Here is a 57,671-nt window from a genome sequence, read left to right on the forward strand (position 1 = left end):
GAAAATCCTGACAAGGTGTCCAACCTTGCGCGGATTTTCGCTTTGCATCTGCGAATTTTTGCTTGAGAAGTCGCTTCGCCATCATTCCCGCGCAGGAGAGAATCCACCTTGAAGCCAAGCGGGCGTTGAAAAATACACAGCTTGCCGACCGGTGGCGATGGATTCCCGCCTGCGCGGGAATGACGGGATTATTTTAATATTGAAATGATGACACGTCCTACACATTACCCGCCAAAAAATCCTGCGCGAAACGCTGCAACACGCCGCCCGCTTCGTAAATCAGCACTTCCTCCGCCGTGTCCAAACGGCAGGTTACGGGTACTTCCACCGTTTCGCCGTTTTTACGGTGAACCAGCAGGGTCAAATCGCCGCGCGGTTGGCGCGTACCGGCTACATCGTAGGTTTCCGTGCCGTCCAGTGCCAAAGTGTGGCGGTTCACGCCGTCTTTGAATTGGAGTGGCAGCACGCCCATGCCGATGAGATTGGTGCGGTGGATACGCTCAAATCCTTCGGCAACAATGGCTTCCACGCCCGCCAAGCGCACGCCTTTCGCCGCCCAGTCGCGGGACGAGCCTTGTCCGTAGTCCGCGCCCGCGATGATAATCAGGGGCTGTTTGCGGTTCATATAGGTTTCAATCGCTTCCCACATCCGCATCACTTCGCCATCGGGTTCCACGCGGGCGAGCGAGCCTTGACGGGTGCTGCCGTCCGCGTTTTTCACCATTTCGTTAAACAACTTGGGATTGGCGAAGGTGGCGCGTTGCGCGGTCAGGTGGTCGCCGCGATGTGTGGCGTAGCTGTTAAAGTCTTCTTCAGGCAGCCCCATTTTCGCCAGATATTCGCCCGCCGCGCTGGTCGGCAAAATGGCGTTGGACGGCGACAGGTGGTCGGTGGTGATGTTGTCGGGCAAAATCGCCAACGGCCGCATGCCTTTGAGCGTGCGCTCGCCCGCCAATGCGCCTTCCCAGTAGGGCGGACGGCGGATGTAGGTGGACATCGGCCGCCAGTCGTAAAGCGGGCTGGGGGCTTTTTCCGCCGCGCCGGTGTCAAACATCGGGATATACACATCGCGGAATTGCTGCGGTTTCACATACTTGGCAACGATTTCGTCAATTTCTTCGTCAGACGGCCAAATGTCTTTCAGGCGGATTTCTTTGCCGTCTGAAATGCCGAGCACGTCGTTTTCAATGTCAAAACGGATGCTGCCTGCAATCGCGTAGGCGACCACAAGCGGCGGTGATGCCAAAAACGCTTGTTTGGCGTAGGGGTGGATACGTCCGTCAAAATTGCGGTTGCCCGACAACACGGCGGTGGCGTACAAATCGCGGTCAATGATTTCCTGCTGGATTTTCGGGTCGAGTGCGCCGCTCATGCCGTTGCAGGTGGTGCAGGCAAAGGCGACGATGCCGAAGCCCAGTTGTTCCAATTCGGGCAGCAAGCCCGCTTCCTGCAAATAAATTTCCGCCACTTTGGAACCGGGCGCGAAAGACGATTTCACCCAAGGCTTGCGCGTCAAACCCAAACGGTTGGCGTTGCGTGCCAGCAGCGCGGCGGCCACCACATTGCGCGGGTTGGAAGTGTTGGTGCAGGAGGTAATCGCTGCGATAATTACCGCGCCATCGGGCATTTTGCCGTCTGACGGGATTTCGTAAGGCGCGGCAATGCCTTTCGCCGCCAAATCGCTGGTGGAAAAACGCGCGTGCGGGTTGGACGGGCCGGCCATATTGCGCGTTACTTTGGACAAATCAAAGCGCAATACGCGCGGATAAACGGCGTTTTTCAGGCAGTCTGCCCACAAACCGGCGGTTTTGGCGTAGTGTTCCACCAGTTTGACTTGTTCGTCATCGCGTCCCGTGAGTTTCAAATAATCAATGGTTTGTCCGTCAATGGCGAACATGGCGGCGGTTGCGCCGAATTCGGGGGTCATATTGGAAATGGTGGCGCGGTCGCCGACAGACAGGCTTTCCGCACCCTCGCCGAAAAATTCCACAAACGCGCCCACCACGCGTTCTTTACGCAAAAATTCGGTCAATGCCAGCACGATGTCGGTGGCGGTAATCCCCGCTTGGCGTTTGCCGCTCAACTCCACGCCGACAATGTCGGGCAGGCGCATCATCGAGGGCAGACCGAGCATCACGCATTCGGCTTCCAAGCCGCCCACGCCCACCGAAATCACGCCCAGCGCGTCCACGTGCGGGGTGTGGCTGTCGGTGCCGACACAGGTGTCGGGAAACGCCACGCCGTCCCGCACCTGCACCACGGGCGACATTTTTTCCAAATTGATTTGGTGCATGATGCCGTTGCCGGCGGGAATCACGTCCACATTGTCAAAGGCGGTTTTCGTCCAATTGATAAAGTGGAAACGGTCGTCATTGCGGCGGTCTTCGATGGCGCGGTTTTTGGCGAAGGCATCGGGGTCGTAGCCGCCGTGTTCCACTGCAAGCGAGTGGTCAACGATTAACTGCGTTTGCACGACGGGATTGACTTTGGACGGGTCGCCGCCCTGTTCGGCGATGGCATCGCGCAAACCCGCTAAATCCACCAGCGCGGTTTGTCCCAAAATATCGTGGCAGACCACGCGGGCGGGATACCAAGGGAAATCCAGTTCCTGTTTGCGTTCAATCAGTTGGCGCAGCCAGCTTTGCAGGGTGGGCAAATCCGTATTGTCGGCGCGGCGCACCAGTTGTTCTGCCAAAATGCGGCTGGAGTAGGGCAGCGTGTCGTACGAACCGGCTTGGATTTCTTCGCAGGCGGCGCGGGCGTCGTAGTAGGACAAGTCGCTGTTCGGCAGGGTTTTTTTGTAGTTTTGGTTTGCGGACATGGTTGGTTTCCTTCTGTAAAAGGTTTTTATTTTTGAACAAAATCGTTTTCAGGCAGCCTGAAAAAAATGCCGTCTGAAATTATATTTTTTCCGCCACGACAAACAGGCGCGGCAGGGTCAGTAAAATATTGCCGTCCGCACGGGGCGGGTAGGCTTGGCGCAAGCGTGCCAGATAGTCTTCGCCAAATTCGGCGCGTTCCGCTTCATCGAGCGCGTTCAGATAGGGGCGCAGCGCGGTGCTGCCGAACCATCGGACGATGCTCTGCACATCGGGCAAAACGTGGTGGTAGGCGGTGCGCCAAATATCGGCGCGGCAGCCCGTTTGCGCCAGAATATCATAATAATCGGTAACGGCGGGCAGGTCGGGGCGCACGGGCAGGCCGCGCATTTTGTCGCGCCATTTGGGGCTGTGTGCGGTGTCGCGCATCAGGCGGTGCGAGGGTTCGTTCAAATTGTCGGGCATTTGCACTGCCAACACGCCGTTGGCGGCGAGTTGGTTTATCAGTTGCGGCAACAGTTTGTCGTGCTGCGAAGCCCATTGCAAAGAAGCGTTGGCAAAGATGATGTCAAGCGGGGCATCGCTGTGCCATTCGGTGAAATCGGCTTGGACGAAACGGGCGTGCGGCAGGGTTTCGCGGGCTTGCGCCAGCATCGCGGGGGAAGTGTCCACGCCGGTGATGTCGGCGTTGCGCCATGTTTGCGCGAGCAGGGCGGTGCTGTTGCCCGGCCCGCAGCCCAAGTCGGCAATCCGTGCGGCGGGTCGGTGGCGGATACGCGCCAACAAATCTGCGGCGGGGCGGGTGCGCTCATCGGCAAAGGCGAGATAGTGTTGGGGGTTCCAGTCTTGGTTCATGCTTTTTTCCTTGAAATCTGCTGCACCGTCATTCCCGCGCAGGATTTTCGGGCATGACGGTATTTTGATATTTCATTGTTGTCCCAGAAAAAATGATACACCTTTTATCAACATCCACAATCCGAACAATAACAGAGAAATCCCCGACAAGCATTCCAGCACCCAACGAAATTTGGGGCTGTTCATTTTACGGTTAATGGCGTCCAAACCCGCGCAAAAACACAGCCACCACAGCAAGCCCACCAGAATGTCCACACCGCCCAATACAAATAACTGCATGGTTTCATGACCATTGGGGCGGATAAATTGCGGCAGAATGCTGATGAAAAAAATCGCGGCTTTGGGGTTTAAAATATTAACCAGCAAACCTTTCCAATATATGGCTTGATAATGTGCGGCTGCCGGGCGCACGATTTGCGGTGCGGTGTCGGATTGCCGCAAGCCCCGCAGGGTGGTTGCGCCCAAATAGACCAAATAACCCGCGCCCGCCAATTGCAGTGCGTAAAAAGCCTGTTGCGACACCAGCAAAACAGCAGTTGCTCCGGCGGCACCCACCAGCATGTGAAACAGCAAACCGGATTGTATGCCCAACGCCGCCACCCAACCTGCTTTGCGCGAATGCAGGGTGTGCCCCGCAATATAAAGCCAGTCCGGGCCGGGAATCACATAAGAAAACAAAGCCAGCCAAATATACAGGGCAATCGATTCTAAAGACATAAACATTTCCTCATGTTTGCGCGGGCAGGACGGGGCGGGTGCGCTCATCGGCACAGGCGAAATCGTGTCGGGGATTCCAATCCTTGTTCATGCTTTTTTCCCTTGAAAAATGCCGTTCATCAGGGCGATGCCGGACACAATCGCCGCCGCACCCGCCCAAAATCCGCCGTTTGGGGTTTCGTGCAGCAGCAGCCACGCAAAAGCGGCGGCAAACAAAGGTTCGCTCAATTCCGCTACCTGCACTTTGGCGGCGCTCATGCAGTTGAGGGCTTTGGTGGTGCAGTAAAATCCCAATATGGTGGGCAACAATGCCAAACCCAATAATGCGGCGATGATGTTGGTATTCCAGTGAATCGGGTGCATGGTTTGCACAAACGGCGGCAACAAAAATAAAGCACCCAACAACATCACCGCACACGTCAGCCGCAAACCGCCGTTTAAACCAAATTTTTTCACCAACACGGAAAACGCGCCGTAACCCGTCCCCGCGACTGCCGCGTTTGCCGACAACGCCGCACTGCCGCCGCCCGTCCACGAAATCAGCGCGATGCCAACCACCGCCGCGCCCGTTCCCGCCAATGCGGCGGCGGTGATGCGTTCGCCCAGCCACAGTCTGCCGAACAGCAGCGCCGACACCGCCGCCGATGCCATCAGCACCACCACCACATTGGCAGCGTGTCCGTGCGCGTAGGCTGCCGTTTCAAAATAAAACAGGGTGAAAATCCCCAAAAACGCGCACAACGCCACCTGCGCCCACAACATACGGCGCGGTTTGTCCCGCCCGCACAAGGGTGCCTGACGGCGTGAAAACGGTTTGTGGACAAACAACGCACCGAGAAACACGCCTGCTGCCGCCGTTTTCAAAAACGCAATGTCTTGCGCGTTCAAACCCTGTGCCAGCAGGATTTTGCTGAAAATACCGATGGACGCATTCAGCGCGGCGGCACCGGCAGCAAACAGCAAGCCTTTGGCGGTAGGGGAAAGCAGGGGATTTTGATTCATCGTCAAGATTACCGTTCCGGTGTGATATGTTTTTCAGACGGCACGTTCAGGCAGCCTGCAAACTTCATGCCGTCTGAAAAACAGGCTGCCTGAAAGCCCAAAAACCGCTTTCAGGCAGCCGCCGTTTTTAACGCTCGCCCATCGGCACAAACGCCAAATCATCGGGGCCGGTGTAGTTCGCGCTCGGGCGGATAATCTTGCCGTCTTGGCGTTGCTCCAGCACGTGCGCGCTCCAGCCTGTGGTGCGCGAAATCACAAACAGGGGCGTAAACATCGCGGTCGGCACGCCCAGCTTCTGATAGGAAACCGCCGAGAACCAATCCAAGTTCGGGAACATTTTTTTCTCGTTCCACATCAAGGTTTCCAAACGCTCGGCAATGTCAAACAAACGCATATCGCCCGTTTCCGCGCTCAATTCGCGCGCCACTTCCTTAATCACCACATTGCGCGGGTCGGACACGGTGTACACGGGGTGGCCGAAACCGATGATGATTTCCTTGCGGGCGATGCGCTCGCGGATATCCGCTTCGGCTTCATCGGCGTTGCGGTAGCGTTTTTGAATGTCGTAGGCCACTTCGTTGGCACCGCCGTGTTTCGGGCCTTTCAGGGCGCCAATCGCGCCGGTGATGGCGGAATAAATGTCCGAACCGGTGCCGGCAATCACGCGGCTGGTAAAGGTGGACGCGTTAAACTCGTGTTCCGCATACAAAATCAGCGAAATATGCATGGCTTTGACTTGCGATTCGGTGGGGCGTTTGCCGTGCAGCATGTGCAGGAAATGACCGCCGATGCTGTCTTCCTCGCTTTCCACGTTGATGCGCTTGCCGTTGTGCGAATATTGGTACCAATACAGCAACATACTGCCCAAGCTGGCAATCAGCTTGTCGGCGATATCGCGGGCTTCGCTGGCGGGCTGGCTTTCGCGCTCGGGGTGGACGCAGCCGAGCATGGACACGCCGGTACGCAACACGTCCATCGGGTGTGTGTGCGCGGGCAGGCTTTCCAGCACTTCAATCACGCGAATCGGCAGGCCGCGCAGCGATTTGAGTTTGGCTTTGTAGGCGGCCAGCTCAAACTTGTTCGGCAGATGGCCGTGAATCAGCAGGTGGGCGACTTCTTCAAATTCGCAATGTTTTGCCAAATCAAGAATATCGTAACCGCGATAGCTCAAGTCGTTGCCACTGCGGCCAACGGTACACAGCGCGGTGTTGCCCGCCGCCACGCCCGACAGGGCTACGGATTTTTTCGGTTTGAAAGTGGGGGTTTGGGTTTCGACAGTCATGCTCATGCTCCTGAAAGTGGAAAGGGAATGCGTGTTCGGACGGTGCTTGTGCCGCAGCCCTGCCGCCGTCCGAAGCAGACGGGTGCGGAATGGTGGAAAAAGGCAGATAACGCATCGTGCGGGCGCGGGTCAATCAGAACACGCGGCGCGGTGCGGGTGCATCGGCATGGCGCTGCCAAACGTATTCCGATTGTGCGGCAACGGTTTCTGCCAAATCTTTGCCGTAGCGGTCGGCGATGAAGCTCAAAGTCATGTCCATGCCCGCCGTCATGCCCGATGCGCTGTAAAATTTGCCGTCATGCACCCAAGCGGCAAAGGGCTGCCAATGCACGTTGGCGGCGAGGTTTTGCGCCCATGCGAAGGTGCGTTTGTCGGTGGTGGCGCGGACACCATCCAAGCAGCCCGCCGCCGCCAGCAGTGCCGAGCCGTTGCTTACCGACAAGCAGGTTTGCGCCTGTCCTGCCCAGATTGCCAAATCGTATAGAAAATCTTGGTGTTCGGTGAGCAAGCGCACGCCCTGCCCGCCGGGAATCAGCAGCGTGCTTGCCGGTTCGGGCACCCATACGGGAACGGTGTCGATGGCAAATCCCTGCTGGCTCGGTACCATACCGCCCTGATGGGAAACATAGTGCAGGCGCATATCGGGCATGCGTTGTAGCAGGGAAACGGGTGCCGTCAAATCCAAGCTTTCAAAGCCGTCAAACAACAGGCAGTAGCAATCCATGATTTCGACCTTTTCAAACCGTTGCCGCACAACATAAAAATCCCGCCATTTTCGTGCAAACGGAAATCCACTGTTCGGGGTGTGTCATTATTTGAATTTTTCTACTGAAAATCAGTATGGTATAAAAATGCCGTCATTGCCGCGAATGCGGGAAGCCACTGCCAGATGTTTGGAGTTGATGACAACGCCCTAATAATCCGAATAGTTTTGCAATGCCCGATATTCGGAGCCGGGATTGCCCCAATCCAATTCTTTGCCGTTTTTGTCAAAACGGTTGCTGAACACCATGCCGATTTCGTCATTTTCGTATTGAAAAACATCGTAGAACACCAGTTCGCCATCGGCATTGTAAAATTCTGTTTTGGCGGTATGTTCGTCAATCTTACGGCTGGTTCGGGTTTGAACCAAAACCAGCTTGCCGTTTATGCGGCGGTAATCTTCGCTGCCGTTTTCTGTATATTTGCGCATATCGATAACGGTGGTGTGGTCGGGCGCGAACACCATATTCGCAACGCATTTGCCGTTTGCATCGTATTCCGACAATTCGTCTTGAATGATTTGATGATTCAAATCCAGTACCAAAATGCGTTGCGCCACACCGTTGCCGTTGCGGTAGAAAATCTGCTTGTGGTTGCCGTATTCGATGATTTCAATTTCCATCAGAAAACCAGCGCAAAAACCGTTTCCACAAGCCGAGTGTTTCTTGTGGCGGCTTGGGTGCATACCGAACCGGCAACGGCTTATCCGAACAAGACAAACCTTTATCATTGGGATTTTTAAACGTATCCGAAACAAACAACCGCCGGTCTTTTTGCCTGATGCAAAAGTTTTCAGTATGTACGTACCAAGCCGAATCCCTTTGTTTATCAAATATCTCAACGATATAAGGTGTATCCAAATCAAAAGACACCCCGTCCGCCAGCACACAATGACGGATATCATGCCCCATGTTTTGATGTTCTGTTTTTTCCCTGCCAATACCGCCCAAGTACCGCTCTTCCCGACTTTGACCGTACTTCGGATGAGCGACAGATACCAAAACGGAACTGATGGGTATTTTGCTGTGCAGATAGAAACAAGGCTGTTTGTTTTTTAATGCGATACCGATTTGGTAAGGCTCACCAAAATGACCCGATACGGCTTCGGCACGCCCTGTTACAAACCACAGTAAACCATAATAAAAAATATTTTTATTAATCAATTGGTAAAAAATTATTTAAAAATATCGTGGCGTGCGTTATCTATATTTTCCCACTGAAAATTCATTAATCATTCAATGATTTCAATTTCCATGATTTCGGCTTGCAAAAAACCGACAGCGCATTTTTCAAACGGAAAAACGTCTGTTTGGCAAGGCTGACCGCACCCCCGCCGCACGGGGGCGCATGGCAGCTTATTGTTTTTCGCTGAACAGCTTGTCTAATTTCTGTTCAAAATCGTGGTAATTGAGATAATCGTAGAGTTCCGCGCGGGTTTGCATGGTGTCCAGCACGTTTTCCTGCGTGCCGTCCCGCAAAATCGCCTGATACACGTTCAATGCGGCTTTGCTGGCGGCTCGGAAAGAGGAAAGCGGATACAGCACCAGCTTCACGCCGTGTTCGGCGAGCTGCTGCTGCGTATAAAGCGGCGTTGCGCCGAACTCGGTAATGTTCGCCAACACGGGCACGTTTACCGCTTCGGCAAACTGTTTGTACATCGCCAGTTCGGTCATCGCTTCGGGGAAAATCATGTCGGCACCCGCTTCCACACAGGCGCGGGCGCGTTCAATCGCCGCGTCCAAACCTTCAACGGCGAGCGCATCGGTACGCGCCATAATCACGAAATTTTCATCTTGGCGGGCATCAACGGCGGCTTTGATTCTGTCCACCATTTCGGCTTGGGAAACAATGGCTTTGTTCGGGCGGTGTCCGCAGCGTTTTTGCGCCACTTGGTCTTCGATGTGGACGGCGGCCACGCCCGCTTTTTCAAAGGCGCGGATGGTGCGGGCGATATTGAACGCGCCGCCCCAGCCGACATCAATGTCCACCAAAAGCGGCGTGTCCACATTGTCGGTGATGCGGCGGGCGTCAATCAGCACGTCTTCCATGGTGGTGATGCCCAAATCGGGAATGCCGCAGGAACAGGCGGCCACGCCGCCGCCCGAAAGGTAAACGGCCTTGAAACCGCTTTGGGTGGCAAGGCGGGCAAAATAGGCATTGACGCAGCCGGCAACGGCAAGCGGGGACGATTCTTGAACGGCGCGGCGGAACGCGGCACCGGCGGAATGGCGGGTCATGAATTTGTCTCCAAAATAAGTTGGGTGGTGTTATTCTTATGTAATGAAATGTAACGGAGACGGTGTTTTTTGTAAAATCGTTTATTTTAATCGCTGCCATCAAGCAGACAAATTATCCGCAAAAAACCGCACGGTTTTATTCCGTGCGGTATCGGAGAAAAGAACGGGCAGCTTATTTTTCCGCGCCGTCCACAGCAAATGCCAATAAGGAAACTTGCCATGTCTTCATCACTGTGCGCAAATACTCGGTTGGAACGGCAACTTCCAAGTCCACATCCATTTCCATCATCACATCATTGTCTTTATCCAAATACATACGGACAAAACGCTTGCTTTGATTCCAACGGTTGGCGGTTTGTAAGGTTTGCTTGCCGTCGTTTTTCCATGGGCTGATAAATTGCAGACTCTTACAGTTTTTGTTTTGTTTGCAACCGTAGAAAGCAACAATTTGATTGACGTCCATATATTTGAACGTAATCAAAGGGTCGCCTTTATCATCTTTTTTGATTTGGACATCGTCTGCCCACTGGTCAATCAAATCAGCGATTTTTTTAGGGTTTTTGGCATCAACCATATCTGCAGCCATCACGGACGGACTGAATGCCAGCGCAACGCTTGCCAATGTGGCAGTTAGGAGATTTTTCATAGTTGTTTCCTTGTTCAAGAATGATGGAAAAAGTGAAAAAGCACAAACCACAATTTAAATATAACTTATTTCCACTTTTTTATCAATCAGTTTTACAGCGCCCCGTCATTTTGCAACAAAGTAAACAAAGGCACGCCCGCCGCACGGATATTCGCCGCACCGGGCAGGTCGGTAAATTCCAAAATCGCACAGGCTTCCGCCACTTCGCCGCCCAAACGCCGGATTAACTCAATGCCTGCCTGCATCGTTCCGCCCGTTGCCACCAAATCATCGACCAGCAGCACGCGGCTGCCCGCTTTAATCGCGTCTTTGTGGATTTCTACCGTGGCTTCGCCGGTAGGTTTGCGAAATGGTATCGAACGGCAATTTGCCCTGCTTGCGAATCGGCACGAAACCCACATTCAACTGATACGCCAACGCCGCGCCGATGATAAAACCGCGTGCGTCCAAGCCCGCCACCGCATCAATCTGCTGACCCATGTAGCGGTAGGTAAACAAATCCACCAGCAGGCGGAAATATTCGGGGCTTTGCAGCACGGGGGTGATGTCGTGGAACAAAATGCCCTGCTTGGGCCAATTGGGGATTTTGCGGATTTTTTCGGCAAGCGCATTCACGCCCATCACATCGGGGTGGAAAGCCATCATGGTTGCAACCTTTCGTTTGCGGAACACAAAAACGCTATTTTAGCAGCTTTGGCGGCGAAAACGGCAGCCAAAAAAACCGCCACTGCAAAAGTGGCGGACAGGTAAATAATTTGATTTTACTTCGGTATGTAGCTGCAAGAGACTTCTTTATCCCCTCCAATAGTCAGATTGCGAATCGTAACCCGACCGGTTTTGGTGGAAAAACCGAGTACCTGATAGTTGGTGGCAAAAAGCATAGAGCTGCGGGTGAAAGCCTTGCCCACATAAACATGCGCACATTCTTCAGCATATAAATCAATATCCAAACGGCGTCCCTGTTTGTCAATAAAAAAACCTACGCCGTTTTGTTTGACTATGGCACGTCCGTTTTTAAAATCATCAGCATAATCGTATTGAATCGGAATCACCACTTTGCCCGCTTTGTCGATAAAACCGTATTTGCCGTTTTGCCCAACCAGTGCCAAACCTTCGGAAAACGACAAGGCAACATCATATTGAAGTGGAATCATCACCTTGCCCGCTTTGTTGATAAAACCCCATTTGTCGTTTTGCCTAACCGATGCCAAGCCTTTGGAAAACGAATAGGTATCATCATATTGAAGCGGAATCACCAGCTTACCCGTTTTGTCGATAAACCCCCATTTTTTGTTTTGCTGAACCTTTGCCAAGCCTTCGGAAAACGAATCGGCATAATCATATTGAACCGGAATCACCACCTTGCCCGCTTTGTTGATAAAACCGTATTTGTCGTTTTGCTTAACCCATGCCAAGCCTTCGGAAAACGATTGGGCATTATCATATTTAATCGGAATCACCACCTTGCCCGCTTTGTTGATAAAGCCCCATTTGCCGTTTTGCTCAACCGGTGCCAGGCCTTCGGAAAACGAACCAGCATCATCGTATTGAAGCGGAATCACCAGCTTACCCGTTTTGTCGATAAAACCGTATTTGCTGCCGTTTTGCCTAACCCATGCTAGGTCTTCTGTCAAGCAGCCGACAAGGTCATACCCGCTTACCTGAGGTTTTACGCAATCTGCCGCCGCGCTGGGTGCAAAAACCAATGCGCCCGCCGCCGCCAGCGTCAGGCACAATTTACGGATAGGATAGGATAGGATAGGATAGGATAGGATAGGATAGTTTTCATTGCTATTCCTTTGTTTGGTGGTTGAAAAATGGAAATGCGGGCATTGCCTGCCGCAGATTTTGTTGCAACGGAACACGCCGTTACAATTTGGATAAATATCACATATGCAAAGTTTTGTCAAGCCTTGTTGGGGGTAATCGATTGACGGTGTGCTTTTGCGGCGTGCCGTTATTTAAATTTTTATAATTAAAATCAGCATAATACAAAATCCGTTATGCCCACGAATGCGAAAAGCCTCTGCCCGATGCTTGGCAAACCATGTTTTATCAAGGTTTGTTGTGCTTTGATGTGGATTCCCGCATTCGCGGGCATGGCGGCGCGGTGTTTTTTCGGTTAATTGACGGCACGCCCTGCGCGACCAATCAAAACAGGGCGTGCCAAGCATCGGGCAGTGGCGTTACACGTGCGCGGGCATGGCGGGGATTTTTGTATTGCACTGATTTTTTTAGTGTAAAAACTTTGATAACGGTGCGCCGCCGTGCTGTTTGGGTGTAATGTGCGCTTGGCGCGATTTAACGGGATTTTGCACACGCCGCGCCGCCGCCGCTTTGGGCTTCGCCCGCCGAAGCGTTATAATCGGGCGTGATTTTTCAAACAAAAAGGGCAAACCCATTATGGAAAAAATCTGGCTCAACAGCTACGAAGCCGATATTCGGGCGGAAATCGATGTTTGCCGCTACACGTCCATCAACGATATTTTCCGCCAAAGCTGCGAAAAATACGCCGGTAAAACGGCGTTTCACAATTTGGGCAAGGAGCTGAGTTACCGCGAACTGCAAACGCTCACCGCCGATTTTGCCGCTTATTTGCAACAGGTGCTGAAGCTGGAGCGCGGGGCGCGGGTGGCGGTGATGATGCCCAATGTGCTGCAATATCCGATTGCGGTATTCGGTATTTTGCAGGCGGGGCTGGTGGTGGTGAACACCAATCCTTTGTACACGCCGCGCGAGTTGGAGCATCAGTTGAACGACAGTGGGGCGGAAACCATTATTGTGTTGGAAAATTTTGCCAATACGCTGGAGCTGGTGCTGCCGCGCACGCAAATCAAAAATGTGCTGGTTGCCACCATCGGCGATATGTTCGGGCTGAAAGGCGCGTTGATGAATTTGGTGGTACGCAGGGTGAAGAAGATGGTGCCGGATTATCAAATCCCCCATGCCGTGCCGTTCAAACGGGCGTTGGCGCTGGGGGCGGCGCACACTTTGCAGCCTGTGGATGCGGGCTTGGACGATTTGGCGTTTTTGCAATACACGGGCGGGACAACGGGCGTGGCAAAGGGGGCGATGCTCACGCACGGCAATATTTGCGCCAATATGCTGCAAGCGGGCGAGTGGATTAAAAACGGTTTGCGCGAGGGCGGGGAAACGGTGATTGCCGCGTTGCCGCTTTACCATATTCTGGCGCTCACCATCAATCTGATGGTGTTTATGCAGGTGGGCGGCAAAAGTATTTTGATTACCAATCCGCGTGATATTCCCGCGTTTGTCGCGGAGTTGAAAAAACACCCCGTCAGCGTGTTTGTGGGCATCAATACGCTGTTTAACGCGCTGTTGAACCACCCTGCTTTCAAAGACACCGATTTTTCCACTTGGAAGCTGGCGTTGAGCGGGGGCATGAGTACGCAGCAGGCGGTGGCGGAAAAATGGTTTGCGGCAACGGGGCTGCCGATTGTGGAAGCCTACGGTTTGACCGAAGCCAGCCCAGGCGTGTGTGCCAATCCGCTCAACATCGCCGCTTACACGGGCTGCATCGGTTTGCCGATTCCCAATACCGATGTGCAAATCCGCAACGGCGAAGGGCAGTGCGTTGCGGTGGGGGAAGCGGGCGAACTGTGGGTGCGCGGCCCGCAAGTGATGAAAGGCTATTGGCAACGCCCCGATGAAACGGAGAAGGTGTTGCAAGACGGCTGGCTGGAAACGGGCGATATTGTGGTGATGGACGAAAAAGGCTGGTTGAAAATCGTCGACCGCAAAAAAGACTTGATTGTGGTGTCGGGCTTTAACGTGTATCCCAATGAAATCGAGGAAGTGGTCGTTCACCACCCGAAGGTGCAGGAGGCAGCGTGCATCGGCGTGGCGAGCGACAAAACGGGCGAGGCTTTGAAGCTGTTTGTGGTGAAAAAAGACGAATCGCTGACCGAAAGCGAGCTGATTGAGTATTGCCGCACCCAATTGACGGGCTACAAAGTGCCGCGCAACATCGAGTTTCGTGATGAGTTGCCCAAATCGAATGTGGGCAAGATTTTGCGCCGCCAGTTGCGCGATGAAAAATCCGCCTGATTGCGGGCATGGTGAAAACACGCGCAGGGTTTTGCTCTTGCGCGTGTTTTTTATTGTTTTGCTGATTTTCAGTAGAAAATTTAAATGATGATGCGCCTTAGGGTGTGTCATCAATTAATTTTTTATATCGTTAATGTTCTTTAATTTTCATACGGCGTTGGCTCGCCTTGCCGTATTACCCATACTGTCTGCGGCTCGCCGCCTTGTATGAAAAATAAATCTCATCAACTATACTGAAAATTCAGTGCAATATAAAAAAATCCGTCATTCCCGCGCAGGCGGGAATCCACCTCTCGATGCTTGGCAAGCCATGTTTTATCAAGGTTTCTCGTGTTTCGACTTGGATTCCCGCCTGCGCGGGAATGACGGTGCGGCGTTTTGACGTGCCTTAACGTTTGCGGCGGCGGTTTTTGCTGTTGCCGCGTTTTTTCGTGTGCGCTTTGGCTTTGGGCGCGGGCGCATCGGTTGGTGCCGTTTGCGTGTTTTCTGCGGCGGGCGCGTCAGCCTGTTCGGGCATGGCGGGCGTTGCCTCCTCCGCTTGTGCCGCGTCGCCAACGCTTGCGGGGGCTTCGGCTTCGGACGGGGTTTGCGCCGTTGCTTCGGCAGGAGCTTGGTTGTCGTCTGCGGTTGCGTGTTGCAGGGCGGCGACTGCCGCTTTGCCGACCGTGCCGTGTTCGCGCCATTGTTGTGCCAATTGCGCCATCATGCGCCCGAAGGGGCGCGGGTCGCCGTCAAACAGGGTTTGCAAACCGTCGTTTTCGATGATGTGCATGCGCAGGGCAATGCGTTCCTGATGGTTTTCCACCAAGCGCAGGGCGCTGTCTACGTATTCGTCTGCGGTGCGGGCAATCAGCCAATCGGGCAGACCCAAGCGTTTGAACAGGCCTTCATCGATGTGTTCGTGAACTTCCGTGCCGGTTTTGCACACGCCCACCAAGCCCAATGCCGCCATGTCGATGATGCCGTTGGTGTTGCCGAAGGGGAAGGGGTTGAGCAGCATGTTGCAGTGTTGCAGCACGCTCAGGTATTGGCGGTAGGGGCGGTGCGGGTAGGCGGTGGCGTCGTCGCCCAGATAGCTGCGGATAAAACGCGCCACATGGGGGTGGGTGATGCCGCCCGATTGCCCCACCGCAAAATGAAAATGCACTTTTACTTTGGCGCGGTCGCGGATGGCTTGGCAGGCTTCCATGAAATAGGGGTTGAGCTTCATGGTGGTGGCTGCCACGCCGATGTGTACCACGTCGGGCGATTCGTTCAGGAAAAACTCGATGTCTTCGGGCATGTGTACCGAAGGCACGTAGGGCAGGGCGTCTTTGGGCAGGCGCAGCAGGGTTTCGCTGAAGCGGTCTTCGCTGCCGACATAGTCGTCTTCCACCACCACGTAGTCGATAAATTCGGAATGGGTGGTGGCGGGGTGGCCGAGTGCCACTGCCTGAATCGGCGCAAGACGGGTGTTGGACAGGAAGATGGTCAGCAGGTCCATGCCGATGCTGGGCATGTACAGTACGGTGGGGTGGTTTTCTTCGCAAATCAGGCGCACGTTCTGCATGCGTTCGATGATGGTGTCGCCTTGTGCCACGTAGTATTCGTCAAACACGGCGCGTCCGGCTTCGTCCACGCTGTCGCTGCCGATGCCGATGATGTGGAAGTGTTCGCGGGCGGCGGCGAGTGAGGTCGAGTGGGTGCGGTAAATCGAGTGCGAGGCGTGGAAATGCTCCAGTACGACCACCATCACGGGTTTGTCTTGCGGGGGCAGGGGCTGCGACACGTCGCGGTCTTGCCAGTCCAAGCCCAGCAGATGGCGGCGTATGACTTGGTTGAGTGATTTTTTGACGGCGTGTTTGTTGGCATCGATGTCGTAGCTGCAGTGCATGTACACGTCGTGGGCGATGGTGGCGGGGACGTTGGACAAGTCGGGCAGTTGCGCCAGTTTTTCGGGCAGCCATTGCAATACGGCGTGGCGTTTGCCGAAGGCGGCGGGCGTGCCGAGAAAACGGGGCGATTGCAGGGCAAAACACAGGGAAGCGCAAATGTCGGGGTCGAGCGCCCACAGTGCGTCCAGATTGATGCTGACGTTGGATTCGGGCAGGTACAGGATGGCGAATTTAATCAGCGCGGCGCGGGTGTTGTCGATGTGGATGTCGAGCGGGTGCTGCGGCTCGGGATTGCGGTTGTAGGTTTGCAGGATGTGGTCGGCGTTGATGTAGGGCGAGGCGGCGAAAATCATGTTCAGCCAACGCTGCATCGCCAAGAAGTGTTGTGCGCCTTCGGGCGAGACGGTCAAATCGGGGTCGGTGAACAATTGTGTGATGGCTTGCGCCGCCTGTGTGCAGAAGCTGATGTGGCGGTCTTGGTCCAAGTTGGGGTTGTGCAGTTGTTCGGGGGTGTCGAATTCGATGCCGGTGATGTTGCCGAATTGGCGGTCGATGGTGTGCAAAATCCGCAACAGTTCGCCGCAGGCGTTTTCGTGGTCTTTGGCGGCAATGTATTGTTGCAGGCGCGGCAGGCCGGGATTGGGGTTTTGCTCTGACATGATGGTTTCCTTTGTGGGTCGGTTAGGGGGTGTCGTCGCCGTAATATTTCTCGCCGATGCGTATCGGTTCGCGCCCCTGACTGCGGCGGTGGGCGTTGGAATCGCGCAGGGAATAGGCGCAACCGCAATATTCCTGCTGGTAAAAGTGTTCGCGTTTGCTGATTTCAATCATGCGCGCGCTGCCGCCGCCTTTGCGCCAGTTGTATTCCCAATAGGTGATGCCCGGATATTTGGCGGCGGCGCGGACACCGCAATCGTTGATTTGGTTCATGTTTTTCCAGCGCGAAATGCCCAAGCTGCTGGTGATGACGGGGAAACCGTTTTCATAGGCATACAGCGCGGTGCGTTCAAAACGCATGTCAAAACACATGGTGCAACGAATGCCGCGTTCGGGTTCGTGTTCCATGCCTTTGGCGCGGGCAAACCAGTTGTCCACATCGTAATCGGCATCAATAAACGGCACGCCGTGTTTTTCGGCAAAGGCGATGTTCTCTTCTTTGCGGATTTCGTATTCGCGCAGGGGGTGAATGTTGGGGTTGTAAAAAAACACCGTGTAATCAATGCCGGAAGCCAGCATCGCTTCCATCACTTCGCCGGAACAGGGGGCGCAGCAGGAATGCAGCAGCACTTTTTTCGCGCCGCCCGGCGCGTGCAAAACGGGGCGTTCAATCGGGGTAACGGTCATGGGCGTGCCTTTTAGTGGTGGCCGCCGGCTTCGCCGTCCAAACGGTAAACGATGCCGCAATAGGGGCAGGTGTATTCGCTGTTGGATTCAATCGGCAAAAACACGCGCGGGTGGCCGTTCCAAGGTTGTTCCTGCGGGCCGGTGCAGTGCAGGGGCAAATCGTGCGGGGTGATGACAGTTGCTTGCGGCATGGTGGTTTTCCTTATCAATTTTATCGGTTTAATATTTTCAGGCAGCCTGAAAACGGAAAAAACGGTATTTTACCGCGATTTTCACTTTTTGGTGCGGCGGTGCGGACGGCGGTTTTCCAGCTCCGCCACGCGCTCGCGCATCTGCGCCAATTCGCTTTGCAAATCGGCGATGCGTTGCGCGGCGGCATCGGGCTGCGGATTGAGAAACGCGCCGACTTGTTGCAGCACGCTGCCGAGTTTCGCCGCTTTTTCCGCCCACTCGCTGCCCAGCAACGCGGGCAAATCCCGTTGCGGACGGTAACGCAAGCTGCTGACGCGCAAAAAAATATTCATGCCCAATTCCATATCGCCCTCAAACGCCAAATCGTTGAAATCGGGGCGTTTGCCCTGCAACAGTTCGGGCAGCACGCGCGGGTGCAGCACCAGCACGGTGCGGGGGCGGCGCAAAGTGTCGTCCAGCAGCCCGTGCGCGTTGATGCGCCCGCAATATTGGAAACCCGCGCTGCGTATCCCCACCGTCAAACCGTTGAAGCCGCCCAGTTCGCGGCAGACTTCGGGATTTTGCCGCAACAGGCGGTTAATCAAAACTAGCGCAAACATATCAGTTGCTTACGGCATACACCGCTTCCAAATTGCGCCACATGCCTTTCGCGTCCATGCCGAAACCGAACACATAGCGGTTCGGCACGCGCACGCCCACATAATCCGCCGCAATCGGCTTGGCGCGTCCGATGTCCTTATCGGCAAACACGGCGGTGCGGCACGATGCCGCGCCTGCGGCGAGAATGTGTTCGCGCACGGTGTGCAAAGTCAGCCCTTCGTCCAAAATATCGTCCAAAATCAAGACGTGGCGGCCGGACACGTTTTGCGGCTGGCGCAGCCATTCAAACGCGCCGCCTTTGAGCTTGTCGCCGTAGCGGGTGATGTGGATATAATCAAAATCCAAAGGAAAACGCAAAAGCGGCAACAACTTGCCGGTAAACACCACCGCGCCGCCCATAATCGGCAGCACCAAAGGATAGCGGTCGGCAAAATCGCGGCACAAATCCGCCGCCATCTGTTCAATCGCGGCTTGACAGGCAGCCGCGCTGTGGATTTCATCGCTGTTTGCCAACAATGCGGTGGCTTCCTGATGCTTTTCGCACCAATCTTGTTGTTTTGTCATGATTATTCGTCTTCCAGACTTAAATAGCTGCTCTGTTTGAGCGAATGGAAAAATTCGGCGGTGTAGATGCGCCGTTCGCTGCCGTCCAACTTCGCCAAACGCAGTTTTTCTTCAAATTTGTTAATCACTTCCTGCGGTTGCAGATGGACGTAGCGGAGCATGTCTTCAATGGTGTCGTGCGCTTCCATGCCCGCATATTCGATGCCGCCGTCATCGCGCACATACACGTTCACCGAATCGGTGTCGCCGAACAGATTGTGCATGTCGCCGAGAATTTCCTGATACGCGCCCACCATAAACACGCCCAAAATATAGGGTTTTCCCGCTTCGGGCAGGTGCAGGGGCAGGCTGTTTTCAATGCTTTGGCGGTCCACGTAGCGGCTGACTTTGCCATCGGAATCGCAGGTCAAATCCTGCAACACGGCGCGGCGGGTCGGCTGTTCGCCCAAGCGGTGAATCGGCATAATCGGCAGCACCTGTCCGATTGCCCATGTGTCGGGCAGGCTTTGGAATACGCTGAAATTGCAGAAATATTTGTCGGCGAGTTTGTCGGTCAAATCGTCATACACTTGGCGTTGGGCGCGGTAGCCGGTGTGCAAGCCCTGTTTCAGACGGCGGCACAGCACGGCGTGAAGCTGCTCGGCAAGGGCTTTTTCAGGCAGCCCGATTTTGCCGTCCACATAGTTTTCGGTTACTTCCGCCAGATAATGGCTGATGCGGTAATAGGTTTCGGTAACCATGTCGGGGTCGGTGCCCTGTTCCAGCAGGGTAACCAGCTTTTGCGTGGCAAACGACAAGGTTTCGGGCGCGGGAATATCGGGGACGGTTTCGGGCAGGGTTTCCACATCGGTAACGTTCATCACCAGCACGGCATGATGCGCGGTCATGGCGCGGCCGGATTCGCTGAAGATGTGCGGGTGCGGCAAGCCCGCTTCCTCGCAATAATCTTTCAACATGGAAACAATGGTGTGCGAGTATTCGCCGATGTCGTAATTGACGGAACTGGCGTTGCGCGAGTGCGTGCCGTCATAGTCCACGCCCAAGCCGCCGCCCACGTCCACATAGTCCACCGGCAAGCCCAGCGCCCGCAGTTCGGCGAAGTAGCGCACGGCTTCTTTGAAACCGGTGCGGTAGTCGGCGATATTGGAAATTTGCGAACCCATGTGAAAATGCATCAGCCGCACCGAATCGCCCAAGCCGGCTGCCTGAAGCCGCGCCGCCGCCGAAATCAGTTGCGCCGCCGACAAGCCGAATTTGCCTTTTTCGCCGCCCGTGTCCGCCCACTTGCTGGAAGCCAGCGAAGACAGGCGCACCCGCAAACCGATGTTCGCACGCACGCCCAGCTTGGCGGATTCCTCAATCACCAAATCCACTTCGCTTTCTTTTTCAATCACGATAAAGACTTCGTGTCCCAAGCGCTGACCCATCAGCGCGAGGCGGATAAAATTGCGGTCTTTGTAGCCGTTGCAGACGATGACCCCGCCTTTGGGCGCATACGCCAGCACAATCATCAGTTCGGGTTTGCTGCCCGCTTCCAAACCGATGGACACTTCATCGTTTTTCGGCACGATGATGTTTTTGACCACGCTTTCCTGCTGATTGACTTTAATCGGATAAATGGCGGTGTAACGTCCCTGATAGGCGTTTTTGCGAATCGAGCGGTTGAAGGCGCGGCACAGGCGCAGCACGCGGTCTTGCAAAATATCGGGAAAGCGGAACAGCATCGGCAAATCCTGTCCGCGCCCGTTCAATTCGTGTACCAAATCATACAGGCTCACGGCAACGGGGCTGCTTTGGTTGGGTCGCACGGTGATTTCGCCGTTGTCGGCAACGGCAAAATAACCGCCGCCCCAATGGGTGATGCCGTAGAGCGCGGCGGAATCGGCGGGAGTCCAAGTCATGAAAATCCTTTGCTTCGTGTGGCGCGGGCGCGTACCGGTGCGTTTTGCCGTGGCAAGCCCGCGTAACCCGCCATTTTACCGCCATCTTGGCAGATGGGGCAATGGCGGTGCGGGGCGGGCGGCAAAATGTCAGTGCATCTGAATCGACACGTCGATGCTTTGGCGAACCTGCTCTTTGCCCGGATTGTCGTCCATGGCTTCGGCAGCGTATTTTGTGCTTGCGCCGTACATCAGCGCGGCAGGTATTCTGTATCCGGGGCGGTCGTCAAAGTTTTCAAACGAACGGTTTACGTTCATTTTCACGATTTTGTAGCCGGAAAAACCCTGCGAACGGCTGATGCTTTGCGCCCGTTCGCGCACGGTTTGCAGCACTTTTTGACCGGCTTTTTCCACCGCAGCCGCGCGTGCTTCCGGCGACACGCTGTAGTTCATGCCGTCCAAAGCGGCTTCGGCTTCGCTGTCGGCAACCAAGCGCATCAGCGCGACAAAATCGGTGCTTTTGACGACAACGGTTGCCCGGTCGCGCCAACCGGTCATTTTGCCGTTGTCGTATTCAGGGCTGCTGCGGCGTTGCACGGTTTCGGATTCAAAACGGCGGTTTGCCTTGATGCGCGCCAACACGGTGTTCAGGCGGCGGGTTACGGTTTGGGCGGCGCGTTGGCGGTCTTTGTGTTTTTCGGTGATGTTCAGGGTAACGCTCAAGGTGTCGTGCGGCACGCTCACGCTCACGCTTTCGCTGAAATTGACGATGTTGTAATGCAGCGTGTCGGCGGCAAATGCGGGGGCGGCAGTCAGCAGGGCGGCAAGGATCAGGACGGTTTTCACGGTATGGCACTCCGAAAAAGAAACAAAAGCACCATTATAATGCAGTCCGTGCCGTTTGGTGTGGCGCATTGATGCACGATTTCGGCTTGCCAAGCGCGGTGCATGGGCGTATAAACACGCCTGTTTTCCACAACCCGATTATGTAAGGTGTTTGATATGTTGTTTGACAAAATCACCGCCGCCCCCGGCGACCCCATCTTGGGCTTGGGCGAAGCGTTTAAAGCCGACCCGCGCAGCGAAAAAGTCAATTTGGGCATCGGCGTGTACAAAGATGCCAACGGCCGCTCGCCCGTCCTGCCGTCCGTCAAAGCTGCCGAAGCGCGGATTTTGGCAGACGAAGACAGCAAAAACTACTTGGGCATCGACGGCTTGGCAGCCTACAACCTTGCCACCCAAAAACTGCTGTTCGGCGCAGACAACCCCCTGATTGCTTCCGGACGCCTGCAAACCGCGCAGAGCTTGGGCGGCTCGGGCGCATTGCGCATTGCCGCCGAATTTGTCAAACGCCAAACTGCCGCGCAAAATGTTTGGATTTCCGCCCCGAGCTGGCCCAACCACAACGCCATTTTCCAAGCGGTGGACATGAACATCTGCGACTACCGCTACTACGACAAAACCACACACGGCTTGGATTGGGACGGCATGCTGGAAGACTTGGCACAAGCCCGAGCGGGCGACGTCGTCCTGCTGCACGGCTGCTGCCACAACCCCACCGGCATCGACCCCACCCCCGAACAATGGCGGCAACTGGCGCAAATGTCTGCCGAAAAAGGCTGGCTGCCCCTGTTTGACGTTGCCTATCAAGGCTTTGGCAACGGTTTGGAAGAAGACGCCTACGGCTTGCGCGTGTTTGCCGAAAACCATGCCGAGCTGCTGGTTGCCAGCTCTTATTCCAAAAATTTCGGGCTGTACAACGAACGTGTCGGCGCATTCACCCTGCTTGCCGCCGATGCCGGCACCGCCCAACGCGTCTTCACCCAAATCAAAGCCATCATCCGCACCCTGTATTCCAATCCCGCCGCACACGGCAGCGCGATTGTCGCCGCCATCTTGCAAGACGACGCGCTCAAAGCCCAATGGCAGGGCGAGTTGGACGAAATGCGCGAACGCATCAAAGCCATGCGCCGCCAGATGGCGGATTTGCTCAAAGAATACGGCGCAAAACAGGATTTTGAATTTATCGTCCAACAAAACGGCATGTTCTCGTTTAGCGGACTCTCGCCCGAGCAGGTGGACCGTTTGAAAGACGAATTTGCCGTTTACGCCGTGCGCTCCGGACGCATCAACGTTGCCGGCATCACCGCCGACAACATCCGCTACCTGTGCGAAAGCATCGTCAAAGTCTTGTAAAACGGCACGGCAGGTGCGCCGCGTACCGCATCTGCCGTAATAACTTGTTTTTACGCGAATTGGCAGGAAAACGGTCAATATGTTGTTTAATTTCATACCGTTTTTTTGCCAAAAAAGACTGTTCAAGCCGTGTCAAAACAGGTAAATTATGCCCTGTGGCAGTTTTACCCGTTTTTACCGAAAACGGCATGCAAAATTGCCCGATTGGCTTTAGGGTATTTTTCGATATTTAGGAACACAACCATGCAAACAGAAAAAGAAATGCGGACGAAACGCCCCGTGTTTCTGGATTTGCGGATTTTGACCAAAAGTCTGCCGATTCCGGGAATCGTGTCGATTCTGCACCGCGTAACGGGCGTTGTCCTGTTTTTGTTGCTGCCCGTGCTGCTGGCCTTGCTCGGCGGCTCGCTCAGCAGTGGTGAAACCTTTGAAACCTACAAGGCTTGGGCGGACAACTTCCTGTTCAAGCTGATTTTGTGGGGCGTGTTGTGGGCGTTTATGCACCATCTGTTGGCAGGCGTGCGCTTTTTGCTGCTTGACGCCCACATCGGCACCGACCTGCACACCGCCCGCAAAAGCGCGCGCATCGTGCTGATTGCCGGCGGCGTTTCCGCCTTTATTTTGGGGATTTTCTTATGGTAGACCGCAAACTCACCGGCGCGCACTACGGCTTGCGCGATTGGGCGATGCAGCGCATCACGGCGGTGGTGATGCTGATTTACACCGTGATTTTTTTCTTTTTCCTGCTCGGACTGCTCGGCGCGGACGACTATGCCGAGTGGCAGGAATTTTTCGGCAAAACGTGGGTGAAAGTGTTTACCCAAACCACCTTTATCGCCTTGTTTTTACACGCTTGGGTCGGCATCCGCGATTTGTGGATGGACTATGTCAAGCCTTTCGGTCTGCGCCTGCTGCTGCAAGCGGCGACCGTGGTTTGGCTGGTCGGCTGCACCGTGTATTCGTTTTATGTGATTTGGGGTTAAAACATGACTTTCCCGATTAGAAAATTTGATGCCGTCATCGTCGGCGGCGGCGGTGCGGGTTTGCGTGCCGCCCTGCAACTGTCGCAGGCGGGTTTGAACACCGCCGTTTTGTCCAAAGTTTTCCCCACCCGTTCCCACACCGTTGCGGCGCAGGGCGGCATTTCCGCCTCGCTGGGCAACGTGCAGGAAGACCGTTGGGACTGGCATATGTACGACACCGTCAAAGGCTCCGACTGGCTCGGCGACCAAGACGCGATTGAATTTATGTGCCGCCGCGCCCCCGAAGCCGTGATTGAGCTGGAACACATGGGCATGCCGTTTGACCGCGTGGAAAGCGGCAAAATCTACCAGCGTCCTTTCGGCGGCCACACTGCCGAACACGGCAAACGCGCCGTGGAACGCGCCTGTGCCGTTGCCGACCGCACCGGCCACGCCATGCTGCACACCCTCTACCAGCAAAACGTCCGCGCCAACACCCAATTTTTCGTGGAATGGACGGCGCTGGATTTGATTCGCGATGAAGACGGCGACGTGGTCGGCGTTACCGTGATGGAAATGGAAAGCGGCGACGTGTACATTTTCCACGCCAAAGCCGTTTTGTTCGCCACCGGCGGCGCGGGGCGCATCTACGCTTCGTCCACCAACGCCTTTATGAACACCGGCGACGGCTTGGGCATTTGCGCCCGTGCCGGTATCCCTTTGGAAGACATGGAATTTTGGCAATTCCACCCCACCGGCGTGGCGGGTGCGGGCGTGCTGATTACCGAAGGCGTGCGCGGTGAGGGCGGCATTCTGCTGAATGCGGACGGCGAGCGTTTTATGGAACGTTATGCGCCCACCGTCAAAGACTTGGCTTCCCGCGATGTGGTGTCCCGCGCGATGGCGATGGAAATCTACGAAGGTCGCGGCTGCGGCCCGAAAAAAGACCACGTTTTGCTGAAAATCGACCACATCGGCGCGGAAAAAATCAAATCCAAACTGCCGGGCATTCGCGAAATTTCCATTCAGTTTGCCGGCATCGACCCGATTAAAGACCCGATTCCCGTTGTGCCGACCACGCACTACATGATGGGCGGCATTCCCACCAACTACTTGGGCGAAGTCGTTGTTCCCGAAGGAGATAATCCCGAAGTGGTGGTAAAAGGTTTGTACGCGGCGGGCGAATGTGCTTGTGCGTCCGTACACGGCGCGAACCGTTTGGGTACGAACTCGCTGCTGGATTTGGTGGTGTTCGGCAAATCGGCGGGCGACAGCATGATTGCTTTCATCAACGAACAAAGCGATTGGAAAAAGCTGCCTGAAAACGCGGGCGAATTTACCAAACAACGCCTTGACCGTCTGAACAACCAAACCGGCGGCGAAAATGTTGATGCCCTGCGCAACGAATTGCAGCGCACCGTGCAGCTTCACGCCGGCGTGTTCCGCACCGACAAAATCCTCAAAGAGGGCGTGGACAAAGTATTGGCATTGTACGAACGGGCGAAAGTTACCGAAATCCAAGACAAGAGCCAAGTGTGGAACACCGCGCGGATTGAGGCTTTGGAACTGGACAACCTGATGGAAGTCGCCAAAGCCACCATGATTTCCGCCGAAGCGCGGAAAGAATCGCGCGGCGCACACGCTTCGGACGACCACCCCGAGCGCGATGACGAAAACTGGATGAAACACACCCTGTTTTATTCGGCGGACAACCGTTTGGCGTACAAACCCGTCCACACCCAACCCTTGACGGTGGACTACATCGAGCCTGCCAAGCGCGTTTACTAAAATAAAGCGCGGCGCATTCAGGCTGCCTGAAACGCGCCGCGACAAGGAACACAGCATATGGAAAAAGTACGTTTTCAAGTGTACCGCTACAATCCCGATGCGGATGCCAAGCCGTACATGAAAGATTATGAAATTGAAATCGAGCCCACCGATGTGAAACTGCTGGACGCTCTGGTCAAAATCAAAGCCAAAGACGACAGCTTTTCCTTCCGCCGCTCCTGCCGCGAGGGGATTTGCGGTTCGGACGGCATGAACATCAACGGCAAAAACGGCTTGGCGTGTCTCACCGACATCCGCAGCCTGCCGCAGCCGATTGTGTTGCGCCCCCTGCCGGGTCTGCCCGTTATCCGCGACCTGATTGTGGACATGACGCAGTTTTTCAAACAATACCATTCCATCAAGCCCTACGTGGTGAACGACACGCCCAAGCCCGAGCGCGAGCGTTTGCAAACGCAGGAAGAACGCGCCGAATTGGACGGCTTGTACGAATGTATTTTGTGCGCCTGCTGCTCCACCGCCTGCCCGTCATTCTGGTGGAATCCCGATAAATTTGTCGGCCCGTCCGGTTTGCTGAACGCCTACCGCTTCATCGCCGACAGCCGTGACACCATCACCAACGAGCGTTTGGACAACCTGAACGACCCCTACCGTCTGTTCCGTTGCCACACCATCATGAACTGCGTGGACGTGTGTCCCAAGCATCTGAACCCCACCCGCGCCATCGGCAAAATCAAAGAGATTATGCTCAAGCGCATGGTGTAGGGTGTGTCATTGATTTGACCGAAAAAACGCTGCACCGTCATTCCCGCGCAGGCGGGAATCCAATTCGAGGCACAACAAACCTTGATACAACATCGCTTGCCAAGCATCGGGCAGTGGATTCCCGCATTCGCGGGAATGACGGCGTTTTTTATATTGCACTGATTTTCAGTATAAAAACTTAAATGATGGCACACTCTGGCGCATTGTCCGCGCAACGGCTGCTGCCTGAAAAAGACAGTAAATGGATTTTTCAGGCAGCTTGAATATAAAATAATAATCAGTATCATCAAAATTTGTGATACCTGTTGAGGCACATCAAAATCATGGCACAATTTGACGATACCGCCAAACGCAGAATCCGCTTCCAAACCCGTCGCGGGCTGCTGGAGCTGGATATTCTGCTGCGGCGTTTCATGCAGGAATCATTCGACCGTTTAAGCGATGAAGAGCTGGCGGTATTTGTGGAAATTTTGGATTTGCCCGACCAAGAGTTTTTGGCATTGGTCAATCAGGCAAAAAGCGACTGCCGCGAAGATTTCAAGCCCTTGTTGGCAAAAATCAGGAATGCCTGAGCCTTGCGCCCGTGCAAACCTGCCCTTCCCACCCCAAGTAAAACGAACCTAAGGAGCAAGAGAATGTCTAAATCCGTCAAATTACACGCCGAAGGCATTGAAGCCGTTGAATTGCCCGTGCTGCAAGGCACGCTGGGCAACGATGTGGTGGACATCCGCGCTTTGAACAAAGCAACCGGCATGTTTACTTTCGACCCCGGCTTTGTGTCCACCGCAAGCTGCGAATCCAAAATCACCTTTATCGACGGCGATAAAGGCTTGCTCTACTATCGGGGTTATCCGATTGAGCAGCTTGCCGAAAACAGCGACTATCTGGAAGTGTGCTACCTGCTGATTTACGGCGAACTGCCCACAGCCGAACAAAAAGAACAATTCGTCCACACCGTGATGCATCATACTATGGTGCATGAACAGCTCAACTGGTTCTTCCGTGGTTTCCGCCGCGACGCGCACCCGATGGCGATGATGGTGGGCGTGGTGGGCGCGCTCTCCGCGTTCTATCAAGACAGCTTGGAAATTTCCGACCCCGAACACCGCAAAATCGCGATTTACCGCCTGATTTCCAAAATCCCGACCATCGCGGCGATGTGCTACCGCTATTCCAACGGCCTGCCGTTCAACTATCCGCGCAATGATTTGTCCTACACCGCCAACTTCATGCACATGATGTTTGCCACGCCGTGCGAAGAGTACAAACCCAATCCCGTGTTGGTGCGCGCGCTTGACCGCATCTTTACCCTGCACGCCGACCACGAACAAAACGCGTCCACCTCCACCGTGCGTTTGGCAGGTTCGTCCGGCGCGAATCCGTTTGCCTGTATCGCGGCGGGCATCGCCAGCTTGTGGGGCCCGTCCCACGGCGGTGCGAACGAAGCCGTGTTGAACATGTTGGACGAAATCGGCGACGTGTCCAAGGTGCCGGAGTTTATGGAAGATGTGAAAGCCAAGAAACGCCGCCTGATGGGCTTCGGTCACCGCGTATACAAAAATATGGACCCGCGCGCTGCCATCATGAAACAGACTTGCGATGAAGTGCTCAAAGAGTTGGGCTTGGAAAACGACCCGCAATTCAAGCTGGCGATGGAGTTGGAAAAAATCGCGCTGAACGACCCCTATTTCATTGAGAAGAAACTCTATCCGAATGTGGACTTCTACTCCGGTATCGTGTTGTCGGCATTGGGCATTCCCGTGTCCATGTTTACCGTGATTTTCGCGCTGGCGCGTACGGTGGGCTGGATTTCGCACTGGAACGAGATGATTGGCGACCCCGGTCAGAAAATCGGCCGTCCGCGCCAATTGTACACCGGTGCAGACCGCCGCGATTTCGTACCCGTTGAAAAACGTTAAGCATTAAAACGGCTTTCAGGCAGCCTGCCCGCACCGGCAGGCTGCTTGAATCTTTATGGGGCGATGCCCGTGTCGTCCTGCGGATGGAAACATTATTTTCCCGAAAATTCCGAAAAAATCGCGCTTTTCCCTTATCAAGTGCGGGGATAAAGGGTAGAATGCCCCTTGCCTGCATCCGTCAGGCTTTGGCAAAACCGTTTAACGACGCTTGAAATGTAAAAGGCATCATTCATGATGGACGAAAAAATCAATTTTTCCTATTTGTTCGGCTCGAACGCCCCCTATATCGAAGAGCTGTACGAGCAGTTCTTGAGCGACCCCGAATCGGTGGACGCGCAGTGGAAACAGTACTTTACCGAATTGGCTGCCCAACCCGGCGCGGCGGTGCGCGATGTGGCGCACCGTCCGATTCAAGAATCCTTTGCCAATCTCGCCAAACGGCGCAATATCGGCGCGGTGGCAGGCAGCATCGATGAAAGCCTGCTGCAAAAACAGATTGCCGTATTGCGCCTGATTTCCGCCTACCGCATTCAAGGGGCGGGCGCGGCAAACATCGACCCGCTCGGCTTGAAGCTGCCGAAAAACATCGAAGGGCTGTCGCCCGAGTCGCACGGTTTGACCGAAGCGGACATGGCGGTGAAATTCGGCTTGGGGCAGGGCGATTTTGCCGGCACGGAAAAACTGCCGCTTTCCGACATCATCAGCAAGCTCAAGCAGACCTATTGCGGTCATATCGGCATCGAATACATGTACATCGGCAACCGCGAGGAACGCCACTGGATTCGTAATTATTTCGAGCGCGACCTGTCTGCGCCGCGTTTTGATGCCGAACAAAAACGCTATATTCTCAAACAAATCACCGCCGCCGAAACCATGGAGCGCTATCTGCACACCAAATATGTGGGGCAAAAGCGCTTTTCGGTGGAGGGCGGCGAAAGCGCGATTGCCGGTTTGAACTACCTGATTCAAAACGCGGGCAAAGACGGTGTGGAAGAAGTGGTCATCGGCATGGCGCACCGTGGGCGTTTGAACGTGCTGGTGAACACGCTGGGCAAAAAACCCGCCGACCTGTTCGCCGAATTTGAAGGCCGTGCCGAAGCCACCTTGCCGAGCGGCGACGTGAAATACCACATGGGCTTCAGTTCCGACATCGCCACGCCGCACGGCGCGATGCACGTTACGCTGGCATTCAACCCCTCGCATTTGGAAATCGTCAATCCCGTGGTGGAAGGCTCGGTACGCGCCAAGCAGCGCCGCCGTGGTGCGGACGGTCGTGCCCAAGTGCTGCCCGTGCTGATTCACGGCGATTCCGCCTTTATCGGTTTGGGCGTGAACCAAGCCACCTTCAATATGTCGCGCACACGCGGTTACACCACCGGCGGTACGGTGCACATCGTCATCAACAACCAAATCGGCTTCACCACCTCCGACACCCGCGACACTCGTTCCACCGTGTATTGCACCGACATTGCCAAAATGGTGGAAGCGCCCGTGTTCCACGTGAACGGCGACGACCCCGAAGCCGTGTGCTACGCCGTTCAGGCAGCTTTGGACTACCGCAAGCAGTTCCACAAAGACGTGGTGATTGATTTGGTCTGCTTCCGCAAACTCGGTCATAACGAGGGCGACGACCCCACGCTCACCCAGCCCTTGATGTACAAAACCATCGCCCAACACCCCGGCACCCGCGCCCTGTATGCGGAAAAACTGATTAAAGAAGGCGTGGTCAGCCAGCAGGAAGCCGAAGGCTATGTGCAGGCCTACCGCGATGCTTTGGACAAAGGCGAACACGTCGAACAAACCCGCTTGAGCGACTACGAAAGCAAACACCGCGTGGACTGGCGCAAATATCAGGGTCAGGATTGGCGCGAACAGGTGGAAAGCGGTTTGCCCGCCGCCGACATTCAGCGTTTGGCGGAAAAATTCACCCAAGTGCCGGAAGGTTTCGGCTTGCACAACACCGCCAAGCGCGTGTTGGAGCAGCGCAAAGCGATGGCGGCGGGCGAACAGCCTTTGGACTGGGGCATGGCGGAAACCGTTGCCTATGCCAGCATGCTCACCAACGGCACGGGCGTACGCATTTCCGGCGAAGACTCCGGACGCGGCACTTTCTCGCACCGCCATGCCGTGTTGCACGACACCAAGCGCACGCACCAGCAATGCGATACGGGAACGTATATTCCGCTCCAGCATTTGGCAGACAATCAGGCGAAATTTACCGTGATTGACTCCATTTTGAACGAAGAAGCGGTGATGGCATACGAATACGGCTATGCCTGCTCCGCGCCCGACAAGCTGGTGATTTGGGAAGCCCAGTTCGGCGATTTTGCCAACGGCGCACAAGTGGCGATTGACCAATTCATCTCGTCCGGCGAAACCAAATGGGGACGTTTGTGCGGTTTGACCACCATTTTGCCGCACGGTTATGACGGACAAGGCCCCGAACACTCGTCCGCGCGTTTGGAACGCTGGCTGCAACTGTGTTCCGAACACAATATGCAAATCGTGATGCCCTCCGAAGCCGCGCAAATGTTCCACATTTTGCGCCGTCAGGTGCTGCGTTCCTACCGCAAGCCTTTGGTGATTTTCATGTCCAAACGCTTGTTGCGCTTCAAAGATTCCATGAGTCCGATTGCGGATTTCATGGAAGGCACGACTTTCCGTCCCGTGATTGGCGACACCCTGCAACGCGCCGACAACGGCAGCGTGCGCCGTGTGATTATGTGTGCCGGACAGGTGTATTACGATTTGGCGAAGGCGCGGGACGAGCGCGGTTTGGGCGATGATGTGGCGATTGTGCGCGTGGAGCAGCTTTATCCTTTCCCCTACGCCGAAGCCGAAGCGGAATTGGCGAAATTCCCCAATGCCGCCGAGATTTTGTGGGCGCAGGAAGAGCCGAAAAACCAAGGTGCGTGGTATCAGACCCGCCACCGTTTGGAAACGCTTGCCAAAAACGGTCAGAAGGTTTCTTATGCGGGTCGTCCCGCCAGCGCATCGCCCGCAGTGGGTTATGCGTCCAAGCACAATGCCCAGTTGAAACAATTGCTGGAAGATGCTTTGAATTTGGACGGATTGGCGGCGCATCAGGCGGTGCCGGTTGCGCCTGTGGCGGAAGCACAGCCGCAAATCCGCGAAATTTCGCCCGCCGCTGAAGCGGCCGCAGCCGCCCAGCCGCAAACGCTTGCCGTTCCCGAGCCGCAAGCCGAACCCGTACCGCAAGCGGCGGTGCAGCCCGCAACGGCTGCCGAACCCGAGCTTGCGCCCGCGCCCGCGCCGGCGGAAACCGTGCGGGAAGCGGAAGCGCGCCAAACCGCCGCACCCGCCGTCAGCTTTGCCCAAGTGGCGGAAATGACGGCAGAAATGCACGCGTCCGAGCGCGAAGACGTGCCGCAGACGGTGGCGATTACCGCCGAACCCGAAGACGATTCCGCCAAAGCGAAAAGCAGTTTTTCCGATGGTAATTTCAATTTTGTTTTGAGAGTGAAAAAATGATTGTAGAAGTAAACGTTCCCGTTTTTGCCGAAAGCATTACCGAAGGCACGCTGTTGGCATGGCACAAAAAAGTCGGTGAAAGCGTTGCCCGCGACGAGGTGCTGGTGGATATTGAAACCGACAAAGTGGTGTTGGAAGTGCCCGCGCCGCAATCGGGCGTGTTGGTGGAAATTTTGGTGCAGGACGGCGAAGTGGTGGAAACCCAGCAACTGCTGGCGAAAATCGATACCGAAGCGCAAGCCGGTGCGACTGCCGCACCTGCGCCCGCCGCCGAACCCGTTCAGGCAGCCGCGCCTGCCGCCGTCGCGCCCGTATTGCAACAGGCGCAAGCGGGTGTCGCCATGCCCGCCGCCGCGAAATTGGCTGCGGAAAAAGGCATTGACGTGCATGCGGTGCAGGGAAGCGGTCGTGATGGCCGCGTGTTGAAAGAAGACGTGCAAAACCATCAGCCTGCGCCCGTTCAAGCCGCCGCGCCCGCCGCGCAAACGGCTGCCCCCGCGCCGAAAGCCGCCGCCCCCGCGTTGGTTGCTGCCGTGCCTGCGGGCGAGCGTCCGCAACAGCGCGTGCCGATGAGCCGTCTGCGTGCGCGTGTCGCCGAGCGTTTGCTGGCTTCGCAACGCGAAAACGCGATTTTGACCACGTTTAACGAAGTCAATATGAAGCCGGTGATGGATTTACGCGCCAAGTACAAGGACAAGTTTGAGAAAGAACACGGCGTGAAGCTGGGCTTTATGTCCTTCTTTGTCAAAGCTGCGGTGGCGGCGCTGAAAAAATTCCCCGTTGTGAATGCGTCTGTGGACGGTAGCGATATTGTGTATCACGGCTATTTTGACATCGGCATTGCGATTGGCAGCCCGCGCGGTTTGGTGGTGCCGATTTTGCGCGATGCCGACCAAATGAGCATCGCCGACATTGAAAAAGCGATTGTGGATTATGCGGTTAAGGCGAAAGACGGCAAAATCGCGCTGGAAGATTTAACGGGCGGCACGTTCAGCATCACCAACGGCGGTACTTTCGGCTCGATGATGTCCACGCCGATTATCAATCCGCCGCAATCTGCGATTTTGGGCATGCACGCCACCAAAGAACGCGCGGTGGTGGAAAACGGTCAAGTGGTGGTGCGCCCGATGATGTATCTGGCTTTGTCCTACGACCACCGCATTATTGACGGTCGTGAAGCGGTGCTGACTTTGGTTACCATCAAAGAATTGCTGGAAGACCCTGCACGTCTGTTGCTGGATTTGTAATGCCGTTTTGACGGCAAACCGCCCCGATGCACAGGCAATCGGGGCGGTTTTTTGTGTTTGTTTACATCAGGTTCAGGCGTTGAAGTTCTTGTTGTACATCGGCTGCCGTCCAGCCGTTGCCGGCAGCCAAACGCAGCAGGGCGGTGGCGGTTTCCACGTTGCAATAACCGCCGTTCACCGCGCCCGATGCGCGTAAACGGCTGCCTTGCGCGTACACGGCGGCAGCCTGTCCTGCCGGCACTTGGCTGATGTTCAACACCAGACGGCTGTCGTTTTGCGAGGTAAATTGGTGAATCGCGTCCAGCAAATCGATGTCGGCGGGCGAATTGCCGTGCCCGTAGGTCATCAGCACCGCGCCGTTGAGCGGAAAGGTGCGTAAGGTGTGGGCGGCGGCTTTCACGCCGATGCCCGGTGTGAGCAGCAGGGCGGCAACGCGCTGGCCGGAATCGAAACGGCGCGGCAAGCCGTTGAACGCAGGCGCGGGGCGTTCGGGCGACCACTCGCCAAAATGGGCGTTGGTGAAGCTGTCGGTGGACAAGGTGCTGGTTTTGCTGCTGCCGACTGCGGGGAACAGCTTGCCGTTGAATGCCAGCAGCACTTCGCGCACGTCATCGCGCAGCAGCGCGGCAACGGCGGTTGCCAGATTGTTCGGTGCATCGCTGCCGTTTGTGCCGAACGGAATTTGTGCGCCCGTCAGCACCACCGGTTTGCCCAAAGTGTTCAGGCTCAAGGCAAACACATTGGCGGTGTAGGCGAGCGTGTCGGTGCCGTGCAAGACCAGCACGCCGTCGTATTCGGGCAAAACCCGCTCCAGCACGCCCAGCCACTCGCCCCAGTGCTGCGGCGATACGGCGGAGCTGTCAATCAGGGGGTTGCAGATGTGCCAGTGGAAATTGGCTTGTCCGGCAAAAGGTTGCAGGGCAGTGTGGACGATGGCGGTGTCGGGGCGCAGCCCGTCCGGACTTTGGGTCATGCCGATGCTGCCGCCGGTGTAAAGCACGAAAATGTTTTTCACGGTGTGTTCCTTATGTTGCGGGCAACGCTTCAGCCAATCAGCAGATTGAGTGCGTCGCGGTATTTTTCGAGGGTTTTGTCAATCACGTCTTGCGGCACGTCGGGGGCGGGCGGCTGCTTGTTCCAGCCGCTTTGTTCCAGCCAGTCGCGCACGAATTGTTTGTCGAACGAGGGCGGGTTGGTGCCGGGACGGTAGGTGCCTGCCAGCCAAAAACGGCTGGAATCGGGGGTTAATACTTCGTCCATCAGCGTCAGCGTGCCGTTTTCGTCCAAGCCGAATTCAAATTTGGTGTCGGCGATGATGATGCCGCGTGTGGCGGCGTGGTCGGCTGCCAGCCGGTACAGTTGCAGCGATTTGTCGCGCACCTGCTCTGCCAATTCCGTACCGACAATGGCGCACGCCCGTTCAAAATCAATGTTTTCATCGTGCTCGCCCACTTCGGCTTTGGTGGACGGGGTGAACACGGGTTCGGGCAGGCGTTCGGCTTCGCGCAGATTGTCGGGCAGCCTGATGCCGCACACCGTGCCGTGTTGCCGGTATTCCTTCCAACCGCTTCCGGCAAGGTAGCCGCGCACCACCGCTTCGATTTTCACGGGGCGCAGCCGTTTGGCGACCACGGCGCGTTTTTCTACGGCGCGGGCTTCGTGTTCGGGCAGCACGTCAAACACGCTGCGTCCGTCAAAATGGTTGGGCAGCACGTGCGCCAGTTTGCCAAACCAGAAATTGGAAATTTGGGTGAGGATTTCACCTTTTTGCGGAATGGGTTGCGGCAGAATCACGTCAAATGCCGACAGGCGGTCGCTGGCAATGATGAGCATGGTTTTGTCATCGATTTCGTACAGGTCGCGGACTTTGCCGGAATAGAGTTTGGTCAGGCTGACGGCGGTCATGGGGATTCCTTACAAAAGGCGTGGGAAAGGCGGGGATTTTACCGCGAACGGGGGCGGATTTAAAGACGCAAACGCCCGACTGCACGGTCGGGCGCACGGGCGTGGCGGGCGTTTAACGGGCTTTGGCGGCGGTTTGCAGCAGTTGGGCAAGGATTTTCGGGTTGGCGGCAACGGCATCGCCGCTTTCGAGCCAGCGTTCGTCTCCCTGCGGGTCGGTAACGATGCCGCCCGCTTCCTGTACCAGCAGTGCGCCCGCCGCGATTTGGCAGGGATTGAGTCCGAAGCGGATGAATCCGTCCCGTTGCCCCGATGCCACCGCGCACCAGTCCAGCACCGCCGCATCTTCGCAACGCACGCCCGCCGTTTGTGCCAGCAGGGCGGAAAGCAGGGCGAAGCCGTTGTCTGCGCCGTCAAAACCGGCAGCAACCAGCGCATCGCCCAATTCAATCCGTGCCGATACGCGGATGCGGCGGTCGTTGTGCCATGCGCCTTTGCCGCGTGAAGCGGTGTACAGGTCGTTGCGCTCGGGAGCGAAAATCAGGGCTTCCTGCAAGATGCCTTTGTGGCGCAGGGCAAGGGCAACGGCGTATTGCGGATGACCGTGCAGGTAGTTGCCGATGCCGTCCAAAGGGGCAACCAGCCATTCGTAGCCTTTGCCGCTCGGGTGTTCGCCGTCGGTGATGATGCGGTGGTCGGGATAGGCTTCGGCAAGGACGGCAGTGATGGTTTGCGCGTTGTGGCGGGCGATGTCGGCGGCAAAGTCTTTAAATGCTTTGCTGTCGGGGCGCAGCGAGGAAAAATTGTTGGCGGCGCGCAGGCTGAAGTCGCCCGCTTTGCGTGCGGCTTTGAAGGCGGTGTGGAGAATGGGGCTGGAAAGTTGGCTCATGGTGGTGCTTCCGAAAGGGGCGGGATTATACGCGATTGTGGCGCGACATCAAAGGCTTTCGCGGGGGGCGGGGCAGGGCGGTTCTTCAAAGCCGACAATTTCCAAGCCGAAGCCGGTCAGCCCGTTCAGCGATGAGGGCTGCCCCAGCACGCGCATGGCTTTGACCTGCAAACCGGCGAGAATTTGTGCGCCGATGCCGTAGGTTTTGCGGTCCCATTTTTTCAGTTGGAAGGTGTTTTTCGGCAGCGTGCGTTCCAGCAAAGCCGCGCTGTCTTCGGTGCGGTGCAGCAAAATCAGCACGCCGCATTCGGCAGCGCCAATCCGCGCCAGCGCATCGGGAAGCTGCCAAGAATGGTTGGGGTCGGGCATCAGAAAATCCATCGCGCTGAACGGCTCGTGGACGCGCACCAGCGTTTCGGCGGCTTCGGCGGGATTGCCTTTGACCAATGCCAAATGGGTGTCGCCGTTGAGTTTGTCCACGTAAACGTGCTGCCTGAAACCGCCCCAAGCGGTGTGAATGAGGGTGTCGCCCATTTCTTCCAACAGGCTTTCGTTGCGGCTGCGGTATTCAATCAAATCGGCAATCGTGCCGATTTTCAGCCCGTGCGTTTCGGCAAAACGCAGCAGTTCGGGCATACGCGCCATCGTACCGTCATCGTTCAGAATTTCGCAAATCACGCCCGCGCCCGCCAAGCCCGCCATTTGCGCCAAATCCACCGCCGCTTCGGTGTGTCCGGCGCGAACCAGCACGCCGCCTTTTTGGGCGCGGAGCGGAAAAATATGGCCGGGCTGCACAATATCGGCGGGAGAAACGGCGGGAGAAACGGCGGTGCGAATGGTGTGGGCGCGGTCGGCGGCGGAAATGCCGGTGCTGATGCCTTGCGCCGCTTCAATCGACACGGTGAAATTGGTGCCGTATTGTGCGCCGTTGTGCTGGGTCATCATCGGCAAACCCAGCCGGTCAATCAGCGCGTTTTCCATCGGCAGGCACACCAAACCGCGTGCGTGTTTAATCATAAAATTAACGGCTTCGGCGGTAACGAACTGTGCCGCCATCACCAAATCGCCTTCGTTTTCGCGGTCTTCGGCATCGGTGATGACGACCATTTTGCCGGCGGCGATGTCGGCGAGAATGTCGGGAATGGGGGAGATGTGCATGATGCGGGTGCGGGGTAGTGGGTTTCGGGGCGGATTGTACTGATTTGGCGGACGGATTTCAAATTGCAATGGCGCAAAGGCTTGGATTTTTGCTAAAATAAACCCTTTGTCCCGCCGCAAGCCCCAACCGTATGAGCCAAAAAATCCAATCCGTCAAAGGCATGAACGATTTGCTCCCCGTTGAGCAAAAAGACTTCAAACTCACCGCCGCCTTTTGGCAGGCATTTGAAAACACCGTACAAAAATGGGCGGCACGCTACGGCTACCGCCAAATCCGCACCCCGATTGTGGAACAAACGGGCTTGTTCGTGCGCTCCATCGGCGAAGAAACCGACGTGGTCGGCAAAGAAATGTACACCTTTGCCGACAGCAACGACCGCTTGAGCCTGAGCCTGCGCCCCGAAGGGACGGCAAGCTGCCTGCGCGCAGTGGTGGAACACGGTTTGACCCACGAAGCCCCGCAAAAACTGTGGTATATGGGCCCGATGTTCCGCCGCGAACGCCCGCAAAAAGGACGTTACCGCCAATTCCATCAGGTCGGCGTGGAGGCTTTGGGCTTTGAACCGGCGCAAATTGATGCGGAAATCATCGCCATGTGCGCCGATTTGTGGCGCGAATTGGGCATTTCCGAATTTTTGCAACTGGAAATCAACAGCTTGGGCAACCGCGAAGAACGCGCCGCCCACCGCGCCGCCTTGGTGGACTATCTGCGCCGCCACGAAGCCGCCTTGGACGAAGACAGCCGCCGCCGCATGGACACCAATCCCCTGCGCGTGTTGGACACCAAAAATCCCGATTTGCAAGCCATCGCCGACAACGCGCCGCGTTTGGCGGATTATTTGGGCGAAGAATCGCGCCGTTATTATCGGGAATTTAAAGATTTGCTGGACGGTTTGGGCATCGCCTACCGCGAAAACCACCGCTTGGTGCGCGGTTTGGATTATTATAATCACACGGTTTTTGAATGGGGTACCGACAAATTGGGCGCACAGGCGACCGTGTGCGGCGGCGGACGTTATGACGGCTTGATGGCGGAGCTGGGCGGCAAGGACACGCCGTCCATCGGTTTTGCCATGGGCGTGGAGCGGCTGCTGCTGCTGGTGCGCGAACACGGCTGCCTGAACGCCGATGCCGCACCCGCCGTGTTTGTGATGCAGCAGGGCGAAGGCGCGGTGTTGCAAGCAATGAAATACGCGGCGGCGTTGCGCGAAGCGGACTGGGACGTGTTGCAGTTTTCAGGCAGCGCGAAATTGCAAAAACAGTTCAAACACGCCGACAAAAGCGGGGCGCGTTTTGCCCTGATTGTTGCCGAACAAGAACTTGAAAACCAAGAAGTTACCATCAAAGATTTGCGCGGCACGCACGGTCAGACCACCGTACCCGCCGCCAAGATGATTGAACAATTCAAACTTTGGAGCGAATAATGTCCGCACATCATGACGAACAACAAGATATTGAAAACGCCAAGCATTTTTGGAATAAGGGCGGCAAATGGCTGTTTGCGGGGCTGGTGGCGGCGGCGTTGGGCTATTTGGGGCATGTGGTGTATCAAAACCACCTGCAAAGCAAAAACGAAAACGCCGCACTGATGGCAATGAAGGCGCAGCAAAGCGGCGATGCCGCACAATTGGCGGCGTTGCAGCAGCAGTTTGACGGCACGGCGGCTGCCGCGCAAGCAACCTTGTCTGCGGCGGCACAGGCGTTTGACAAGGGCAACTACGATGAAGCCGCCAAAGCCTACCGTTGGGTGCTGGCGCATCAAAAAGACGAGCTGTTTCAGGCGATTGCCGTGCAAAACCTTGCCAATGTGCATCTTCAGCAAAAACAATACGATGAAGCCTTGAAAGTGTTGGCAACGCCCTTGGCGGCGGCGTTTGCGTCTTTGGCGGACGAGGGGCGCGGCGATGTGTTTGCCGCGCAAGGCAAAGGCGCGGAAGCGAAAAAAGCCTATCAGGCAGCGCTGGACAAATTGGGTGAAGACGCGCCGCAACGCGAAGCCTTGCAATTGAAAGTGGCGCAGTTTTAAGGCTTTGTCTGTCCTCATCACCAACACGCGGGCGTGGTATGCCCGCGTGTTTTTTGATTAAAAAGCACTGATTTTCATTAAAAAATTAAATGATGACACGCCCTAGGCAGCAAGGCTCAGGCGAACCCCCGTTGCCGCTTGCAGTGTGGCAAAATCCACGCCGTCTGCCAGTTCCGCCACGTTCAATCCCGTTTCGGTAACGTCCAGCACTGCCAAATCGGTGATGATGCGGTGTACCACGCGTTTGCCGGTCAGGGGCAGGGTACAGTGCGGGACGATTTTGGGCGAGCCGTCTTTGGCGCGGTGTTCCATCAGCACGATGACGCGGCGCACGCCCGATACCAAGTCCATCGCGCCGCCCATGCCTTTGACCATTTTGCCCGGAATCATCCAGTTTGCCAAATCGCCGTGTTCGGACACTTCCATCGCGCCCAAGATGGCCAAGTCGATTTTGCCGCCGCGTATCATGGCAAATGATTGCGAGCTGGAAAAGAAGCTGGCACCAACCCGTGCGGTAACGGTTTGTTTGCCCGCGTTAATCAGGTCGGGGTCGATGTCGTGTTCGGTGGGGAAGCTGCCGATGCCGAGCAGTCCGTTTTCCGATTGCAGCCACACGTCGGTGTCGGGGGGGATGTGGTTGGCAATGAGGGTGGGCAGTCCGATGCCCAGATTGACGTAAAAGCCGTCTTGCAGCTCTTGTGCGGCGCGTTGTGCCATTTGTTCGCGGGACCAAGCCATGTTGCGGATTCCTTTCGGTGTTTATTCGGGGCGGACGGTGCGTTGTTCGATGCGTTTTTCGGGGTGGGGATTGACGATGATGCGGTGGACGTAGATGCCGGGCAGGTGGATGTGGTCGGGGTCGAGGCTGCCGGCAGGCAGCAGTTCTTCGGTTTCGACAACGGTGATTTTGCCCGCGCTTGCCACGTCGGGGTTGAAGTTGCGGGCGGTTTTGCGAAAAACGAGGTTGCCGCTTGTGTCGGCTTTCCATGCTTTGACGAGGGCGATGTCGGCGGTGAGGGCGTGTTCGAGCAGGTATTCGCGTCCGTTGAAGGTGCGGGTTTCTTTGCCTTCGGCAACTTGGGTGCCGACGCCTGTGGCGGTGTAAAAGGCGGGAATGCCCGCGCCGCCGGCACGCAGTTTTTCTGCCAATGTGCCTTGCGGGGTGAGTTCGACCGCCAATTCGCCGGAGAGAAATTGTTGCTCGAACCGTTTGTTTTCGCCAACGTAGGAAGCAATCATTTTTTTGATTTGGCGGCACTCGAGCAGCAGCCCCAAGCCGAAGTCGTCCACGCCGGCGTTGTTGCTGATGCAGGTGAGTCGGGAAACGCCGGTGTCGCGCAGGGCGGCGATGAGCATTTCGGGAATGCCGCACAAGCCGAAGCCGCCGACGGCAATGGTTTGTCCGTCTGCAACGATGTCGGCAAGGGCGGTGCGGGCGTCGGGATAAAGTTTGTGGCGCATGATGGGGCTTTCGTGTGGGAAAATCGGTTTAGGGTGTGTCATCATTGAAATTTTTATACTGAAAATTCAGTGCAATATAAAAATCCGTCCGTATTTTATCAAGGTTTCTCGTGCTTTGACTTGGATTCCCGCCGGCGCGGGCATGACGGTACGGCGTTTTTCGGCTGATGACACGCCCGAGTGGGGCTGCGCGGTGTGTGCAGCCTTGTGCGTTGAAACATCGTAACATCAAAATCCCCCTTGATTTATCGGAAAAGCTGATGGATTGTGCGGAAATTTTGTTAAAGCGGGGCGCGGGCTTTGCGTATACTGGGCAAATTTGCAAAGAAAGAATGGGAGCGCGATGATGGCGTATCGAGACGATGATGTGGTGCTGGTGTCTGCCAAACGCACGCCGGTGGGCAGTTTTTGCGGGGCGTTGGCAGATGTGTCCGCGCCGCAGTTGGGGGCGGCGGCGGTGCGGGCGGTATTGGCGGATTTTGCGCCCGAACGGGTAGATGAGGTGGTGATGGGCAATGTGCTCACCGCAGGGGTGGGGCAGAATCCGGCACGTCAGGCGGCGTTGGCGGCGGGCTTGGCGGCGGAGGTGCCTGCCACCACCGTTAATGTGGTGTGCGGTTCGGGCTTGAAAGCGGTGCAGATGGCGGCACAGGCTTTGCGTTGCGGCGATGCGGAGGTGGTGGTGGCGGGCGGGCAGGAATCCATGTCGCAAAGTCCGCATTTCGTCCGCTTGCGCGGCGGCGTGAAAATGGGCGATGCGGCATTGACCGACAGCATGGTGGCAGACGGTTTGACCGATGCCTACCACCATTATCACATGGGCATCACGGCGGAGAACATCGCCCGCCAACTGGGCATCAGTCGTACCGAGCAGGACGAATTTGCCCTGTTGTCGCAACAAAAAGCCGCCGCCGCACAACAGGCAGGGCATTTTGATGTGGAAATCACGCCGGTGGACGTGCCGCAACGCAAAGGCGGCAGCGTGCGTGTGGCGCGGGACGAATATCTGAAACCCGATACCGACTTGGCAAAACTGGCGCGTTTGCGCCCCGCCTTCTGCGCGGACGGCACGGTAACGGCGGGCAACGCCTCGGGCTTGAACGACGGCGCGGCGGCGGTGCTGATGATGCGGGCGCAAACGGCGCGGCAATACGGCTTGACCCCCTTGGCACGGCTGGCGGCGTATTCGGCAACGGGCATCGACCCTGCCGTCATGGGCTTGGCACCGGTGGACGCGGTGCGGCAGGTGTTGGCAAAAGCGGGCTGGCGCAGCGAAGAGGTGGACTGGTTTGAATTGAACGAAGCGTTTGCGGCACAGGCATTGGGGGTATTGCGGCAACTGTCGCTGCCCGCCGCAAAGGTCAATCCGAACGGCGGCGCGATTGCCATCGGACACCCCATCGGCGCATCGGGCTGCCGCATTTTGGTGTCGCTGCTGCATCAGATGTGCCGCACGCAGACACGGCGCGGGGTGGCGGCGTTGTGTGTCGGCGGGGGCATGGGCTTTGCGGTGGCGGTGGAACGCGTTTGACGTGTTTGTTTGACTTTTTATCACAACCGTCCTTTCCATTGTGCGGAAAGGGCGGTTTTGCGCTTTTTCCCGCGATGATGACGCGCAGGCGCGGCGGAAAACCACCCCCGTGCGGCGGTCAAACGGTATTATAATGGCTGTTTGTCATAACGATTGCCGAGCCGCCGATGCTGTTTGCCCACGCCCCGTTTTTGGAAAAACACCCCGATGTTCGGGCGACGATGTTCGCCTTGTGTGCTTTGGCGGCGGTGTCGCTGCCCTTGCTGTGGCAATTGCCGGCGGCGGTGGCGGCGGTGTTTGCGGGATGTTGGCTGTTGCGGGCGGTGCTGTTGCAGGCAGGGGTGCGGGCATTGGCGGGCTGGCAGTTGCTGCTGCTGTTGGCGGCGGCGATGCTGCTGGTGTGGCGGGCGGCGGGAACGCTGTTCGGCTTGCAGGGCGGGATTGCGTTTTTGCTGATGCTGTCGCTGCTTAAGTCGTTTGAAGGCAAAAGCCGCCGCGACTGGCAGGTGCTGGTGTTGGTGATGCTGTTTCTGACGGCGGGCGCGGTGTTGTTCGACCAAGACCTGCTCACGGGCGTGTGGGTGCTGGCGTGCCTGATGCTGATGGCGGTGTCGCTGGCACTGCTGAACGAAATGCGTCTGACGGCGGCGCTGCGGCAGAGCGCGACCGCATTTTTGCTCACCCTGCCCCTGATGGCGGTGTTGTTTGTCGCCGTGCCGCGCCGCGATGCGCCCTTGTGGGGCGTGCCGCAAAACACCGCCAAAGGCAGGACGGGCATGTCCGAACGCATGAAGCCCGGCAGCATCGGCGAACTGGTGCAAAGCAACGAACCGGCATTTGCCGCCACGTTTGACAACGGCTTTGTGCCGCAGCCGCAACAGCTTTATTGGCGGGTGATGCTGTTGTCGGACTACCAAAACGGCGCATGGCAAATGGTGTTGAACGAATACAACGACAGCGCACTGCCCGCCGCTTCGGGCAAAACCGTTGCCTACCAGATTATTGCCGAAGACGAAAAAGGGCGTTTGCCCGTGTTGGAACACGCCCTGCCCGTGTCGCAACGGGGCATGTGGCGCGAAGCGGGCGGCGTGTTGCGGGTACGCAGCCGCTTGGGCGTGCGCCGCGTGCGCCTGCAGGCAGATTTGGACGGCAAGCTGGCACAAGCCGAATTGTCGGCTTTCGAGCGCCGCCTGTACACCGCCCTGCCGCCCGACACCAACCCGCGCACCCGCGCCTTCGCACAACAACTGCTGCGCGACAACGGCAACGACCCCGCCCGTTTCGCCCAAGCTGCCTACCGCCATTTCCGGCAAGGCTTCACCTACACCCTCAAACCGCCCGTATTGCACGGACAAGACAGCACCGACCAATTTGTTTTCGACAGCAAACAAGGCTTTTGCGAACACTACGCCGATGCCTTTACCGTGATGATGCGGGCGGCGGGCGTGCCTGCACGGGTGGTAACCGGCTATCAGGGCGGCGAATACAACGAAGCGGGCGGCTTTTGGCAAATCCGCAGCAAAGACGCCCACGCATGGACGGAAATCTGGCTGCCCGAACAAGGCGTGTGGCAACGCATCGACCCCACCGCCGCCGTTGCCGCCGTCCGCATCAACGGCAGCGTGGAACAAGCCCTGCCCGAAAGCGAAGCCGCCGCCTTCACCGCCAACCGCACATGGACGCGCCTGCTCGACCGCAGCCGTTTTTATTGGCAACAATGGGTCATCAACTACGATGGCGACCGCCAGCGCAACCTGTTGGCGAAATTGGGCTTGGAACGTTGGTCGTGGGGCGGGGCGTTGTTGTTGGCGGTATTGGCGGCGGCGCTGGCGGCATTGCCCCTGCTGCTGTGGTGGCGGCGTTCGCGGCGGCGCGACATCCGTCCGCTTGAAGACGGCTTCGCCCTACTCAAACACACGCTGACGGCTGACGGACACGGCGATTTCGCTGCCACAGGGCCCTTGGATTTGCTCCAAGCGGACGGCGTGCCGGAAGCCGCGCAGGTTTTATTGCGCCAATACATTGAATTGGCATACGCCCGAGCCGATGCGCCGCCGCCGCACGAAGCCCGCGCTTGGTACGCCCGCGTGGCAAAATGGGCAAAAAAACGGCAGCGCGGTGCGGATTGACGTTTGGCGCGGCGTGTCGGAGCACATCATCAATTGACGGAAAAAACACGGTGTCGTCATGCCCGCGCGGGCAGGAATCCGACAACACATTCAAACAAATCTTGAAAAAACATTGCTTGCAGGTCATCGGACAGTGGATTTCCGCCTATGGCGTGTCATCATTTAAATTTTTCTGCTGAAAATCAGTGAAATATAAAAAATTTCGTCATTCCCGCGAATGTGGGAATCCATCTCCCGATGCTTGGCAAGCCATGTTTTATCAAGGTTTCTCGTGCTTCGGCTTGGATTCCCGCCTGTGCGGGTATGACGGTGCGGCGCGTTTTCGGTTTTGCGGTCAATTGGTGATGCGGCTTAAGCACCGGACGGCGCACCTTATCGGCTTGGCAAAAACGCCGTCCGTTTATGGAAAATGTGCCGTCAGCCGTGCCGTGTCGATGTCCCATGCCCACACGCCGCGCCCGCTTGTGCCGTCCAGCCCGCGCAAAAACAGGTAGCGCACGTGCAGGGTGGGGGGCATCGCGCCGCGCCGGTGCAGGTAGCGGGCGGCGGCAAGGGCGTAAATCACGGCTTGCAGGCAGTATTGGTGTTCCGCCATCGCCGCATCGAGCGCGGCGGGGGTGTAGGCGGCGGCATGGTCGCCCAAGCGGTTGGATTTGTAATCGACCAGCAGGGTGCGTCCCGCACGGTCGCGGCAGAGCAGGTCGATGGTGCCGTTCAGGTAGCCGCGCACGCTGTGAAAATCCAGTGCGGCGGCGGCGCGGCGGATGATGTCGGGGGCATCGTCCAGCATGGCGCGGAAGGCGGCGGGGCTGAAGTCGTTTTGGTGCAGCACGAAGGCGGTTTCGGTCAGGCGTTGGTCGGGGCGGAATGCGTCCAGTGCCGTGCCGTCCGGCAAAAGCGGGGTGCGGCGGGTGCGTTCGAGCAGTGCGGCAACGGTGTCCTGCCACAGGCCGGCATCAAAACCGTGCTGCTGCAACAGTTGGCGGGTGCGCTCGGGGTCGGCGGCAAACAGGTTTTGTTCCAATACGGCGTGCAGGCACAAACCTGCCGCCGTGCCGTGCGGAAAGCCGTGAATGTCGGGCGCGGCGGGCGGCGGTGTTGCGTGTGCCGCTTCGGCGGTTTCGTGTTCGGCGGGGGCGGGCAATTGGGCAAGACGGCGTTCGGCGATGCGTTCGCTTTGGCGCAACAGCCCCGTGAAGCTGGTGTGGCGGACGAAGCGGAAGCGGCGCGGGGCAAACGCGGCGGCGCGGTACACGGGTGCGGGGGTGTCGGCGGGCGCGGGTGCGGCGGCAGGGGCGGGGGCGGCGTATCCGTGCCAATGCAGGGCGTGGCGTTGGGCGAACTGCTGCCAATGTTGGCGGTAGGCGGCTTCGTGTTTGGCATCGTCTGCCGCGTCCAACAGATACGCGGGCGCACTGCCGCCGCCGTCCCGATACGCGGCGGCATACAGGTACAGCCGTTCTTCGGCGCGGGTCAGGGCAACGTAGAGCAAACGCAGGTCTTCCGACAGTGCTTCCCGCGCCAGTTGTTCGCGCACCGCATCATCGGCATCGTGGTCGGGCAGTAGCCGTGCTGTGCCGTGTTGGTGGACGATGTGCCACGCGCCCTGCGGTTTGCCGCCCGCCTTCCACGCAAACGGACACAGCACCACCGGATATTGCAGCCCTTTGGCGGCGTGGACGGTAACGATTTTCACCAATTCGTCATCGCTTTCCAGCCGCAAGGTGTCTTCTTCGCGACCTTTGCCGCCGTGTGCATCGGCGATGCGCCGTTGCAGCCATTGCAGCAGGGAGGCGGGGCTGTGGCAGTGTTCGTTTTCGGCGGCGAGCAGTTCCATCACCTGATGCAGATTGGTGAGGGCGCGTTCGTTGCGCTGTGCCAGCAGGCGCGTTTCCACGCCGTGGCGGGCGAAAAAGCCCTGTAGGGCGGCGTAAATGCCTGCTTGTTGCCAATCGTCCGCAGCCTGTTGTGCCGACTCCGTCCACAGGGCGCGGCGGGTTTCGTCCCGATTCAAGGCTTGCAGGGCGGAAGCGGGGTATTCAAACAGTACGCCCGCCAAGATGAAGTTTAAAACGTCGTTTTGCTGCGGTTGCAGGAAAAACGCCAAGAGTGCGGCGCAGGCTTCGGCTTCGGCTTCGGTAAAGATGTTGTTTTGGCTGTGCAATACGCTGTGAATGTGCCGTTTTTTCAAGGCGCGGCGCACCCGTTCGCCGTCTTTGCGGCGGCGCACCAAAACGGCGATGTCGCCGGCGCGCAGGGGGCGTTCGGTGTGGTGGCCGCCGCGTATGCGGGTGTGTCCGCCCAGCAGGGTGGCGGTTTCGGCGGCGCACCATTCGGCGGCGCGTTGTTCCAGCGCGGCGGCGGTTTCGCCTTCGCTTTCGTTGAGCCAGCGCACCTGTACGGCCGCGCCGCCGTCCGTCAGGCGGGTATGTTCGCGGTGGGCGCGTACGGGCGGGTAGGCGATTTGTGGCAAAACGAAAGGCTGCGTCCGCGCAAACAGGGCATCGATGCTTTGGTTGAGGGCGCGGTGGTTGCGGCGGTTGGTGTCGAGCGTGTAGCGGCGGTCGGCGGCATCGGCGGCGGCTTGCAGATAGGCAAAAATGTCCGCGCCGCGAAAGCCGTAAATCGCCTGTTTGGGGTCGCCCACCAGAAAAAGCGGCGTGCCGGTGTCGGCAAAGGCGGTGCGGAACAGTGCGTATTGCAAAGGGTCGGTGTCTTGAAATTCGTCAATCAGCGCGAAACGCCAAGTGCGCGACAGGCTTTGGGCGAGTGCGGCGGCGTGCGGCGCGTCCGCATCGAGTGCGGCGGCAACGTCCAGCAGCAAATCGTCAAACACGCGCTGCGGGTGTTGTTTTTTGTGTTCGCGGCGGCGGTCGCGCACATGCGCCAGCAGGCGCAAACCCAATGCCGTCCACGCCTGTTGTTCGGCATCGGCGGCGCGGGCGGCGGCGTCTGCCAAATCCGCCAAGGGCGCGAGCGCGGCGATGTCGCTTTCCGGCACGGCGGCGTTTTTCTTGAGATTGGCGCGGACAAAATCTTCGGCAAACGGATTTTCGCCATTGCGGTTGTACAAGCAGTCGCGCACGGCGGCGGGCGCGGGCGGATACGGACTGCGGTTGCGGGCGAGTTCGGCGAATTTGCCGGCAAAGGTGTTTTTGCGGAAACGGGTGCCGTTGAGCGCGGGGTGCAGCCGCCAAAACGCCGCTTCCGCGTCCGCACGGTCGCGCTGCCAACACTGCTCAAACTCGCGCCGCGCCGCCGCATACGCGCCCGCATCGGCACAATCGGCGTGCAAATACGGGCGCGGCACAAACGGACGCAACTGCGCCAAAACCGTTTGCGGCGTGTGGCGGCGGCGGTACGCCAATTCCGCATACAGCGCATCATCGGCAACGTATTTGCGCCAAAAATCTTCGGCAAACGCCAACTGCCGCCCGCTTTCGCCCGACTCGTCCAACTCAATCTCAAACGGCACTTGGCAGAAAAACGCATAATCCTGCAGCACACGCTGGCAAAAACCGTGAATGGTGTACACCGCCGCATTGTCAAAACCGCTCACCGCCGCCTGCAAACGCAGCATCAGCCGCGCCGCCCCCTCCCGTGCCAAACCGCCCTGCAACAAGCGCAGCAGAAAATCATCGCCCGCACAATATTGCGCCAGCGCCCCGTCTGCAAAATCCGCGTCCGCACAACGCCGCAACACCGACAACGCCCCGTCCAAACGCGCCCGCAAACGGGTTTTCAGCTCCGCCGTTGCCGCCTTGGTAAACGTAACCACCAAAATTTCCGCCACATCTGCCTGTTCCCACACCACCAGCCGCGCAAACAGCGCGGCGATGTTCCACGTTTTGCCCGTGCCTGCCGAAGCCTCAATCAAATTCGTGCCGTCAAGCGGCACGGCGAGCGGGTCGAATACCGCCATCTTACTTCACCACCCGCAACACCCTGCGGCGCGGACGGCGCAGCCAATACCACGCCAACGCCCAACCGCACAACGCCCCGCCGATGTGCGCCAAATGCGCGATGTTCGCCCCAAACAGCGAAAACCCGCTTACCTGCGCGAACGCCTCATACGCCACCAGCCCCGCCACAAAATACTTGGCGGGAAACGAAACGGGCAGAAACAACAGCGACAAACGGGTTTCGCCGAAACACAGCGAAAACGCCGCCAACACCGCAAACACCGCCCCCGAAGCCCCCAGAGCATAAGTGTTCAGCAAACGCCAAAACTCGGCGGGCGCACCCGTCTGCCCCGCCGTCAAGGCTTCCCAAAACTGCGCGGGCGACACCGAAACGGCGGCGGCGAGCGCATCGGCTGCCGCTTCGATTTGATAAGCCTGCCACGCCGTATAACACAACGCCCCCGCCAACGCCCCGCCGAAATACAGCAGCGCAAACCGCCGTGCGCCCCAATATTGCAGCAAAGGTGCGCCGAACACCGCCAAACCGTACATATTAAACAGCAAATGCAGCAAATCCTTGTGCATGAACGGCGCGGTAAACCACTGCCAATGGCGGTAGTCGGGGTGGCGCACGGGCCATTGCGCGGCGAGTGCGTCCAAATCGGGCAGCGCAAACCGCGCCAAAAACAGCAGCACGTTTGCGCCAATCAGCAGATGAATCAGGTGTTTGTTCAGCATAAAATCCATGTATGGGATTGAAAAAGGTCTGTTCCGTCGTTTCCGCGCGGGTGGGAAGCTACTGCCCGATGCTTGACAAGCGGTGTTTCACCAACGCCCTGCGCGGGCATGGCGGCGCGGTGTTTTTCGGTTAATTGACGACCCGCGCCGCACCGTGTTCGGGCGGGGCGGCGGAAGCGGCAAAGGCATCGGCGGCATTGTGCAGCACTTCCAGCAAACCCGTGCCGATGCGGTGGGCGTAGTTCAAATCGTTCATCAGCGATGAAGCCAGCAAACCGTCGATTTCATCGCGGCGCAGTTTGGCGAGAATTTGTCCGCGCAAGCCGTCCAGCGTGTCGGTGTGGGCGGCAAATGCGTCAAGGTGTGCCTGCCATTCGCTGCTGCGGGCGGGAATGTGGGCGGCGGCATGAAAACGGCACAGGGTGTCGGTGAGGTGTTGGCGCAGGGCAAGGTAGTCCTGATGCACGGGCGATTGCGCGTCTTGCAAAAAGCGTTGCAGATTTTTTTGCAGATGCTTGCTTTCTTTGACAATCTCAACCATTTGAAACGCGGCAAGGTGGGCGGTGGTCAGTTGTTGGCGGCACGTTTCGTTGCCGTCGCTGTCGATTTTGCTGGTAAAGTCCAAAATATCGCTGTACAGGGGTTTGATTTGCCATTCGTAAAACGATTGCACATTGCTTTCCAAAGGCCGTTGCGGGGCGGGCAGCGGCTCGGTGCCGCAATAGCGGTACAGGCGGTCGGCGGGAACGTACAGGGCGTGGCAGATGACTTCCAAGCTCAAATCGGCAAGGTGGCGGATTTCCTGAAACACGGCACGCAGGGCGGTGTCGCCGGAACGCAGCATGTTGGCGTGCAAAAAGCGCGGGCGCACCGCTTCGCTGTTTTCGGGCAACAGCCCTGCGGCGGCGCGTTCGGGAATCCACTGTTGCAATTTGTCTGCCAAGCGGTTTTGCAAACGCCAAAACACCGCCAAGCCGAGCAGGTTGAACACGCTGTGGAACAATGCCAGTTGCAGCAGCGCGTTCATGCCGGTGGCTTGGGCGACGGCGGCGACGGCGCGGGTAAGCGGATACCACAGCAGCAGCGACAGCAGCGCGGTTACGCTGTTGAAAATCAGGTGCGCCAATGCCAAACGCTTGCCGCTCCGTTCGCTGCCGAGCATGCCGACCACGGCGGTGGAGGCGGACGTGCCGACATTCGACCCCATCGCCACCGCAAAGCCCTGCTCCATGCTGATTTGCCCGCCCGCCAGCGCCGCCAGCGTGAGAATCAGCGTGGCGTGGGACGACTGCAACACCAGCGTCAGCAGCAGCCCGATGCCGCAAAAAATCAAAATTTCGGCAATGCCGCTCACCTGCACCGAAGTGAAATCGATTTGTCCGCCAATCGCCTGAAAGCCGCCCTTAATCGCATCGATGCCGAGAAAAATCAGCGAAATCCCCACCAACACCCGCCCGATGGCCTTTGCCTTATTGCTGAAAAAGCCCGCCAAAATGCCAAACACCAGCATCGGCACGGCGGCGGGACTCAGGCTGATGCTCTGCCCCGCCATCGCCAACAGCCAAATACCGCTTGTCGCGCCCAAATTCGTTCCGAAAATAATCGCCAAACCGCCCGCCAGCGTAATCATGCCGGTGCTCAAAAACGCAATGGTCAGCAACGACACCAAAGTACTCGATTGCAGCACAAAGGTTGCGCCGATGCCGAACATCAGCCCCTTGACGGGGGTGGCGGTGCTTTTTGCCATCAGCTTTTCCAGCGTGCCGCCGGCGGCATTGTGCAGCCCTTCCTCGATGCACTGCATGCCGAACAAAAACAAAGCCAAGCCGTAACACAGCTTCATCCACGCGCCGCTATACCAGAACGAAGCGGCAAGAGCGGCAGATACTGCCAACAAAATCATTGGTTTGAACAATTTAAGCGCAGGGCGGGACATCATGGGGCTTCCAAACGGTTTTTCAGGCAGCACCAAACGCGTGGCGCTGCCTGAAGTTTGCGGGCAGAATGCGGCGCGTCATCGCGATGACACGCCCCAATTGCGTGGCGTTACAGCAAATCTTTCACGCCGTCTTTTTCTTCTTCCAATTCTTTCAAAGTTTTGTTGATGCGCTCTTGGCTGAACGCGTCAATTTCCAAACCCTGAACGATTTGGTATTCGCCGTTTTCGCAGGTAACGGGGAAGCCGAACATCACGCCTTCGGGAATGCCGTAAGAGCCGTCAGACGGCACGCCCATGGTTACCCATTGGCCGTTGCTGCCCAGCACCCAATCGCGGATATGGTCAATCGCGGCATTGGCGGCGGAAGCGGCGGAAGACAAACCGCGTGCTTCAATAATCGCCGCGCCGCGTTTGCCGACTGTGGGCAGGAACACGTCGGCGTTCCACACTTGGTCGTTAATCAGCGCTTTCACGCTTTCGCCGCCGATGGTGGCGAAACGGTAGTCGGCGTACATGGTCGGGGAGTGGTTGCCCCACACGCACAGTTTTTCAATCTCGCCCACGGCTTTGCCGGTTTTCTCGGCGATTTGGCTGGCGGCGCGGTTGTGGTCGAGGCGCAGCATGGCGGTGAAGTTTTTCGCGGGAAGGTCGGGCGCGGACTTCATGGCAATGTAGGCGTTGGTGTTGGCGGGGTTGCCGACCACCAAAACTTTCACATCGCGGCTGGCGACTTTGTTCAATGCCGCGCCCTGAACGGTGAAGATTTGCGCGTTGGCCTGCAACAGGTCGGCGCGTTCCATGCCCGGCCCGCGCGGACGCGCACCCACCAAAATCGCCACGTCGGCATCTTTGAACGCCACTTCGGGGTCGTCTGTGGCGACCATGCCCGCCAGCAGGGGGAAGGCGCAGTCCTGCAATTCCATCATCACGCCTTTGACGGCGTTTTGCGCCTGCGGCAAATCCAGCAGTTGCAAAATCACGGGCTGGTCTTTGCCCAGCATTTCGCCGGAAGCGATGCGGAACAGCAATGCATAGCCGATTTGACCGGCTGCGCCGGTAACGGCAACACGAACGGGTTGTTTCATAAGGGGGATTCTCCGGTGTGGGTAGGAAAGACAATCGCTTGCTTGTGCGGGGCGTGTTGTGCCGTGTAGGCAGCTTGCCCCGCCCGAATCATATCAAATTGGCGTTTTTTTGCAAGCCGCTTATTGCGCTGCGGCGGCAGACGCGTTGTCCGAAGCGGCGGCAGGTGCGGCATCGGCAAAGTATTTTTGCTCGATTTGGGCGTAGGTACCGTTGTCGCGCACCTGTTTGAGCGCGTCGTTGAGCAGCTTCAGCTTGTCGGCATCGCCTTTGCGGACGGCAAAGCCGTAGTTTTCGGTTTCAAAATCGGGCACTTCCACCATGGTAAAGCCTTTGTTGGCATTGTTTTTGATGTAGTGGGCGATGACGGCGCTGTCGCTGATGGCGGCGGACAATCCGCCGTTTTCCACTTCTTTAATCATCAGATTGACGTTTTCAAAGCGGGCGATGTTGGGGCTGGTTGCGCCAAACAGTTTTTGCGCGGCAAAGTCGCCCGTTTGTCCGGTAACCACGCCGACTTTGGGCAGTTTTTTCACGTCTTCGATGGATTGGACGTTTTTGGCGGCAGGCACGAGGACGACCTGTTTGATTTGGTAGTAAGGCTCGGTGAAGTCCATGCTCTGTTTGCGTTCATCGGTGATGGTGATGGCGGAAGCCAGCACGTCCACGTCGCCGTTGCCCAGTGCGGGAAACAGGCTGTCCCACGGCTGGTGTTGGAATTGGACTTGGAAGCCGCCCGCTTCTGCCATGGCGTTGAGCAAATCCACGTCGAAGCCGTGAATGTTTTTGTTTTCGTCTTGCGATTCGAAGGGGGCAAATTCGGCGTTCATCGCCACGCGGAACACTTTGCCGTTGCCGCCCGATGCGGGGGCGGACGCCGCGCTGCCCGATGATGTGCCGCCGCCGCAGCCTGCCAATGCCAATACCGCGCAGGAAATGCCTGCCGCCAGCCAAGTTTTCATTCGTTTGTTTCCTTCATTTGGTGGTCAAAACCCCGCCGTGTTGCGGGGCGTGTGGTAGGGTTTGTTTACAGTTTATCACAATTTCTTTACAGTTTGAAAGGGCAGGGCGGGGAAATGCGCCGCAAAAACAAAAATCCAAGCAGACGGGCTGCTTGGACGGGGCGGGGGAATTTATTCGGGGCGCATCTGCGGGAACAACACCACATCGCGAATGGTTTGCGCGTCCGTCAGCAGCATCACCAAGCGGTCGATGCCGATGCCGCAACCGCCCGTTGGCGGCAGGCCGTATTCCATGGCGCGGATGTAGTCGGCATCGTAGTGCATGGCTTCATCGTCGCCCGCGTCTTTTTGCGCCACCTGCGCCTTGAAACGCGCCGCTTGGTCTTCGGGGTCGTTCAATTCCGAATAGCCGTTCGCCAATTCGCGCCCGACCACAAACAATTCAAAACGTTCCGTCAAAGCCGGATTGCTGTCGGAGGCGCGGGCAAGCGGCGACACTTCTACGGGATAATCCACGATAAAAGTGGGGTTCCACAATTTGCTTTCCGCGCAGCCTTCAAACAAAGCCAGTTGCAAACTGCCCAAACCGCCCGCGTGCGGTAGGCTTTCGCCGTGTTTCACAATTTCTTTTTTCAGCCAGCCAGCATCGTTTAATTGTTCGTCCGTGTAGTGCGGATTAAATTTTTTAATCGCGCCCACAATCGTCAGGCGTTCAAACGGGCTTGCCAAATCCACTTCTTTGCCGTTGTATTGGATGTTCAGGCTGCCTGAAACCGCTTTGGCGGCGGCACGAATCACGTTTTCTGTCATTTCCATCATGCGTTCGTAACCGCAAAACGCCTCGTAAAACTCCATCATGGTAAATTCGGGATTGTGGCGCGGCGACATGCCCTCGTTGCGGAAATTGCGGTTGATTTCAAACACCCGCTCCAAACCGCCCACCACCAGCCGTTTCAAATACAACTCCGGCGCAATCCGCAAATAAAGCGGCATGTCCAGCGCATTGTGGTGCGTAACAAACGGCTTCGCCGCCGCCCCACCCGGAATCGGGTGCATCATCGGCGTTTCCACTTCCAAATAACGCTCGTCCACCATAAATTGACGAATGGTTTGAATGATTTGGCTGCGCTTAATAAAAATCTCGCGCGAATCGGCATTCGCCATCAAATCCACATAACGTTGGCGGTATTTGGTTTCTTGGTCGGACAAACCGTGAAACTTGCTCGGCAGGGGACGCAGCGATTTGCTCAACAAATGCAGCTTGGATACGCGCACGGTCAATTCGCCGTGATTGGTTTTGAACAGCGTGCCTTCTGCGCCGACAATATCGCCCATGTCCCAATGTTTGAACGCCTCGTGCGCCGCCTCGCCCACGCCTTGATTATTGATATACAACTGGATTTGTCCGCCCATATCCTGCACGGTGGCAAAGCTCGCCTTGCCCATCGCGCGTTTGAGCATCATGCGCCCCGCGATTTTCACGGGAATGTTTTGCGGGTCAAGTTCTTCTTTGGACAATGCGCCGTACTGCGCCTGCAAGTCGGCGGCAAAGGCATCGCGGCGGAAGCCGTTGGGAAAGGCAATGCCTTCGCTGCGGATTTGATTGAGTTTTTCGCGGCGCAGGGTGATGATTTGGTTTTCGTCCTGCACGGGGTCTTGGGTATCGTGTGTTTCGGTCATGTTCGCTAACAAAACGGCAAAAAACGCGCATTTTACGCCGTTTTTCTGCCTTTTACAAAGCATCGGGCGGAAAAAACGCCCCGTTCGGCGGGGAACGGGGCGCGGGGTTTATTTGCGTTTGCGCTGCGGCGGCAAATCGGTACACACACCGAGCGCCACTTCCGCCGCCATGCCGATGCTTTCGCCCAAAGTCGGATGCGGGTGAATGGTTTTGCCGATGTCTTCGGCATCGCAGCCCATTTCAATCGCCAAACAGATTTCGCCAATCATGTCGCCCGCGTGCGTGCCGACCATGCCGCCGCCGATGATGCGACCCGTTTCCGCGTCAAAAATCAATTTGGTAAAGCCTTCATCGCGACCGTTGGCGATGGCGCGTCCGCTCGCCGCCCAAGGGAACACGGCTTTGTTAATCTTGATGTTGTCGCGCTTGGCGATTTCTTCGGTAACGCCCACCCACGCCACTTCGGGGTCGGTGTACGCCACGCCCGGAATCACGCGGGCATCAAAATAGGCTTTGTGTCCGGCGCAGTTTTCGGCGGCAACGTGTCCCTCATGCACGGCTTTGTGCGCCAGCATCGGTTGTCCGACCACGTCGCCGATGGCGTAAATATGGGGAACGTTGGTGCGCTGCTGTTTGTCCACTTCAATAAAGCCGCGCTCGCTCACCGCCACGCCCGCTTTGTCCGCGCCGCACAGTTTGCCGTTGGGCGCACGTCCCGCCGCCACCAGCACCATATCGTAACGTTGCGGTTCTTGCGGGGCTTTTTCGCCTTCAAACGATACGTAAATGCCGTCTGATTTGGCTTCTACGGCAACGGTTTTGGTGTTGGTCATGATGTTGTCGAAGCGGTGGGCGTTCATTTTTTCCCACACTTTTACCAAGTCGCGGTCTGCGCCCTGCATCAGTCCGTCCATCATTTCCACCACGTCCAAGCGCGTGCCGAGCGTGCTGTACACCGTGCCCATTTCCAAGCCGATGATGCCGCCGCCGATAATCAGCATTTTTTCAGGCAGCCTGCCGCCGTTCTGACGCAGTTCCAATGCGCCCGTGCTGTCCACGATGCGCGGGTCTTGCGGGATAAACGGCAGGTTCACCACGCGGCTGCCTACGGCGATGACGGCGTTTTTAAAGGCGATGGTTTGGTGTTCGCCCGTTTCGTTTGCCTGTTCGTATTGGCTGCTTTCGGTCAGGGCAACGCGAATGTGGTTGGCGGAAACAAATTCGCCGCGCCCGCGAATAATGTCCACTTTCCGCGCTTTCGCCATACCCGCCAAACCGCCCGTCAGTTTGCCGATGACTTTTTCTTTGTAGGCACGCAGTTGGTCAATGTCAATTTCGGGTTCGGGGTATTTGATGCCGTTGGCGGCAAGGTGGCGCACTTCATCAATCACCGCCGCGTTGTGCAGCAGGGCTTTGGACGGAATGCAGCCCACGTTCAGACACACGCCGCCCAAAGTGGCGTATTGCTCGACAATGGCGGTTTTCAAACCAGCATCGGCGGCGGCAAACGCGGCGGAATAACCGCCCGGCCCGCCGCCGAGTACCACCACATCGTATTCGGCATCGCTGCTGCCGGAGAACGCGGCGGCTTGCGGCGCGGGCGCGGCTGCCTGAACGGGTGCGGCTTGTTCGGTTTTTTCAGACGGCGCGGCGGCGGGCGCACCGGCGGCGGCTTCAATCACGGCAATCACGCCGCCTTCGGAAATTTTGCCGCCCACCGCCACTTTCACTTCTTTCACCACGCCTGCGGCGGTGGCGGGAACGTCCATCGTGGCTTTGTCGGTTTCCAGCGTAACCAAAGTGTCGTCCACGTTGACCGTGTCGCCTGCTTTGATTTCCACGGCGATAACGTCCACGTTTTCGTGTCCGCCGATGTCGGGGACTTTCAGTTCAATCAAGCTCATGTTTTGCCTTTCTCAACAAATCGGGACGAAGCGTCGCCCTCCGTCCGCAAAAACGCCCATTATACCCCACCTGTGTGTGGGCATGACGGTGTCTCGTTTTTGACGTTTGCGCCGCCGCCACGCCCGCTTTTGCACGGCGCACTTGCCAAAGCGGGCTTTACGCGTTAAGTTCGGGGTTTTGCCCGACTGCCGTCAGGGTTGCGCCCCGTACCGCCGCCAACGGCGGGGTTTCAAACCGAAAAGGAATGTTGATGAAAACCTACGCCCCCAAATTGAGTTTTGAATTTTTCCCCACGCGCACGCCCGAAGGACGCGCCAAACAGGTCATCACCCGCAAACAATTGAGCCAGTTCCGTCCCGACTTTTTTTCCTGCACATCGGGCGCGGGCGGCAGCACCCGCACAGGCACGCTGCAAACGGTGGGCGACATCTTGGGCGAAGGCACGCCCGCCGCACCGCACCTGCCCTGCATCGGCATGCGGGCAGACGAAATCAAAACCCTGCTGGCAGAATACAAACGCATGGGCGTGCGCCACATCGTTGCCCTGCGCGGCGACATTCCTTCGGGCATCGGCTTCGGTGCGGACGGCTTGCGCTATGCCAACGAATTGGTCGAGCTGATTAAAACCGAACACGGCAACGACTTTCATGTGGAAGTGGCGGCGTATCCCGAATACCACCCGCAGGCGCGCAGTGCCGAAGACGACATCAACCACTTCGTCCGCAAAGTCAAAGCGGGCGCGGATTCGGCGATTACCCAATATTTTTACAATGCCGATGCCTACTTCCGTTTTGTGGACGACGTGCAGGGGCGCGGCGTGGACATTCCCATCGTGCCGGGCATCATGCCCGTTGCCGGATTTGCCAAGCTGGCGCGTTTTTCCGATGCCTGCGGTGCGGAAATTCCGCGCTGGCTGCGCCTGAAGCTGCAATCGTATGCGGACGACACGGCGGCGATTAAGGCGCTGGCATTGGACGTGGTCACGGAAATGTGCCAACGCCTGCTGCGCGAAGGTGCGCCCGGACTGCATTTTTACACGCTCAACCAAGCGGGCTTGTCGTCCACCATCTGCCAGCGTTTGGGCTACTAGCCCGCGCCGAAAGGAAACCGAAATATGCTTCCCCCCTTTTTTACCGAAAAGCAGACGCAGGGCGCGC

47 protein-coding genes and 1 pseudogene (1 of these 48 cut by a window edge) are annotated in these 57,671 nt (G+C 57.3%); 16 read left to right on the forward strand and 32 right to left on the reverse strand.

Annotated elements, in window-relative coordinates:
* Positions 1–217: 217 nt before the first annotated feature.
* From acnD to G392_RS11790, 12 genes and pseudogenes are all read right to left on the reverse strand, one after another.
* Positions 218–2,821 (reverse strand): Fe/S-dependent 2-methylisocitrate dehydratase AcnD, encoded by a 2,604-nt coding sequence (gene acnD / locus G392_RS0101480; RefSeq protein WP_027008793.1) that lies wholly within the window; start codon positions 2,819–2,821, stop codon positions 218–220.
* A 79-nt stretch (positions 2,822–2,900) separates the two neighbouring features.
* Positions 2,901–3,674 (reverse strand): trans-aconitate 2-methyltransferase, encoded by a 774-nt coding sequence (gene tam / locus G392_RS0101485; RefSeq protein ID WP_027008794.1) that lies wholly within the window; start codon positions 3,672–3,674, stop codon positions 2,901–2,903.
* 72 nt (positions 3,675–3,746) lie between these two features.
* Entirely contained in the window at positions 3,747–4,391 is a 645-nt protein-coding gene (locus G392_RS0101490; protein WP_027008795.1) for a LysE family translocator, read from the reverse strand.
* An 87-nt stretch (positions 4,392–4,478) separates the two neighbouring features.
* Complete coding sequence (locus tag G392_RS0101495) at positions 4,479–5,393, reverse strand: DMT family transporter (RefSeq protein ID WP_051255506.1); 915 nt, start codon at positions 5,391–5,393, stop codon at positions 4,479–4,481.
* Positions 5,394–5,520: 127 nt separating this feature from the next.
* Positions 5,521–6,675 carry a bifunctional 2-methylcitrate synthase/citrate synthase gene (gene prpC, locus G392_RS0101500; RefSeq protein ID WP_027008797.1) on the reverse strand — a complete coding sequence of 385 codons (1,155 nt, stop codon included), beginning with the start codon at positions 6,673–6,675 and terminating at the stop codon, positions 5,521–5,523.
* A 133-nt stretch (positions 6,676–6,808) separates the two neighbouring features.
* Positions 6,809–7,399, reverse strand: coding sequence for a DJ-1/PfpI family protein (locus tag G392_RS0101505; protein ID WP_027008798.1), 591 nt, complete (start codon positions 7,397–7,399; stop codon positions 6,809–6,811).
* Positions 7,400–7,588: 189 nt separating this feature from the next.
* Complete coding sequence (locus G392_RS0101510; RefSeq protein ID WP_027008799.1) at positions 7,589–8,059, reverse strand: hypothetical protein; 471 nt, start codon at positions 8,057–8,059, stop codon at positions 7,589–7,591.
* Entirely contained in the window at positions 8,049–8,600 is a 552-nt protein-coding gene (locus G392_RS13465) for a hypothetical protein (RefSeq protein ID WP_156900754.1), read from the reverse strand. Before G392_RS13465 ends, G392_RS0101510 begins: the two co-directional genes overlap by 11 nt.
* 192 nt (positions 8,601–8,792) lie before the next feature.
* Positions 8,793–9,674, reverse strand: coding sequence for a methylisocitrate lyase (prpB, locus tag G392_RS0101525; RefSeq protein ID WP_027008801.1), 882 nt, complete (start codon positions 9,672–9,674; stop codon positions 8,793–8,795).
* 172 nt (positions 9,675–9,846) lie between these two features.
* The gene (locus G392_RS0101530; RefSeq protein ID WP_211224332.1) at positions 9,847–10,248 is read right to left on the reverse strand and encodes a YbjN domain-containing protein; all 402 of its coding nucleotides are present in this window, start codon (positions 10,246–10,248) and stop codon (positions 9,847–9,849) included.
* Positions 10,249–10,412: 164 nt separating this feature from the next.
* Positions 10,413–10,965 (reverse strand): annotated as a pseudogene (locus G392_RS11785) (adenine phosphoribosyltransferase).
* 116 nt (positions 10,966–11,081) lie between these two features.
* Positions 11,082–11,954, reverse strand: a complete 873-nt coding sequence (locus G392_RS11790; RefSeq protein ID WP_211224333.1) for a WG repeat-containing protein — start codon at positions 11,952–11,954, stop codon at positions 11,082–11,084.
* Positions 11,955–12,723: 769 nt separating this feature from the next.
* Here G392_RS11790 and G392_RS0101555 point away from each other — a divergent pair.
* Complete coding sequence (locus G392_RS0101555) at positions 12,724–14,388, forward strand: AMP-binding protein (RefSeq protein WP_027008803.1); 1,665 nt, start codon at positions 12,724–12,726, stop codon at positions 14,386–14,388.
* Positions 14,389–14,776: 388 nt separating this feature from the next.
* Here the strand turns inward: G392_RS0101555 and G392_RS11795 are convergent, their stop codons facing one another.
* The 7 genes from G392_RS11795 to G392_RS0101595 all read right to left on the reverse strand — a co-directional run bounded on the left by G392_RS11795 (position 14,777) and on the right by G392_RS0101595 (position 21,688).
* A complete protein-coding gene (locus G392_RS11795; protein ID WP_051255508.1) occupies positions 14,777–16,921 on the reverse strand; it encodes a UDP-glucose:protein N-beta-glucosyltransferase in 2,145 nt (714 codons plus the stop codon).
* Positions 16,922–16,943: 22 nt separating this feature from the next.
* Positions 16,944–17,606 (reverse strand): epoxyqueuosine reductase QueH, encoded by a 663-nt coding sequence (locus G392_RS0101570; RefSeq protein WP_027008804.1) that lies wholly within the window; start codon positions 17,604–17,606, stop codon positions 16,944–16,946.
* A gap of 11 nt (positions 17,607–17,617) precedes the next feature.
* Positions 17,618–17,797: a zinc-finger domain-containing protein gene (locus tag G392_RS0101575; protein WP_034334135.1), complete on the reverse strand. Its 180-nt coding sequence runs from the start codon at positions 17,795–17,797 to the stop codon at positions 17,618–17,620.
* Between the two features lie 81 nt (positions 17,798–17,878).
* Complete coding sequence (locus tag G392_RS0101580; protein WP_027008806.1) at positions 17,879–18,397, reverse strand: hypothetical protein; 519 nt, start codon at positions 18,395–18,397, stop codon at positions 17,879–17,881.
* A 1-nt stretch (position 18,398) separates the two neighbouring features.
* On the reverse strand, positions 18,399–18,962 hold the full coding sequence (locus G392_RS0101585) for a hypoxanthine-guanine phosphoribosyltransferase (protein ID WP_027008807.1): 564 nt from the start codon (positions 18,960–18,962) through the stop codon (positions 18,399–18,401).
* A 2-nt stretch (positions 18,963–18,964) separates the two neighbouring features.
* A complete protein-coding gene (gene speA / locus G392_RS0101590; protein ID WP_027008808.1) occupies positions 18,965–20,863 on the reverse strand; it encodes an arginine decarboxylase in 1,899 nt (632 codons plus the stop codon).
* Between the two features lie 129 nt (positions 20,864–20,992).
* On the reverse strand, positions 20,993–21,688 hold the full coding sequence (locus G392_RS0101595; protein WP_027008809.1) for an SIMPL domain-containing protein: 696 nt from the start codon (positions 21,686–21,688) through the stop codon (positions 20,993–20,995).
* A 156-nt stretch (positions 21,689–21,844) separates the two neighbouring features.
* On the opposite strand from G392_RS0101595, the gene G392_RS0101600 reads away from it, so the two are divergent.
* The 9 genes from G392_RS0101600 to odhB all read left to right on the forward strand — a co-directional run bounded on the left by G392_RS0101600 (position 21,845) and on the right by odhB (position 33,208).
* Positions 21,845–23,038 (forward strand): amino acid aminotransferase, encoded by a 1,194-nt coding sequence (locus tag G392_RS0101600; RefSeq protein WP_027008810.1) that lies wholly within the window; start codon positions 21,845–21,847, stop codon positions 23,036–23,038.
* Positions 23,039–23,281: 243 nt separating this feature from the next.
* Positions 23,282–23,680 carry a succinate dehydrogenase, cytochrome b556 subunit gene (gene sdhC, locus G392_RS0101610; RefSeq protein ID WP_027008811.1) on the forward strand — a complete coding sequence of 133 codons (399 nt, stop codon included), beginning with the start codon at positions 23,282–23,284 and terminating at the stop codon, positions 23,678–23,680.
* The gene (gene sdhD / locus G392_RS0101615) at positions 23,674–24,021 is read left to right on the forward strand and encodes a succinate dehydrogenase, hydrophobic membrane anchor protein (protein ID WP_027008812.1); all 348 of its coding nucleotides are present in this window, start codon (positions 23,674–23,676) and stop codon (positions 24,019–24,021) included. The genes sdhC and sdhD overlap by 7 nt, the downstream gene beginning before the upstream one ends.
* A 3-nt stretch (positions 24,022–24,024) precedes the next feature.
* Complete coding sequence (gene sdhA / locus G392_RS0101620; RefSeq protein WP_027008813.1) at positions 24,025–25,788, forward strand: succinate dehydrogenase flavoprotein subunit; 1,764 nt, start codon at positions 24,025–24,027, stop codon at positions 25,786–25,788.
* 57 nt (positions 25,789–25,845) lie between these two features.
* The gene (locus G392_RS0101625) at positions 25,846–26,550 is read left to right on the forward strand and encodes a succinate dehydrogenase iron-sulfur subunit (protein WP_027008814.1); all 705 of its coding nucleotides are present in this window, start codon (positions 25,846–25,848) and stop codon (positions 26,548–26,550) included.
* Between the two features lie 323 nt (positions 26,551–26,873).
* Complete coding sequence (locus G392_RS0101640; protein WP_027008815.1) at positions 26,874–27,122, forward strand: FAD assembly factor SdhE; 249 nt, start codon at positions 26,874–26,876, stop codon at positions 27,120–27,122.
* A gap of 63 nt (positions 27,123–27,185) precedes the next feature.
* Positions 27,186–28,469 carry a citrate synthase gene (gene gltA, locus G392_RS0101645; protein ID WP_027008816.1) on the forward strand — a complete coding sequence of 428 codons (1,284 nt, stop codon included), beginning with the start codon at positions 27,186–27,188 and terminating at the stop codon, positions 28,467–28,469.
* A 231-nt stretch (positions 28,470–28,700) separates the two neighbouring features.
* Positions 28,701–31,961, forward strand: coding sequence for a 2-oxoglutarate dehydrogenase E1 component (locus G392_RS0101650; protein WP_027008817.1), 3,261 nt, complete (start codon positions 28,701–28,703; stop codon positions 31,959–31,961).
* Entirely contained in the window at positions 31,958–33,208 is a 1,251-nt protein-coding gene (odhB, locus tag G392_RS0101655; RefSeq protein ID WP_027008818.1) for a 2-oxoglutarate dehydrogenase complex dihydrolipoyllysine-residue succinyltransferase, read from the forward strand. Before G392_RS0101650 ends, odhB begins: the two co-directional genes overlap by 4 nt.
* Positions 33,209–33,269: 61 nt before the next feature.
* Here the strand turns inward: odhB and G392_RS0101660 are convergent, their stop codons facing one another.
* The 4 genes from G392_RS0101660 to ribBA form a co-directional block, all read right to left on the reverse strand.
* Positions 33,270–34,223, reverse strand: coding sequence for an asparaginase domain-containing protein (locus G392_RS0101660; RefSeq protein ID WP_027008819.1), 954 nt, complete (start codon positions 34,221–34,223; stop codon positions 33,270–33,272).
* Positions 34,224–34,252: 29 nt separating this feature from the next.
* On the reverse strand, positions 34,253–35,113 hold the full coding sequence (locus tag G392_RS0101665; protein ID WP_027008820.1) for a phosphoribosylaminoimidazolesuccinocarboxamide synthase: 861 nt from the start codon (positions 35,111–35,113) through the stop codon (positions 34,253–34,255).
* Positions 35,114–35,225: 112 nt separating this feature from the next.
* Positions 35,226–35,999, reverse strand: a complete 774-nt coding sequence (locus G392_RS0101670; RefSeq protein ID WP_027008821.1) for an inositol monophosphatase family protein — start codon at positions 35,997–35,999, stop codon at positions 35,226–35,228.
* A 48-nt stretch (positions 36,000–36,047) separates the two neighbouring features.
* On the reverse strand, positions 36,048–37,160 hold the full coding sequence (gene ribBA, locus G392_RS0101675; RefSeq protein ID WP_027008822.1) for a bifunctional 3,4-dihydroxy-2-butanone-4-phosphate synthase/GTP cyclohydrolase II: 1,113 nt from the start codon (positions 37,158–37,160) through the stop codon (positions 36,048–36,050).
* A gap of 128 nt (positions 37,161–37,288) precedes the next feature.
* Between ribBA and hisS the strand changes: the two genes are divergently transcribed.
* Entirely contained in the window at positions 37,289–38,581 is a 1,293-nt protein-coding gene (gene hisS, locus G392_RS0101680) for a histidine--tRNA ligase (protein WP_027008823.1), read from the forward strand.
* Entirely contained in the window at positions 38,581–39,183 is a 603-nt protein-coding gene (locus tag G392_RS0101685; RefSeq protein WP_027008824.1) for a YfgM family protein, read from the forward strand. The genes hisS and G392_RS0101685 overlap by 1 nt, the downstream gene beginning before the upstream one ends.
* A 102-nt stretch (positions 39,184–39,285) precedes the next feature.
* Here G392_RS0101685 and G392_RS0101690 read toward each other — a convergent pair whose 3' ends face one another.
* Both G392_RS0101690 and G392_RS0101695 read right to left on the reverse strand, forming a co-directional pair.
* Positions 39,286–39,921 (reverse strand): 3-oxoacid CoA-transferase subunit B, encoded by a 636-nt coding sequence (locus tag G392_RS0101690; protein WP_027008825.1) that lies wholly within the window; start codon positions 39,919–39,921, stop codon positions 39,286–39,288.
* 21 nt (positions 39,922–39,942) lie between these two features.
* The gene (locus tag G392_RS0101695) at positions 39,943–40,644 is read right to left on the reverse strand and encodes a CoA transferase subunit A (RefSeq protein WP_027008826.1); all 702 of its coding nucleotides are present in this window, start codon (positions 40,642–40,644) and stop codon (positions 39,943–39,945) included.
* 343 nt (positions 40,645–40,987) lie between these two features.
* Here G392_RS0101695 and G392_RS0101705 point away from each other — a divergent pair, with 343 nt between their 5' ends.
* Together G392_RS0101705 and G392_RS0101710 are read left to right on the forward strand one after the other, a co-directional pair.
* Positions 40,988–42,175 carry an acetyl-CoA C-acetyltransferase gene (locus G392_RS0101705; protein ID WP_027008827.1) on the forward strand — a complete coding sequence of 396 codons (1,188 nt, stop codon included), beginning with the start codon at positions 40,988–40,990 and terminating at the stop codon, positions 42,173–42,175.
* A gap of 167 nt (positions 42,176–42,342) precedes the next feature.
* The gene (locus tag G392_RS0101710; protein ID WP_027008828.1) at positions 42,343–44,304 is read left to right on the forward strand and encodes a transglutaminase TgpA family protein; all 1,962 of its coding nucleotides are present in this window, start codon (positions 42,343–42,345) and stop codon (positions 44,302–44,304) included.
* Between the two features lie 400 nt (positions 44,305–44,704).
* On the opposite strand, the gene recB is transcribed toward G392_RS0101710, so the two are convergent.
* From recB to lpdA, 7 genes are all read right to left on the reverse strand, one after another.
* Positions 44,705–48,226, reverse strand: a complete 3,522-nt coding sequence (recB, locus tag G392_RS0101715; protein ID WP_027008829.1) for an exodeoxyribonuclease V subunit beta — start codon at positions 48,224–48,226, stop codon at positions 44,705–44,707.
* A gap of 1 nt (position 48,227) precedes the next feature.
* Positions 48,228–48,944 carry a rhomboid family intramembrane serine protease gene (locus G392_RS11800; protein WP_169718725.1) on the reverse strand — a complete coding sequence of 239 codons (717 nt, stop codon included), beginning with the start codon at positions 48,942–48,944 and terminating at the stop codon, positions 48,228–48,230.
* A 130-nt stretch (positions 48,945–49,074) separates the two neighbouring features.
* On the reverse strand, positions 49,075–50,883 hold the full coding sequence (locus G392_RS11805; RefSeq protein WP_245571902.1) for a Na/Pi cotransporter family protein: 1,809 nt from the start codon (positions 50,881–50,883) through the stop codon (positions 49,075–49,077).
* 107 nt (positions 50,884–50,990) lie between these two features.
* Positions 50,991–51,968, reverse strand: a complete 978-nt coding sequence (locus G392_RS0101730) for a malate dehydrogenase (protein ID WP_027008830.1) — start codon at positions 51,966–51,968, stop codon at positions 50,991–50,993.
* A gap of 120 nt (positions 51,969–52,088) precedes the next feature.
* Entirely contained in the window at positions 52,089–52,928 is an 840-nt protein-coding gene (locus G392_RS0101735) for a basic amino acid ABC transporter substrate-binding protein (RefSeq protein ID WP_027008831.1), read from the reverse strand.
* Positions 52,929–53,099: 171 nt separating this feature from the next.
* Entirely contained in the window at positions 53,100–54,608 is a 1,509-nt protein-coding gene (gene lysS / locus G392_RS0101740; protein WP_027008832.1) for a lysine--tRNA ligase, read from the reverse strand.
* Between the two features lie 108 nt (positions 54,609–54,716).
* Positions 54,717–56,513, reverse strand: coding sequence for a dihydrolipoyl dehydrogenase (gene lpdA / locus G392_RS0101745; RefSeq protein ID WP_027008833.1), 1,797 nt, complete (start codon positions 56,511–56,513; stop codon positions 54,717–54,719).
* A gap of 251 nt (positions 56,514–56,764) precedes the next feature.
* Between lpdA and metF the strand changes: the two genes are divergently transcribed.
* Both metF and G392_RS11810 read left to right on the forward strand, forming a co-directional pair.
* Positions 56,765–57,604: a methylenetetrahydrofolate reductase [NAD(P)H] gene (gene metF / locus G392_RS0101750; RefSeq protein ID WP_027008834.1), complete on the forward strand. Its 840-nt coding sequence runs from the start codon at positions 56,765–56,767 to the stop codon at positions 57,602–57,604.
* Between the two features lie 24 nt (positions 57,605–57,628).
* A protein-coding gene (locus G392_RS11810; protein WP_051255511.1) for a PP2C family protein-serine/threonine phosphatase crosses the window boundary here: on the forward strand, positions 57,629–57,671 show its start. Its footprint extends 1,103 nt past the window's final position; only the first 43 of its 1,146 coding nucleotides appear in the window; the start codon lies at positions 57,629–57,631; its stop codon lies beyond the right edge, outside the window.

It is taken from the genome of Conchiformibius kuhniae DSM 17694, assembly GCF_000428785.1.
In the GTDB taxonomy this organism is placed as follows: domain Bacteria; phylum Pseudomonadota; class Gammaproteobacteria; order Burkholderiales; family Neisseriaceae; genus Conchiformibius; species Conchiformibius kuhniae.

Excerpts from the sequence above, each read along its gene's own strand:
- acnD (WP_027008793.1), bottom strand. The coding sequence starts at position 2,821 with ATGTCCGCAAACCAAAACTACAAAAAAACCCTGCCGAACAGCGACTTG.
- tam (WP_027008794.1), bottom strand. The coding sequence starts at position 3,674 with ATGAACCAAGACTGGAACCCCCAACACTATCTCGCCTTTGCCGATGAG.
- G392_RS0101490 (WP_027008795.1), bottom strand. The coding sequence starts at position 4,391 with ATGTCTTTAGAATCGATTGCCCTGTATATTTGGCTGGCTTTGTTTTCT.
- G392_RS0101495 (WP_051255506.1), bottom strand. The coding sequence starts at position 5,393 with ATGAATCAAAATCCCCTGCTTTCCCCTACCGCCAAAGGCTTGCTGTTT.
- prpC (WP_027008797.1), bottom strand. The coding sequence starts at position 6,675 with ATGACTGTCGAAACCCAAACCCCCACTTTCAAACCGAAAAAATCCGTA.
- G392_RS0101505 (WP_027008798.1), bottom strand. The coding sequence starts at position 7,399 with ATGGATTGCTACTGCCTGTTGTTTGACGGCTTTGAAAGCTTGGATTTG.
- G392_RS0101510 (WP_027008799.1), bottom strand. The coding sequence starts at position 8,059 with ATGGAAATTGAAATCATCGAATACGGCAACCACAAGCAGATTTTCTAC.
- prpB (WP_027008801.1), bottom strand. The coding sequence starts at position 9,674 with ATGACCCGCCATTCCGCCGGTGCCGCGTTCCGCCGCGCCGTTCAAGAA.
- G392_RS0101530 (WP_211224332.1), bottom strand. The coding sequence starts at position 10,248 with ATGGTTGATGCCAAAAACCCTAAAAAAATCGCTGATTTGATTGACCAG.
- G392_RS0101555 (WP_027008803.1), top strand. The coding sequence starts at position 12,724 with ATGGAAAAAATCTGGCTCAACAGCTACGAAGCCGATATTCGGGCGGAA.
- G392_RS11795 (WP_051255508.1), bottom strand. The coding sequence starts at position 16,921 with ATGTCAGAGCAAAACCCCAATCCCGGCCTGCCGCGCCTGCAACAATAC.
- G392_RS0101570 (WP_027008804.1), bottom strand. The coding sequence starts at position 17,606 with ATGACCGTTACCCCGATTGAACGCCCCGTTTTGCACGCGCCGGGCGGC.
- G392_RS0101575 (WP_034334135.1), bottom strand. The coding sequence starts at position 17,797 with ATGCCGCAAGCAACTGTCATCACCCCGCACGATTTGCCCCTGCACTGC.
- G392_RS0101580 (WP_027008806.1), bottom strand. The coding sequence starts at position 18,397 with ATGTTTGCGCTAGTTTTGATTAACCGCCTGTTGCGGCAAAATCCCGAA.
- G392_RS0101585 (WP_027008807.1), bottom strand. The coding sequence starts at position 18,962 with ATGACAAAACAACAAGATTGGTGCGAAAAGCATCAGGAAGCCACCGCA.
- speA (WP_027008808.1), bottom strand. The coding sequence starts at position 20,863 with ATGACTTGGACTCCCGCCGATTCCGCCGCGCTCTACGGCATCACCCAT.
- G392_RS0101600 (WP_027008810.1), top strand. The coding sequence starts at position 21,845 with ATGTTGTTTGACAAAATCACCGCCGCCCCCGGCGACCCCATCTTGGGC.
- sdhC (WP_027008811.1), top strand. The coding sequence starts at position 23,282 with ATGCAAACAGAAAAAGAAATGCGGACGAAACGCCCCGTGTTTCTGGAT.
- sdhD (WP_027008812.1), top strand. The coding sequence starts at position 23,674 with ATGGTAGACCGCAAACTCACCGGCGCGCACTACGGCTTGCGCGATTGG.
- sdhA (WP_027008813.1), top strand. The coding sequence starts at position 24,025 with ATGACTTTCCCGATTAGAAAATTTGATGCCGTCATCGTCGGCGGCGGC.
- G392_RS0101625 (WP_027008814.1), top strand. The coding sequence starts at position 25,846 with ATGGAAAAAGTACGTTTTCAAGTGTACCGCTACAATCCCGATGCGGAT.
- G392_RS0101640 (WP_027008815.1), top strand. The coding sequence starts at position 26,874 with ATGGCACAATTTGACGATACCGCCAAACGCAGAATCCGCTTCCAAACC.
- gltA (WP_027008816.1), top strand. The coding sequence starts at position 27,186 with ATGTCTAAATCCGTCAAATTACACGCCGAAGGCATTGAAGCCGTTGAA.
- G392_RS0101650 (WP_027008817.1), top strand. The coding sequence starts at position 28,701 with ATGATGGACGAAAAAATCAATTTTTCCTATTTGTTCGGCTCGAACGCC.
- odhB (WP_027008818.1), top strand. The coding sequence starts at position 31,958 with ATGATTGTAGAAGTAAACGTTCCCGTTTTTGCCGAAAGCATTACCGAA.
- G392_RS0101665 (WP_027008820.1), bottom strand. The coding sequence starts at position 35,113 with ATGACCGCCGTCAGCCTGACCAAACTCTATTCCGGCAAAGTCCGCGAC.
- G392_RS0101670 (WP_027008821.1), bottom strand. The coding sequence starts at position 35,999 with ATGAGCCAACTTTCCAGCCCCATTCTCCACACCGCCTTCAAAGCCGCA.
- hisS (WP_027008823.1), top strand. The coding sequence starts at position 37,289 with ATGAGCCAAAAAATCCAATCCGTCAAAGGCATGAACGATTTGCTCCCC.
- G392_RS0101685 (WP_027008824.1), top strand. The coding sequence starts at position 38,581 with ATGTCCGCACATCATGACGAACAACAAGATATTGAAAACGCCAAGCAT.
- G392_RS0101690 (WP_027008825.1), bottom strand. The coding sequence starts at position 39,921 with ATGGCTTGGTCCCGCGAACAAATGGCACAACGCGCCGCACAAGAGCTG.
- G392_RS0101695 (WP_027008826.1), bottom strand. The coding sequence starts at position 40,644 with ATGCGCCACAAACTTTATCCCGACGCCCGCACCGCCCTTGCCGACATC.
- G392_RS0101705 (WP_027008827.1), top strand. The coding sequence starts at position 40,988 with ATGATGGCGTATCGAGACGATGATGTGGTGCTGGTGTCTGCCAAACGC.
- G392_RS0101710 (WP_027008828.1), top strand. The coding sequence starts at position 42,343 with ATGCTGTTTGCCCACGCCCCGTTTTTGGAAAAACACCCCGATGTTCGG.
- recB (WP_027008829.1), bottom strand. The coding sequence starts at position 48,226 with ATGGCGGTATTCGACCCGCTCGCCGTGCCGCTTGACGGCACGAATTTG.
- G392_RS11800 (WP_169718725.1), bottom strand. The coding sequence starts at position 48,944 with ATGCTGAACAAACACCTGATTCATCTGCTGATTGGCGCAAACGTGCTG.
- G392_RS11805 (WP_245571902.1), bottom strand. The coding sequence starts at position 50,883 with ATGATGTCCCGCCCTGCGCTTAAATTGTTCAAACCAATGATTTTGTTG.
- G392_RS0101730 (WP_027008830.1), bottom strand. The coding sequence starts at position 51,968 with ATGAAACAACCCGTTCGTGTTGCCGTTACCGGCGCAGCCGGTCAAATC.
- G392_RS0101735 (WP_027008831.1), bottom strand. The coding sequence starts at position 52,928 with ATGAAAACTTGGCTGGCGGCAGGCATTTCCTGCGCGGTATTGGCATTG.
- lysS (WP_027008832.1), bottom strand. The coding sequence starts at position 54,608 with ATGACCGAAACACACGATACCCAAGACCCCGTGCAGGACGAAAACCAA.
- lpdA (WP_027008833.1), bottom strand. The coding sequence starts at position 56,513 with ATGAGCTTGATTGAACTGAAAGTCCCCGACATCGGCGGACACGAAAAC.
- metF (WP_027008834.1), top strand. The coding sequence starts at position 56,765 with ATGAAAACCTACGCCCCCAAATTGAGTTTTGAATTTTTCCCCACGCGC.